Consider the following 57204-nt stretch of genomic DNA (forward strand, 5'->3'; position numbering starts at 1 on the left):
TTGCCGGAGGCTTATAGTGCAGCGTCATGAAACCTGGCAACCAATCCACCACCGATTTTCCGCATATCCTCCGGCTTGATTAGGAAAAAGATCGTATGCGCTGTGGCAACAATCCCGCAATCACCTGTGCTGGCAGGTCGCCCGAACGCAAATGGTTAAAACCCGAACGCAAATGGCCAAAAATGCAAAAAGGGCCGGCGTGCCGTTGGCCGCCGACCCTTCGGGAAGCGCGTGAGCGCCCGCGCGCGTTCGTCAGGCGCTCTGGTGAAGCTCGCTCACCGCATCGCCCAGCGGCACCAGCGGGCCTTCGTAGAAGTGCTTGATCTTCCAGCCTGCCGCCGTGCGGACGTACTGGACATCAATATAGCAGTGGACGGTGATCTGCATGCCGGTCTTGCCCTCGGCGCGGGCGAAGACGTAGCCCCGCCCCGTCGCCCGGTCCCCTTCCAGCGAGGTCACGCGGAAGTTGGTGACGTGGTGCACGTGCCACTTGGTGTCGGCGAAGGCACCCTTGAAGAAGTCGCGGATCTCCTGATGGCCCTGGAAGGCTTTCAGACCCAGCGGGGTCACGTCGAAGACGCCGTCTTCGGTGAAGCAGGCCACAATGCCGTCCAGATCGCTCATGGTGTCGACCGCCGCATAATAGCTCTGAAAGACGCGCTCCAACGCCAGGTGATCCTCGACAACCTGCAGACGCTGTTCAATCGTAGACATGACTCTCTCCCTTTCCTCCGGTCCGGCGGCCCGGCCGCACTCCCGGCTTGGCCTCGACCTTATCGGCGGGGGGCGGCGCTTCAACCTTGGCTAAGTCAGAGGTGACAGACCTGCCGCGCCGTGCAGGAGTCGCTGCCGGAAGGAGAAGCCCATGCAGGACAGGATCGCCGAACTCCTTGAAAAACAGAGCATCATCGAGGTTGGCCTGCGCTATGCCTCCGCCGTCGACACGCGGGACATTGACCGCTTTCTCTCCTGCTTCACGCCGGATGCCCGCTGGTACAGCGACGTGCACGACGCCCGCAGCCATCAGGAGATCGCGGAGGCGATGCAGCGGGCGGCGACGCATCTGGACGCCACCCAGCACGTGGCGACCAACTTCGAGGTGACGCTCGACGGCGACCGGGCGACGATGCGGAGCTGCTATATCGCCACCCATGTGAAGGCGCCGCTGGAGCCCTATGGCCTTGCCGGAGCCTATGACGACGAGCTGGTCAAGACCGCCGACGGGTGGCGGATCAGGTCGCGCAAGCTGACCATCCAGTGGACGAGCGGCGACCCGACGGTGATGACGGGCATCACCCGGTAGGAGCCCGCCGCACCGGCCGGACAAGACGAGCCGGACACACCCTCATGGCCACAGCAGCCTGGGCAGCAGCCTGGGCTGTGATGACTCGGCGATCAGCACGGGAGAAAATCGGGTGCAGCGTGGAGGCCCGAGCCGGAATCGAACCGGCGTAAACGGATTTGCAGTCCGGTGCGTAACCACTCCGCCATCGGGCCAGCAGCGCTATCAAACAGGCTGTTGTTTTTCAAACACTTGAGGCAGGTTTCCCGCCCCGGCGTTTGCGCTGTCTGTTCGCTTCCTATGTGTTTGCACTGGCCATTGCAAGCCTTTTCTGCACCGGCCTACGATCCGCTCCGGCCCGCCTCCTCCACCGCCCGGACCACCGCCTCGATGAAGGCGCGCCGCGCCTCGGCGCGCTCGGGATCACCGGGCCGAGGCCAGGCGCTCAGGGTGACGATGACCAGCTTCTTCTCCGGGAGGATGCGGATGTTCTGGCCGAAAACGCCGCGCGCCTCGAAGCCGCCGCCGTCGATGGTCCACCACAGGTAGCCGTAACCCTGCCCGCCCCGGCCGGTGGGCACGGCCGGGCGGGTAGCCTCGCCGACCCAGCCCTCCGCCAGGAGCGCAGGACCGCCCGCCAGCAGGAACTGGCCGAAGCGGCCATAGTCCCGCAGGCTGGCGCTGAAGCAGCAGCCGGCGATCTCCCGGCCGTCCGCGCCCGGCTTGTCCGTCACCCAGAAGCCGTCCTGCTCCATGCCGAGCGGCGCCCACAGCGTCTCGGAGAGATACTGCGCCAGCGGCTTGCCAACGGCAGCGCGGATCACCTCGCCCGCGAGGCCGGTCTCCGCCGTGTTGTAGTTGAAGGTGGTGCCGGGCTCGTGGGCGCGCGGCAACTGCGCCATGAAGGCGATCGTCCGGGAAGGTGCGTCTCCCTCCCCGCCTCCGGCGGCCGACTGGCTCAGCCCGGCGAACCGGTTCACGTCCGACCGGGGGTCGGTGTAGTCCTCGTTCCAGCGCACGCCCGAGGTCATGGTGAGCAGGTGGCGCAGGGTGACGCCCTCGTAGGCCGAGCCCTTGAGGGCGGGCAGGTAGCGGGTGACGGGATCGTCCAGGCTCTGGATATATCCCTGGTTCAGCGCCGCGCCGACCAGGGTCGAGGTGATCGACTTGGCCATGGAGAAGGAGGTCCACCGCCCCTCCTCCGTCAACCCGAGGCCGTAGCGCTCCAGCACGATGCGCCCGTCGTGGAGGACCAGCAACCCCGCCACCTGGTTGTGTTCCATGAAGCGGGCCACGTCCCACGCCTCGCCGTTATAGGTGTAGCGCACCGTCAGCGCCGCGTCGGCGCGCGGCAGCGGGCGCACCGCCTCGCCCCGTTTCACCACATGGCCGGGGAAGATGCGCTCCATGAAGCGGTAGCCGAACCGCTGCTGATCGGGCGTCCAGAACAGGAGCTTGGCCGGCTCGGGCGGCTGAATGTCACTGACGGCGATGGGGTGGCGCGCCTCGGCCCTCGGGGGACGCGCCCCCGCAGCCTCGGGCGCGTTCCGGACCCGCGCGTTCTGGACCGGCTCGCCTCCCGCGTGCGCTGCGACACCGCCCGCCAGCGCCGCCGCCAGTGCCGAGCCGAACAGCACCGCCCGAATGAGACACCATGCCGCCATGCGCCGCCTCCCCGTCTGCCCGTCTGACCAGACGTCATGAGGCCGCCCGGCACCCCGATTGGCAAGGATATATTCCCGCCCCAGCGGGTGGGTCCGGCCCGGTCGTCCGGCCCGGCCCGCTGCCCGCCGCCCTCGCCCCGCCGCAGCGTGGCCGGAGCATATCGCGAGAGGTGCAACCTTCTGCTTGCATCCGGCACCGGTTCGGGGAAACAGTCTCCAACATGACCGATCAAAAAACAGAACAACAAACGACAAACGCCGGGCCGGCCGACGGGAAGACCAAGGCAGCGGCCAGTGGGGCAGGCAAGGCGCGGGCCAAGGCACCGGCGGGCGGCTGGGGGTCGCTGGCGGGGGTCGCCCGCTCCCTTCTCCATTCGGGCAACCCGGCCAAGAGCACCCTCACCCTGCGCGGCGTCAACCAGCCGCACGGCTTCGACTGCCCGGGCTGCGCCTGGGGCGACCCGGAGCACGCCTCCTCATTCGAATTCTGCGAGAATGGTGTGAAGGCGGTGGCGTGGGAGGCGACCAGCCGCGTCGTCGGCCCCACCTTCTTCGCCGAACATTCCGTCGAGTGGCTGAAACGGCAGGACCACCATTACCTGGAGGCGCAGGGGCGCATCTACCAGCCCATGCGCTACGAGCGCACGCTCGACCGCTACGTGCCGGTGAGCTGGGAGGAGGCCTTCCAGCTTGTGGGGCAGACGCTGCGCGGGCTGGAGTCCCCGGACGAGGCGCTGTTCTACACCTCGGGGCGCACCAGCAACGAGGCCGCGTTCCTCTACCAGCTGTTCGCGCGCGCCTACGGCACCAACAACTTCCCCGACTGCTCCAACATGTGCCACGAGGCCTCGGGCGTGGCGCTCGGCGAGCAGATCGGCACGGGCAAGGGCACGGTCACGCTGGACGACTTCGAGAAGGCGGACGCCATCTTCGTGTGGGGTCAGAACCCGGGCACCAACCATCCCCGTATGCTCGGCACCCTGCGGGAGGCGGCGCTGCGGGGCGCGAAGATCGTGGTGTTCAACCCCGTGCGCGAGCGCGGGCTGGAGCGCTTCGCCCATCCCAAGAGCGTCAAGGACATGCTCCCCGGCGGCGGTGTCAGCATCGCCACCCATTACTGCCAGGTGCGCGTGGGCGGCGACATGGCCGCCGCCAAGGGCCTGCTCAAGATCCTGTTCGAGAAGTACGCGGACCGCTTCGACCAGGCCTTCATCCGCGAGCACACGGAAGGCTTCGAGCGGCTGAAGGCGGACGCCGAGGCCACCACATGGGAGGAGATCGAGGCGCAATCGGGCCTCACCCGCGCGCAGCTTGAAGTCCCGGCCGGGATCTACGCCAACGCCGAGAACACCATCTTCACCTGGGCGATGGGCCTTACCCAGCACCGCCATTCCGTGGCGACGATCCAGACGCTGGTGGATGTCCTTCTGCTCAAGGGCAACATCGGCAAGCCCGGCGCGGGCGCATGCCCGGTGCGTGGCCACTCCAACGTGCAGGGCGACCGCACCATGGGGATCACCGAGCACCCCTCGCCCCAGTTCCTCGACCGGCTGGAGGCGGTGTTCCCCATCAAGGCGCCGCGCCAGCCGGGCCTTGGCACCGTCCGCTCGATCGAGGCCATGCTGGAGGGCCGGGCCAAGGTGTTCATCGGCCTCGGCGGCAACTTCGCCGCCGCCACGCCCGACACCCGCCTCACCGAGCAGGCGCTGTCCAACTGCAAGCTCACCGTCCACATCTCGACCAAGCTCAACCGCAGCCATCTCATCGTCGGCGAGCAGGCGCTGATCCTGCCCTGCCTCGGGCGCACCGAGATCGACCTCCAGGACGGCGTCGCCCAGATGGTGACGGTGGAGGACAGCATGTCGATGGTCCACGGCTCGGGCGGCATCAACCGCCCGGTCTCGCCCCATCTGCTCTCCGAGCCCGCCATCATCGCCGGGCTCGCCAAGGCGACGCTGCCGGAGGTGAAGATCGACTGGGACGGCTTCGTCGCCGACTACAGCCGCATCCGCGCCGCCATCGCCCGGGTGGTGCCGGGGTTCGAGGGCTTCAACCACAAGGTGTCGAAGCCCGGCGGCTTCCACCTGCGCAACCCGGCCCGCGAGCGGGAGTGGAAGACCGAGACCGGCAGGGCCCGGTTCATGGCCAATCCCCTGCCCCCGGCCGACCCGGCCCTGACCCGGACCGCCGCGGCGGAGGGCACGCCGCGCGTCTTCACCCTCATGACCTTCCGCAGCCACGACCAGTACAACACCACCATCTACGGCTACGATGACCGCTATCGCGGCATCTTCGGCTACCGGCGGGTGCTGTTCATGAACCGCGAGGACATGGAGGCGGAAGGGCTCGGCGTCGGCGACATCGTCGACATCCGCACCGCCGCCGATGACGGGGTGGAGCGGGTGGCCGAGGGCTTCCGCATTGTCGGCTATGACATCCCCCGGGGGCAGGTGGCCAGCTATTACCCCGAGACCAACGTGCTTGTGCCGCTGTGGAGCTATGGCGAGCGCAGCATGACGCCCACCAGCAAATCCATCCCCGTCACCCTCACCCGGCGCGAGCCCGAGGCATGACGGCAGGCGGCAGCCGCGACGGCGGCGACGGCGACGGCGACGGGGAGGCCCCGGCCGATACCCCGGCCGAAACCCTGGCCGACCTCGCCCGTCTCCAGGACGTGCTGCCCGATGTCTCCCCCCTCGCCCAGGCGCTCTTCCTGCTGCTGGCAGCGGGCGGCGAAGCCCGGCTGGCGGCGCTCGGCAAGGCGCTCGACCTGCCGCTGGCGCTCACGCTGCGGGGTGCGGCGGAACTGGCCGGCCTCGCGGACACCTCCGGCGCGGCGCTGGCCGAGCTTCTGGAAGGCGCAAGCCCCGGCGCGGGACGGCTCCGCCTCACCCCTGCGGGCGCAGCGCTGGCGCGCCGGCTGACGGGGGAAACAGACCGTCGGGATCGTTGAACACCAGCACGGAGTCGCGCCGGGCCAGCGCCACCAGCGTCAGCCCCGCCCGGCGGGCCAGATCCACCGCCAGATCGGTGGGCGCGGAGATGGCCACCAGCGCGGGCAGCCCGGCGCTCGCACATTTCTGCACCAGCTCGAAACTGCAGCGGGACGTGACAAGCGCGAAGCCTTCCGCCGTCGCCGCCCCCTGCCGCGCCAGCGCGCCGATCAGCTTGTCGAGCGCGTTGTGGCGGCCCACGTCCTCCCGGGCGAGCAGGATGCGCCCGGCACTGTCGGCATAGGCGGCGGCATGTACCGCGCCGGTCTCCCGGTTGAGCGGCTGATGGTCCGCCAGCCCGTCCAGCGCCCGGAACAGGGCGTCCGGCGTGAGGGCGGGCGGCCGGCCGACGACGCGCACCGCGCGGATGGCGTGCTCCAGCTCGGTCACGCCGCAGATTCCGCAGCCGGTCTGCCCGACAAGGCCGCGCCGCCGGTCGATGAGCTGCTCGGCGCGGGGGCCGGGGATATCGACCCGCACCAGCAGGCCCGGCGGAATCGGCCGCACCTCGATCCCCGCGATCTCGGACGCGCTGTCCACGATCCCCTCGGCGAGCGAGAAGCCGACCGCGAAGTCCTCGATGTCCCGGGGAGTCGCCATCATCACCACATGGGCGATGCCGTTGTAGGTGAGCGACACCGGCACTTCTTCCGCCAGCGGGCGCGTGGCCGCGCACGCCGCGCCGTCACGGTTGATGCGCACCACCGCACCGGGCATGGTCCCCTGACCCCTTGTCTCCTCCACGCCACATTCCCCTTGTCTTGCGCTCTCTTGCGCTCTCTTGCGCACTCTTGCGCTCTCTTGCGCCCTTTTGCGCCCTTTTGCGCGCCCTGACACCTGTTGCATACTGTCCTCCGGTGAAGACGGAGCGTCCAGAGCCAGGTTCCACTGTGATTGCCGCCGCGAAGGGCCAATCCGCCGCCCCGGAACGACCGGCGCCCCTGCCCCGTTTTCCGGTGGCCGGACGTGGAAACGCGCTGATTTGCCGCCCGGAAAGTGGGCAGCACATCATGATGCGGTCACGATGCGGACATATTGGTCTCTGAGAAGCCCACGTTCTTCAAGTAGCAGGAGGTCATATGCGGATAGCTGTCGTCGGCACGGGATACGTGGGTCTGGTATCGGGTGCCTGCATGGCCGAGTTCGGCCACCAGGTGACCTGCGTTGACACCAACCCCGACATCGTCTCCCGTCTCAGCCGGGGCGAGCCCACCATCTACGAGCCGGGGCTCGATGACCTGCTGCAACGAAACATCAAGGCCAACCGCCTGAGCTTCACCACCGAGCTGGCCGGCGCCGTCGCCGAGGCCCAGGCCGTGTTCATCGCCGTCGGCACCCCGTCCCGCCGCGGCGACGGCCATGCGGACCTGACCTACGTTTTCGCCGCCGCCCGGGACATCGCGCTCCACGCCCGCAACGGCGCGGTCATCATCACCAAGTCGACGGTGCCGGTGGGCACCGCCTCGCGCCTGCGCGACCTGGTGGCGGAGGTTGCGCCGCTGAAGAAGCTGGAAGTGGCGAGCAACCCCGAGTTCCTGCGCGAGGGTTCGGCCATTCAGGACTTCATGCACCCGGACCGGGTGGTGGTGGGCACCACCTCCGAGGAAGCCCGGCAGGTGCTGAAGGAGATCTACCGTCCGCTGCACCTGCGCGAGACGCCGATTCTGTTCGCCTCGTGCGAGACGGCGGAGGTCATCAAGTACGCCGCCAACGCCTTCCTTGCCACCAAGATCAGCTTCATCAACGAGATGGCCGACCTGTGCGAGAAGGTGGGCGCGGACGTGCAGGACGTGGCCAAGGGCATCGGCCTCGACAAGCGCATCGGCGACAAGTTCCTCCACCCCGGCCCGGGCTATGGCGGCAGCTGCTTCCCCAAGGACACGCTGGCGCTCCTGCGCACCGCCGAGGAAGCAGGTGTGCCGCTGCGGCTCGTCTCGGCAACCGTCGAGGTCAACACCACCCGCAAGCAGAACATGGCCCGGCGGATCATCGAGGCCTGCGGCGGCTCGGTCGCGGGCAAGACCATTGCCGTGCTCGGCCTCACCTTCAAGCCCAACACCGACGACATGCGCGACTCGCCCGCGCTGGACATCGTGCCCGCGCTCCAGAAGGCCGGGGCATTCATCCGCGCCTATGACCCCGTCGGCATGGAGCACGCCGCGCCGCTGCTGCCGGAGATCCAGTTCGCCGAGGATCCCTACTCGGCCATGAAGGATGCCAGCGCCGTCGTCATCATCACCGAGTGGAACGAGTTCCGCGCGCTCGACCTCACCCACGTGCGCCGGCAGCTCAAGGAGCCGGTGTTCGTCGACCTGCGCAACATCTACCGCAGCGCGGACATGGCGGCGGCGGGCTTCCGCTATGTCTCCATCGGCCGCCCGCAGCTGCCGCCCGTCGAGGTGGAAGCGGAGCGGACCCCGGCCAGCGTGCACCCGCTGAAGTCGGCCGCCGCGGAATAGGGCCGGAGAACAGGCCGCCCCCTCCAGCCCTGACGTACCATCAACCCGCCGTCGGGTGCCCGCGCCTCAATGCACCTCCCGCAGGGCCGCGAGCGCGCCGATGGCGGCGAAGATGGGCAGGCGCAGCCAGCGCCCGCCGGGGACCGCCAGGTTGGGCAACTGGCTGATGAGATCGAACCGGCGGGTGTCGCCGCCAATGGCCTCGGCGATCACGCCCCCCGCCAGAAGGGCCTGCGCCACCCCCTGCCCCGAATAGCCCGCTGCGTAATAGATCTGCCCCTCCCGCCCGATGGCGGGCATCCGGCTGGACGTGACCGTGACCAGCCCGCTCCACCCGTGGTCCAGCCGCACGCCCTTCAACTGGGGATAGACCGCCTCCAGCCGGGGCCGGACGATGGACTCGGGCGTCTCCTCCGGGTCCAGCCGGAACCGCTCCCCGCCGCCGAACACAAGGCGCCGGTCCGGCGTCATGTGGAAGCTGTTGGCCGCCATGCGGGTGTCGCACACCGCCAGCCCGTCCTTCACCAGCGTGGCGGCCACATCGGCGGGGAGCGGCTCGGTGGCCGCCGCAAAGACGCTGAGCGCCTCGGTGCGCCGCTTCACCCGCTCCAGCAGACGGCCGGACTGGGCGCCGCCCGCCACCACCACATGGCGGGCAAGCACCTTGCCGCGCATCGTCTCCACCAGCATCCGCGCCCCCCGCGCCCGCACACGGATGACCCGGCTGCCCTCATGCAGGCGCGCGCCCGCCAGTTCGGCCGCCCGGGCCAGACCCAGCGCCAGGTTGAGCGGATGGACATGACCGCCCTCCGCGTCCAGCAGCCCGCCGTGAAAACTCTCCGAGCCGGTCAGCCGCACCGCGGCCTTCCGGTCGACAAAGCGGCTGTAGCCATAGCCCATCACCCCCTCGCGGCATTCGGCCTCGGCCTCCAGCATCGCCATGTCCTGCGGTGTGGCGGCAGCGATGAGATGCCCCTTGCGCGCATCGCAGTCGATGCCGTGGCGGCCGATCCGCAGCCAGAGCTGCGCCACCGCCTCCGCCGCAAGCTCGAACAGCTGGCGGGCCCGCGCCGCGCCAAGCTGGTGAACGAGGCTGCGGCTGGCGCGGGTCCAGCCCGCCATCACCTGCCCGCTGTTCATCCCCGACGCGCCCCAGCCGATGCGCCGGCTCTCCAGCAGGACGCAAGAGAGCCCGCGCTCGGCGCCATGCAGCGCCGCCGACAGGCCGGTGAAGCCGCCGCCGATCACGCACACGTCCACCTGCTTCACCCCTTCCAGCGCGGGCCGGAACGGCGCCGCATGGGCCGTCGCCGCAAAATAGGAGGGCGGATAGTCGTGCCCGTGCGCGGTATTCTCGATGCTGGCTGTCATGATGCTCCCGAGCAGCGATGGCGGTCCGCCGGTCAGCCTGTGCCCGCCCGGGTAAAGCGTCTTGCCCCCTGCCCCCCGCGCGGCTCCGGCTCCCCACATCCCGGCGACCTCGGGCTCATAGAATAACGTTGCTGCTAAATATTCAACTATTAATATTAATGGACTAGTCGTCTTTTCCCGCGCCCGTTGCCGGGACGGGCTGCGGGAAAGACCAGCTTCGCCAAATGATGTTTGACGGCTGCGCTCCGGCGGGGCAAAGGCATGGGCGTGCCGCGCGGCGCTCCGGCGGACCGCGCCCATGTGAGTGAGCTTCAAGGACCCTTGCCCATGACCATCATTCGCCAGGATGACGTTATCGAGTCCGTCGCTGACGCGCTTCAGTACATCTCCTACTTCCACCCGATGGATTACATCCGCGCCCTGGGACGCGCCTACGAGCTGGAGCAGTCTCCGGCGGCGAAGGACGCCATCGCGCAGATCCTCACCAACAGCCGCATGTGCGCCGAGGGCCTGCGCCCGATCTGCCAGGACACCGGCCTCGTCGTCGTCTTCGTGAAGGTGGGCATGAACGTCCGCTGGGACGCCACCATGTCGCTGGAGGAGATGATCAACGAGGGTGTGCGCCGCGCCTACATGCACCCGGAGAACCGCCTGCGCGCCTCGATCGTCGCCGACCCGGCCTTCAGCCGCAAGAACACCCGCGACAACACCCCGGCCGTCATCCACACCCAGATCGTGCCGGGCGACCATGTGGAAATCGCCGTGGCGGCCAAGGGCGGCGGCTCGGAGAACAAGTCCAAGTTCGTGATGCTGAACCCGTCCGACGACATCGTCGACTGGGTGGTCAAGACCGTGCCGCAGATGGGCGCGGGCTGGTGCCCGCCGGGTATGCTCGGCATCGGCATCGGCGGCTCGGCCGAGAAGGCCATGCTGCTGGCCAAGGAAGCGCTCATGGAGCCGATCGACATGGCCGAGCTGAAGGCCCGCGGCCCGCGCACCAGGATCGAGGAGCTGCGCATCGAGATCTATGACAAGGTCAATGCGCTCGGCATCGGCGCGCAGGGCCTGGGCGGCCTCTCCACCGTGCTCGACGTGAAGATCCACGACTACCCGACTCACGCCGCCTCCAAGCCGGTGGCGATGATCCCGAACTGCGCCGCCACCCGCCACGCCCATTTCGTGCTGACCGGCGAAGGCCCGGTGTATCTGGAGCGCCCGAAGCTGGACGATTGGCCGAAGGTGGAGTGGACCGCCTCCCCGTCCGCGCGCCGGGTGAACCTCGACACCCTGACGCCGGAGGAAGTGGCGAGCTGGAAGCCGGGCGAGCGCCTGCTGCTGAACGGCAAGATGCTCACCGGCCGCGATGCCGCCCACAAGCGCATCCAGGACCTGCTGGCCTCCGGTCAGGGCCTGCCGGAGGGCGTCGATTTCCGCAACCGCGTGATCTACTACGTGGGCCCGGTCGATCCGGTGCGCGACGAGGTGGTCGGCCCGGCCGGCCCCACCACCGCCACCCGCATGGACAAGTTCACCGACATGATGCTGGAGAAGACCGGCCTCATCGCCATGGTGGGCAAGGCCGAGCGCGGCCCGGTCGCCATCGAGTCCATCAAGAAGCACAAGGCGGCCTACCTGATGGCCGTGGGCGGCGCGGCCTACCTCGTCTCCAAGGCGATCAAGAACAGCCGCGTCGTCGCCTTCGAGGACCTGGGCATGGAAGCGATCTACGAGTTCGAGGTCCAGGACATGCCGGTGACCGTTGCCGTCGATGCGACCGGCGAGAGCGTCCACCACACCGGCCCGCTGGTGTGGCGCGAGAAGATCGCCAAAAAGGAAGTGGAACCGGCGTAAGCCTTCCTGTTCCGGCGCAATCAAAAAGCCGCGCAAGCCCTTGGGCCTGCGCGGCTTTTCCTTTGCGGGGCGACCGGCAATCCGCCCCATAAGAAGAGCCGCACCTCCTGGAAGAGGCGCGGCCGAGAGTATCGCTTTGCAAGGGGCAGGCGAAATCGCCCCTTGCACACTATAGCTAAATATCCTGCGTCAGGCGACCGTAGAGATCGGGCCGGCGATCGCGGAAGAAGCCGAAGGCGTAGCGGTGCTTCTGGATCAGGTCGAGATCGAAGGTGCCGATGACGACGCCGGTCTCGCCGTCGCCCAGTTCCGAGACCATCTCGCCGCGATGGCTGGCAACGAAGCTGTGGCCGTAGAAGTGCTGGCCGCACTCGTCCCCGATGCGGTTGGCGGCGACCACCGGCACCACGTTGGAGACGGCGTGGCCGATCTGGGCCCGCTGCCAGAGCGCGCTCGTGTCCAGCTCCGCGTCATGGGGCTCGGAGCCGATGGCCGTCGGGTACATCAGCACCTCCGCGCCCATCAGCATCATGGCGCGGGCGCATTCGGGATACCACTGGTCCCAGCAGATGCCGACGCCGACCACGCCATGGCGGGTCTTCCACACCTTGAAGCCGGTGTTGCCGGGGCGGAAGTAGAACTTCTCCTGATAGCCCGGCCCATCGGGAATGTGGCTCTTGCGGTAGACGCCCATGATGGCGCCCTCGTCATCGATCATGGCGAGGGAGTTGTAATAATGGTGGCCGTCCCGCTCGTAGATGGAGGTCGGGATGTAGACCTTGAGATCCCGGGCCAGCTTCTGCATTTCGAGGACCGCCGGATGCTCCTCCACCGGGTAGGCCTTGGCGAAGAAGTCCTCCTGCTGGTCCTTGCAGAAGTAGTGGCCCTGGAACAGCTCGGGCGGAAGGATCACCTGGCCGCCCTGCCGGGCCGCCTCGCGCACGAGGTCGGCGACGGCGGCGATGTCCGTCTTCATGTCGTCGGTGAACGCGAGCTGAAGCCCCGCAACCGTAATCTGACGCGTCATGACGCTTTGATCCTTCCCTCGCTTACTTGCCGTCCGTCACCGGGAAACTCGGCACCTGCTGCGTGATGCAGTGGAAGGAGCCGCCGCCGGTGAGGATGTGGTCCGCCCTGAGGCCCACCGCCTTGCGGCCGGGGAACAGCCTGCCGATGGCCTCCACCGCCGCGTCGTCCCATTTCGTGCCGTAGACGGGCACCACAACGGTCGTGTTGGCGATGTAGAAGTTGGAGTAGGAGGCCGGGATCACCTCGCCGTCCTCGTTCTCCACCCGGCCAGTAGATGGGAAGGTGACGATCTCGATACCAGAGTATTTCTTCAGCCGGGCCAGCGCATCGGCGTAAATGTCGCGGTTGGGATCGTCCGCGTCCCGCGCCTCGGGCAGCGCCACGACGCCGGGGGCGACGAAGCGGGCCAGGTTGTCGATGTGCCCGTCGGTGTGATCGTTCGCCAGCCCGTCGCCCAGCCACAGGATGCGCTCCACCCCCAGCTGCTCGGAAAGGTTGCGCTCGATCTCGGCGCGGGAGAGCCCCGGGTTGCGGTTGGGGTTGAGCAGGCACTGCTCGGTGGTGAGCGCCGCGCCCTGCCCGTCCACGTCCACCGAGCCGCCTTCCAGCACCCAGTCGAACGCTTTGAACGGCAGGCCCGAGGCCTTGCCGACCGCCGCCGAGACCTGATCGTCGAACGGCAGGTCATACTTGCCGCCCCAGCCGTTGAAGCGGAAGCCGTGGGCCGCCAGGCCGTCCGCGCCCGCCACGAAGATGGGCGCGGTGTCGCGCAGCCAGATGTCCCCGAACGGAATGTCGTGCAGCACCGCGCCGGTGCCTGCCAGCGCGGCCTCGGCGCTGGCGCGCGCCTCCGCGTTGGCGACCAGAATGTTCAGCTGCTCGCCACGCGGGCGGCCGGTGACCGGGTCCACGTTCGCAATGGCGCGGAACAGCGCCGCGACTTCGGCGCGGGCCGGCTCCAGATCTTCCAACCACAGGTCGGCATGGCTGGGCCATGCCGACCAGACTGCATCGTGCTTCGCCCACTCGGCGGGTTGACGCATCACTTACTCGCTCCTTTGAGAGACGCCTCGCGTGCCGCCCCAAACTCGGCGGTCGGGAGCCATTTGGGCCATTGGCTGGAATTTGCAAGCTCCAGACCGGTCTGGAACAACAATTCCGCATCTTCCGCCGTGCCGGAGAAGTCCATGTCCGCCCGGTATTCGTCCGACGGCTTGTGATAGTGCCTGGCCACGTATTCGGCGGACTGGCTCTGGCCCCACTCCGCGCCCTTGCCGATCACGTCGACGCCGCTGTCGGCGTAGAGCATGGGCACGCCCACCTTGGCCAGCTCGAAATGGTCCGAGCGGTAGTAGGACCCGGCCTCGGGCCTGGGCTCGGGCACGATCACCCGGCCCTGCTGGGCGGCATGTTTCTTGAGCAGCGGCTCCAGCTCGGACTTGCCGTAGCCGATCACCACCACGTCGCGGGTGCGCCCGAAGGTGCTGAGCGCATCCATGTTGAAGCCGGCCACGGTCTTGTGCAGCGGATAGATCGGGTTCTGGGCGTAGTAGCGGGAGCCGAGCAGGCCGAACTCCTCGCCGGTGACGGCCAGCAGCACCACCGAGCGCTCCGGCCGGGCCGCGGCGAAGCGCTTGCCGATCTCGATCAGCGCGCTGACGCCGGTGGCGTTGTCCACCGCGCCGTTGCAGATGCCGTCGCCCCGCTCGTCCGGCGTGCAGGTGCCGAGGTGGTCCCAGTGGGCGGTGTAGAGAATGTACTCGTCCGGTCGCTTGGTGCCGGGGACGATGCCCACCACGTTCTGCGATTCCATGCGCCGGATGGTGTTGCTGAGCGTGCCCGAGACCTTGAGGTTGCCCAGCGGCACGGCCTTGAAGCCCGGGCGGGCGGCGGCCTCTTTCAGCGCCTTGTAGTCGAGCCCGGCGGCCGCGAACAGGCGCTGGGTGGCCTCGCTGGAGATCCAGCCTTCCACCGCCGCGCGGTCCATGCCGTCGTTCTCCCGCACGATGTCGAACTGCGGGCCGGTCCAGCTGGACTTCACCACGTCCCACGGATAGGCGGCCGGGGCGGTCTCATGGACGACGAGCACGCCCGCCGCGCCCTTGCGGGCCGCTTCCTCGAACTTGTAGGTCCAGCGGCCGTAGTAGGTCATGGTCTTGCCGTTGAACAGCTTGGGATCGCCCGTGGCGAAGCCCGGGTCGTTCACCAGCACGACCACCGTCTTGCCCTTCACGTCGAGCCCGGCGTAGTCGTTCCAGCCCCACTCCGGCGCGTCGATGCCGTAGCCGACGAACACCAGCTCCGAGTTCTCCAGCGCCGTCTGCTCGCGGACCTGCTTGGTCCACACCACCTGATCCGTGATGTAGTCGAGCGTGATCGGCGCCGCGCCGCCGGTGACGGTCAGCGCGGTCGGCGCGGTGGTGCTCTCCACCATCGGCACGGCCTGGAACCAGCTCCCGTTGGCGCCGCCCGGCTTCACGCCACCGCTGGCCAGCTGATCCGCGATGTAGCGGATGGTCAGCGTCTCGCCCTGGCTGAGGGGCGCGCGGCCCTCGAATTCGTCCGACGCCAGAACCTTCACGTGAGCGTCGATGGCGGCGGGCGCGATGGCCTGCCCGGAAGCGCCCGCGTGGGCGGTCATGGCGCACAGGCCGAGGGCGGTCGCGGTCAGAAGGCGGTTCGCGCGGAACATAGGCACCTCTTGGCAAGATGGTTTGCGAGATGGATCGGCAAGCCCTTCCGGGCCTTCAGGCTTCCTTCCACGTTGCGGGAAAACGGTCAAGCCGCCGTCACGAGGCTTGGCGGTTAGCACTCACCCAAGATGAGTGACAGTAAAATACCCAAAATAACAGGAATTTGAGACGAAACGATTCAACAGGATTATGTTATTCTGTCGCCACTGGCGTATAATCATCCCTGAAAGCGGGTTGCGTTGCAGACCATGGAAGCCTTTTTTAGGATGTCTGCGGGAGTGTCGTCATGACCCTGCGCCGGGAACAGTCGTCTGATTTCGAACTTCGCCTCAAGGGATATTCGCTTTTGACGGCGGAAATCCTCTACTGGATGCCCGATCATCATGATCTGCTCCAGAGTTTCGTCTGGCAGACGCTGGATCTCGCGCCGCGCTTCCCCCGCCTGCATCAGTTCCTCGACTACTGGCGGGCGCACATCGAGGCGCCGCTGCACTCGATCCACATCACCCACGCCAGCCTGGTCACGCCGGCCGAGCTGAAGCTGGTGGGCAACGAGTTCCGCCTCAACTGACGGCCGCGCCCCGCCGCGCGTTCCGGCTCCGCTCGTCCTCCCGCCGCGCCTGCCGTGGTGGCCAAGCGGCGCGTGCGAACCATATGTTGTGTATCGAGCAGAGGGAGAGTGCCATGTCCCTGAAGAAGCAAGGAGCCTTGCAAGCCTGGCTGCGCCCCGCCAACGCGGACTGGGCAACCGACGGCCATCGCTACATCTTCCCCCCGCTGTCCTCCGACGGTATCCGCATGTACATCACCAAGCAGCCGGACCGGATGGTGGAGGTGCTGGTGGCGACCCGCGACGCCAGCTTCACCTTCAACGCGCCCATGCCCGCGGCGCTCGCGCCCAAGGGGCTGTTCGTCTGCGTCACCTGGCAGGACGGCGAGACCATCGACCTGCAACTGGGGGAAGACAAGGTCGGCTCCTACCCCTTCCACCTGCCCGTCACCGCCTGAGGCGCGCCCTCTCCCCTCCCCGGCGGCGACAAAGTGCCCACTGGATTTTTGCGCCGCTTGTCCCCATATGGGGGCTGCCTCTCACGAGTCGCTGCGATTGGCATGTTACCGCCACCGCAGCGGCGGCAGCGGTATCGGGCCGCAACCGGGGGCCATGGAGCGTGGGACCGCGGCATCCGCAGGGCCCCGGCCGGATCAGGGAACGGCCCGGATCAAGGGATGGCCCGGATCAGGGAGCGGCCCGGATCAGGGAGCAGCCCGGATCAAGAATTGGAAGAAATCGTGTGATTTCCGAAGGATAGATCAGGACGTTTCCGTGGCGTGGTGTCCGCTGCCGCAAGGCCAGGTCGCCAAGAAATTGTTTATCGGAAATAAGCCGATCTACTGGTTTTCGCACAAAGCATTGAAACAAAACAAAAAATTACCGAGACGCCGCTTTGGCGCAAGCCTTGCGACTCGGTCCCGCTGAGGATAAAGAAGCGACCGGCGCGACCTGAAAGCTCATGGTCGAATGCAGGCCGCTTGTCCGCCCATGGCCGCGCCGGGGGGCCTGACAGTCCGGCATGCGGATGCCACCGATCCATGGGGTGATCCCTGGACGGCGATGTCCGCCCAAATATGTTGATGAATTAAGGAAGTGTCGAATGAGCGATCGCCTGCAGCAAATGCCCAAACTTGAGCCCTCTGCTGCGCTGACTGTGGAAACGGTCCTGAGTGTCCATCACTGGAACGAGCACCTGTTCAGCTTCAAGATCACGCGGCCGGCCAGCTTCCGCTTCCGCTCGGGCGAATTCGTGATGATCGGCCTGCCGGGCGAACAGCGCCCCCTGCTGCGCGCCTACTCGGTGGCGAGCCCCGCCTACGCCGAGGAGCTGGAGTTCCTGTCGATCAAGGTGCCGGACGGTCCGCTCACCTCGCGCCTCCAGAAGATCCAGCCGGGCGACGAGATCTTCCTCGGCCGCAAGCCCACCGGCACGCTGGTGACCGATGCCCTGCTGCCGGGCAAGCGCCTGTTCCTGCTCTCCACCGGCACGGGCCTGGCGCCGTTCATGAGCCTGATCCGCGACCCGGACGTGTACCAGCTGTTTGATCAGGTGGTCGTGGTCCACTCGGTGCGCCGCGTCAGCGATCTGGCCTACCGCGCCGAACTGGAAAGCCGTCTGGCGGACGATCCGCTGGTTGGCGATCAGGCGCAGACACAGCTGCACTACGTGCCGACCGTCACCCGCGAGGAATTTCACACCACCGGCCGCATCAACACGCTGATCGAGACCGGCAAGCTGTTCGAGGGGCTGGACGGCCCCAAGAATCTGGACCCGGAGACCGACCGCGTTATGCTGTGCGGCAGCATGGCCATGATCAAGGAATTCCAGGCCTATCTGGAAGGCCTCGGCTTCATCGAGGGCTCCAACGCCTCCCCCGGCCAGTTCGTCATCGAACGCGCCTTCGTGGGCTGAGGGTCTCAACCTCCCCGAACAAGAAAAAGGCTCCGCAGCGCGGAGCCTTTTTTGTTTTCGGCCCGGGGCGTTTTCCGGGACGCAGCCCAGTCATACAAAGGGGGGTCGAGCCCCCCTTTCCTCACACACCCTGAAAACCGGACTCACACGTGCGCCCAGCGGCGCAGCAGGTTGTGGTAGATGCCGGTCAGGCGGACGATTTCCGGGTCCCCCTGCCCGCGCTCAAGGGCCAGCGCCTGGATGGCCAGGTCCAGATCGAACAGGATGCGGCGCTCGCCGTCGTCGCGCACCATGCTCTGGATCCAGAAGAAGCTGGCGAGCCGCGCCCCGCGCGTGACCGGCGTGACGCGGTGCAGGCTGGAGGCGGGATAGAGCACCATGTCCCCCGCCGGCAGCTTGACCGAATGGGTGCCGAACTGGTCCTCCACCGTCAGCTCGCCGCCGTCGTATTCGTCCGGATCGGCGAAGAACAGGGTGGCGGACAGGTCGCTGCGGATGCGGAAATCGCTGCCGCGCTGGATGCGGATGGCGTTGTCCACGTGGGTGCCGAATTCCTCCCCGCCCTCGTAGCGGTTGAACAGCGGCGGAAACACCTTGAGCGGCAGCGCCGCCGCGATGAACAGCGGCGATTTCGCCAGCGCGTCGAGGATCAGGTTGCCCATCTCGCGGGCGGCCGGCGAGCCCTCCGGCAATTGGCGGTTGCGCTTGGCCAGCGCCGACTGCGCGCCGGAAGTGACGTTGCCGTCCACCCACTCGGCCTCGGCCATGATCTGGCGGCAGCGCGCCACCGCCGTGGCGTCGAGCACGCCGGGAATGTGTATCATCATGGGAAAGCTGCGATCATTTCTTGAGAACGAAGGGAATTTCCACAAATCCCCGCACGGGCACCGCCACGCCGTTGCGCAGGGTGGGAGACCAGCGCCATTTCCTCACCGCCTCCAGCGCCGCCTTGTCCAGCCGCTCGAACCCGCTGGAGCGCGAGACGCGGATGTCCGCCACCGCTCCGTCCGGCCCCACGGTGAGCAGCAGCACCACCGTGCCCTCCTCCTTGCGGCGGCGGGATTCCAGCGGATAGCGCGGCGGCTTCGCCTCGATCATGGTGGCGGAGAGATCCTCCACCGTCTCGATGCCCGGGCCAGCGGCCGGCGCGGCCTTGGGCTGGGCCACCACCGCCGGGGCCATGACGGCGGGTGCCGGCTCCGCCGCCGCCTGCACGGGCGACGGCTGGGGCGGCAGAATGTCGAGCACCGGCGGCGCGACGATCGGCGTGACCGGCTCAAGGCTGGCCTCCGGCATGGGCGCGGGCGGCGGTGGCGGCGGCGCGGCCTGCACCAGATCGACCATGATCGGCTCGGGCGCCAGCGGCGTGAGCTTGACCACGTCCATGGTCACGAGCGCCGCCAACAGCGCCACATGCAGTCCGGCGATGGCGCCAATGGCGCCCCAGTTGACCCGGCGGCCCGCGCCATAGCGCCCGGACTGCGCCTCGGGCGCCTGCGAGAAATCGGATTGGGAGAATTCGGACTGCGAGAATTCGGATTGCGAGGGTTCGGCCTCCAGGGAAGCCGGTTTCAGCGCCTCGGACGGCCGGGATTCGGGCCTGGGAGACCCGCCGGCGACAAACCGCAGCACCGGGGTGGACCGGCCAAGGCCCTCCTCCGGTTGCGCATCGAACGCCTGTGCCGCGCCGCTCGCGTCCATCTGCCTATCCCTGCGGACTGGTCCGCGTCTGAGAACGAATGGTCAAGCATATAGAACGGCCGCCGCGGCGATGCAATTGCAAATTCGTCGCAACTACAGCGCGGAGGCGGAAGGATCATCCGGTGCCAGCGCCGCGACCAACTCCGGCGCATGGTCGGCCAGCCACGCCCGCGCCTTGTCCAGAAAGGCGGGCGTCGCCGTCTCGGGGATGCGGCGCAGCCACGCGGCGGCCTCGTCCCGATTCCCGGCGGCGATCAGCAGGCGGGCATGGTTGAACTGGCCGCGAAAGTCCCCGCCCTCGGCGGCCTGACGGTACAGCGCGGCGGCTTTCTCCATGTCGCGCTCCACCACCCAGCCGTCCTCGTAGAAGCCGCCCACCATGTTGATGGACTTCACATGCCCCAGCTCCATCGCCTTGCGATACAGGCGCAGCGCCTCGGCGCGGTCCAGCGGCACCCCCTCGCCCAGGCAATAAAGCGTCGCCAGGTTGTACATGGCCCAGTCGAGACCATTGTCGGCGGCAGCCTTGTACCAGCGGGCGGCCAGCGCCTTGTCCACCGGCGTGCCCCAGCCCTGATCGCAGCAGCGCCCGACCATGTTCATGGCCATCACATGCCCCGCCTGCGCAGCCTCGATGAACAGGCGCAGCGCCTCGGCCGGATTGCGCGCCACCCCGCGCCCGTCGAGCAGCGCCTGGGCATAAAGCGCCTTGGCCTCGATCACACCCGCCTCGGCGCAGACCCGCAGAATCCCGGCCACCTCCTCCGGCGGACCGGAAAGACGGCGGTTCAGCTCCTCCGCCGACCAGCGGCGAACGTCGTCATAGGTCAGGGCCATGGCTTGTCTGGCCTCTTTCAAGGGTTTGAAACTGGAAAATGCAGGAGGGACCTGGTCCCTCCTGCACCTCCCTTTCGTTTTGCCGGCCGTGTTTCCAGCGTTCGCGGGAACCACGGTCCAGCAGACAATTTTCGTTCAACAGGGCCACGCCCTTCATCCAGCGCGCGCCTGAAACACATCCCTTCAAAGAAAAGGGAGGTGCAGGAGGGGCGAGCCCCTCCTGCGACCTGATTTACAAACCGGCCTGCACCAAGCCTCAGAACGTCAGGCCCAGCGTCGCGAAGGCCGAGCGGCCCGGCGCGATGGTGGCGAAGTGCGTGCCGTAGGTGCGGTCGTAGTACTTCTTGTTGAACACGTTCTGCACGTTGACGCGCAGGGTGGCGTAGTCGGTGAGCTTTGCCGACGCCGTGGCGTCGAAGCGCCAGTAGCTGGGGATCGAGCGGCTCACGCCGTCCGCGCCGAAGTTGCCGTACTGCTTGGCGTTGTAGATGGCGCCGCCGCCCACCTGATAGCGATCGGCGAAGTCATAGGTGCTCCACAGCGTGAAGCTGTGCTTCGGCGTGTTCGGGAACGGCTTGCCGTTGGCCACGTTGTTCTCGCCCGCGAACTTCACCTCGGAGTCCATGTAGGTGTAGCCGCCAAAGACGCTCCAGCCCGGGAGCACCTGGCCGTTGACGCTGACCTCGACGCCGTCGATGCGGCGCTCGCCGACGAACACCGGCAGGCTGTCCGGGCCGATGGTGCGGGCGTTCTTGGTCTCGGTGCGGAACAGGGCCAGGTTCACGCCCAGGGCCGCGTCGAAGAACTCCCACTTGGTGCCGATCTCGTAGCTCTTGGTCTTCTCGACCTTCAGATCATCGGGATCGAACGCGCCCTCGTTGCGGCCCGGGGTCAGGCCGTTGCTCTCGCTGCCCTCGCCGAGGAAGCTGCCCGGAGGCGTCGCCGAGGTGGCGTAGGACAGGTAGATGCTGCCGTTCTCCGCCGGCTTGTAGATGAGGCCCGCCTGCCAGTTGAACAGGTCGTCCGTGCGGTCGACCTCGGTCTTGTTGGCGAGGCTGCGCGCCTTCACGTCGTAGTGGTCATAGCGCACGCCGAGGTTCACCAGCAGCGCCTCGGTGAGCGTGATGGTGTCCAGCATGTACGCGGACCAGGTGTTGATCTCGGTGATCGTGGCGATCGGGTTGCGGGCGGTGGCGATGGGGTTGCCATCGGCGTCGCGGTTCACCCACGGATCTTTCGGGTTCGGGTTGAACAGGCTGGTGCAGTTGTGCAGCGCGACGCCCTCCGGGGTGCAGCGCGGCGAGGTGTTGAGCGCGTTGCCCTTGCCGTCGCCGTAGGTGCCCTGGCGGGAGCGCTCCCAGCTGCCCTCGATGCCCGTCGACAGGCTGTGGGCGATGGCGCCCGTGTTGAACTTCGCCGAGATGTCCAGCTGGTCGACGATCGACTCCGTACCGCCGTAGCGCGAGTTGGTGCGGCGCCACACCTGGCCGTTCTGGACGTTGCCCTGGCTGTCGTCCGGCTGGGTGATGATGTAGCTCTGCTTGACGTTGGCGTACTTGGCCGTGTTGCGGATGGTGACGGCATCCGTCACGTCATGCTCGATCCGCAGCATCACCTCGTCGATGTTGGTCTTGCGGAAATCGCGGTCCTTGAGGCCGTAGAAGTTGGAGCGGTCCACCTTCTGGCCGTTCACCTCCTCGGCGGGGCGGATCTTCAGCTTGCCGGAGGCCACCGCCTGCGCCTGGGTGCGCTCGAACGGCATGCCCGGATCGGGCAGGTCGTCGGTCTCCAGGTGGTAGTAGTTGAGGAAGGCGCGGGTGTCGGTGCCGAGGCCGAAGCCGATCGACGGCGCAATGCCCCAGCGGTTGTAGTTCATGGCGTCGCGCTTGGCCACGTCCTGGTCATGCCACATGGCGTTGAGGCGGATGGCCGCCACGTCGCTCAGCTGGTAGTTGGCATCAACGGTTGCGCGCTTGTAGTCGGCCGTGCCGTAGCTGAGATCCGCCGACACCTCGGTGCCGAGGTGGGCCTTCTTGGTGACCATGTTCAGGCTGCCGCCCGCGCTGCCACGGCCGCCCAGGGTCGAGTCACCGCCGCGCACCACTTCGATCTGCTCGATCGCGAACACTTCGCGCGACTGGCCGCCCACGCTGCGGACGCCGTCGATGAAGGTGCTGCCCTGGGTGTCGAAGCCGCGGATGAACGGACGGTCGCCCTGCGGGTTGCCGCCCTCGCCCGCGCCGAAGGTAATGCCCGGGACAGTGCGCAGCGCCTCGACCAGCGTGGTGGAGCCGGTCTCCTTCATCACCTGCGCCGGCAGGATGACGACGGACTTGGGCGTGTTCACCAGCGGCGCGGTGTACTTGGGAGATTCGGGCTTGTCGATCTTGTAGCCCTGCTCCTCGATGGCGGTGTCGGTGACGGTCATGCCGCCCAGACGCGCCGGAGCAGCGTTCGCTCCCTCGGTGCCCTGCGCCACGGCCGGCGCGGCGATGAAGCCGACGCAGCCCAGCGCCAGGAACGCAACGCCAGCACTGCCGGCCGCCGCCTCGTCCACACCGAACCGGTTGGTAGTCTTCTTACCCATGCGGTATCAACCCCTGTTCTTGAGAATAAATTGCATTTCGGTGGCGAAGTACAAACTTCCAGACGGCGAGTCAACGCAGGCGATATGGAAAATGAGAAGTAGTTGCAATTAGGGAACACAGATCGGGAACATGGGGCCCGCCGGACACCCCGCCCCCCCCCCTCTCCCCGGGCCACGACGCCACCCAACGCGGACGGCACCCAACACGGCTGTTTTTCCGCGCCCCATTTGCCGATAAACTTTATAGAGTTCGTCTTCTGCCCCGTCCCGGCCCGCTGTCTGCGCGCGAGGCGGCATCCTCCCAACCCCTAACCAGGACGAAGAATGGCCGTTCAGACCAAGACGCACCTGCTCCGCCAACCTGCCCAGGCCATCAGCCGCCTCAAGGCGCTGTGGCGTGAATACATCATCACCAATGTAGATCACGAAGCCGTGGTCCGGCGCGTCACCGAAGAAGCGCGCTGGAGTTCGCGCTATGCCTTCATGGTGGTGATCTCCGCCGGGATCTCCATTCTCGGCCTGCTCCTGCCCTCAAGCGCGGTGCTGATCGGCGCGATGCTGATCTCCCCCCTGATGATGCCGATCATCGGCCTCGGCTTCGCGCTTGCCACCTTTGACGTGGAGGAGATGAAGCAGGCCGCCTTCGCGCTGGCTGCGGGTTCGCTGCTTGCCATTGTCCTGTCGGCGCTGTTCGTCGCCATTTCGCCGGTGCAGACGGTAACCTCCGAGATCGCGTCGCGCACGCAGCCGAACCTGTTCGACCTGCTGGTTGCCCTGCTCTCGGCGCTGGCGGGCGGCTACGCTCTGGTGCGCGGGCGCGGCGAGACGGTGGTGGGCGTCGCCATCGCCATTGCGCTGATGCCGCCGCTCGCGGTGGTGGGCTTCGGCCTTGCCACGCAGAACTGGTACGTCGCGGGCGGCGCGCTGCTGCTGTTCTTCACCAACCTCATCACCATCGCGCTGACGGCGGCGTTTGTCGCCCGCCTCTACGGGTTCGGCTCCCACCTCTCCCCGGCACACACGCACCTTCAGACCGTGCTGATTGTGGTCATTCTGGCAGCGCTGGCGACGCCGCTCGGCCTCACCCTGAAGCAGATCGGCTGGGAGACCCTCGCCTCCCGCCAGATCCGCGATGGCATCCGCAGCCACTTCCCCTCCGCTGCCCGCCTCAGCGACGTGGAATCCCAGCTGCGCGGGCGGCCGATCAAGGTCACCGCGACGGTACTGACGCCCCGGTTCATCGCGGACGCGGACGAGAAGGTGGGCCAGACCCTGACCCGCCTGCTCAACCGGCATGTGGTGGTGCATCTCGACCAGCTGATCGTGGGCGGCGCGGCGGGCGACGCCCAGGCCGCCCAGCTGGCGGCGGCGCAGAACCGCGAACGCCTCCAGGCGGACCGGATCACCCGGCTCATCAGCGACCGCCTGGCGCTCGCGGGCGGCGGCGCCCCGCGCGACGTGCTGATCGACCAGATCGGCCGCCGTGCCACCATCACCGCCCGCCCGCTGGCCGGGAGCACCCTTGCCACCTATCACCAGCTGGAGCAGCGCGCCGCCTCGGGCGTGGAGGACTGGACGCTGATGCTGGTGCCCCCGCTCCTGCCGCTGCCCGAGATCACGTTCGCCGCGACAGAGGCCGCCCCGAAGCCGGATGCGGCAGGCGAGAACGCCCTCGACATCGCCGCATGGGCCATCCTGCGCCGCAATGTGCCGGTCAGCCTGAGCGGCCCCGCCGCCGTGGTGGACGCGGCTGCGGCAGCGCTGGCGCTGCGGGGCGTCGAGTCCGGCCTGCTGGACCTCCGTCCGGACGCGCCGGCCGCACCGCCCCGCGCCGGTGGAAAGCCCGCAGCACAGGAGCCGCTCACGGCGCGTCTCGACTGGCGCGTGGCAACGTTTGAATGACGTCGGCTGGGGCGATCCGAATCCCACGGGGCGCGCCGGGACAGGAAGCCGTGATCGTCAATGACGGCGCCTTCCCCGCCATTGCCCCGCAACGCAGAGGCAGCAAGATCAAAGAAAATGGGGCGGCCGTTGAGCCGCCCCTTTTTCATTCCGCTTGTGAGTGCCGTGCTTATGCAGCCTTCTTGCCACGGCGTGCCGCAGCGATCCCAAGGATACCAAGGCCCAGCAAGGCGATACCGGCCGGCTCCGGCACCGGATCCGGGTCCGGAACGATGTTCTGTCCCAGGCCGAAGATGAACAACTGCTCGTAGCCGTTGTTGATGTCGGCCAGACCCATCTCAACGCGCATGACGTCGAAATCCGTGTTGTAGATCAAGGCGCTCAGCTCGTCGTTGGTCAGGGCAAAGGCGACGCGGTCAGCACCCAGGTTCTGGTTGATCGTCACGCCGTTGACGTCATCGCCGGTGCAGGGCCCCAGGTGCAGCAACTGCGGAGTCTGCCCGTCCGATACTTTCGCAACGCAGATCTGCCCATGAATGCGGCCCCAGTCCACGCCATCATGCGTGAACAGGGTCTGGCTCTGGATAGCGTCGTTGCTATTTGTGCCATCGAAAATGAAGCTGACTTCTGCGCCAGTATCAAGATCGACCAGAGTCACCCGGCCCCAGGCCAGCGCGTCTTGCTCCACTGTCAGCAACTCGCTGCCGGCGCTATCCGTTTCATTCAGGTTGAACCCGAAAAACAGTTTCTGACCCTTCAGATAATCGCGCAGCGTCTCAAGCGAGATATCCCACGTCCCGGCATTATCCATTCCGAGCGCATCGGCGCCGAACGTATCGCTCGGATCAGGGCTCGTCGTGGTCCAGAACACGCTGCTGCCGCTCCCGCCACCACTCGGCGTGAGGAAGGGATTGTCGGTATTGGCGAATTCCCCATTGCTGACGCCTTTGGAGCCCGTTGCAATGACGATGAACTCGTTGATCTGGCCGGGGGCACTCTTCACATAGTAAGGATCGTTGTTCGATGGCGGACTGGTTTTGCCGTTCATGGCGTAATAGTTCAGCATCGCCAGCGAATAGACCGTGAACTGGCCATATTGCAGCGAGACGACGCCATCTTCCGGATCCGGGAAATAGAGCGGAGCAGCCTGAGCTGCACCCGATACGGCAGCCAAGGCAGTCATGCTAACCGCAGCAAGCTTCACAAACTTCTTCATGGCCTTCTTCATGGCACAGCCCCCACGGATGTCTTGCATCCACGGCTTGGCAATAATCATGCCAGATTAAAAAGAAACGCATATTCAATACTTAACCTGAAAGACCCCGGATTTCACACCATACAACCGTAAGAAAATCCGACAAAATTAATTGATAATAATTATTACAATCGGATGGTAAATAAGGGATTGGCACCTGGAGACGGCCTCCACGTCAAGAAATTTGTCTGCATGATTGTGTTCTGGAGGAAGGCCCCTCCGGCCGATCAACCCTGTGCTCCACGTGAGGCACACAGGCAGCCGAATCACGGAAAAGGTCCATGCCCGATTCCACCATGACGACATTCCCAACGCCGCAAAAGCCCCAACGCCGCAAAAGCGCACGAATGGTGACGTTTCTGGAAGGGAATGCGGTTCTGGAAGGGAACGCGGTTCTGAAAGCAAATACGGTTCGTGGGAACCGGGGGGAACTGGTATTGGAAGCGCCAAGTCTTTAGAGAGACTGGGGCGACTGATGGGGTTCGAACCCACGACCCCTGGTACCACAAACCAGTGCTCTAACCAACTGAGCTACAGTCGCCGCGCGTCAGGGCTGCGTCATTACGAGCGAAGTCGCCGAGCGTCAAGAGATGGATGACGAAAGAAGCAAAAAAATGAACGAAACCATTCGAAAGTTTGGATATCCCCGGACCGAGATCGCCTCCTACGAGCATTGGGTGGTTCTGCTCAGGCCCGCGCAGGTGACGCTGGGGTCGTTGATTCTCGCGGCGAAGTCCGAGGCCACCGCCTTTCCCGACCTGCCCCCGGCCGCCTCCGCCGAGCTGGCGCAGGTGACACGGGACATCGAATCAACCCTGCGGACCGTGGTCGATTACGAGAAGATCAACTACCTGATGCTGATGATGGTGGACCCCCACGTCCACTTCCATGTCTTCCCCCGCTATGCGGGCGAGCGCGAGATTCGGGGCGTGAACGTGGCGGACACGGGCTGGCCGAAGACGCCGGATCTTGGCAGCGCCCACGCCCTCGATGAAGCCCAGATCCACCGGCTGGTGGACTGCCTCAAGGAGACGTGGCCCGCGCGCGGCTGAAACCCGTCCTGTCAGAGCTCTGATCTCTGCTTTCCCTTTGCGGGAGGGCCCCGGGCCCTCCTGCCCCGCCTCTGCCCGTGTCAGCCGCCCGTCCCTGAGCCCGATCCCAGACCAGGCAGCAACGCCATCGCCGCGCCATCACACCATTTAAGATATTGAAATTACTATATTTCCATAGGCAACCACCCGGGACCTCCTGCTATAAGGCTCCTTGATGGTCCGCGTCGCCGCATCCCGCGACGGCGTAATCACGGCCGTCAAAGGAGGTGGTCACTATAGGTATCGAGACGATCGCCACACTGATCATCGGCGCTGCAACGCTGATGATTGCCTTCGCGATGCTTGTTCTCAGGATCGTGGAGGTTTGCCGCTCGAAGTAGCGGCGTCAGGGTTCGGGGCCGGCACCCCGGACCCACCTATAAAAGGCCTCGCAATAAAAAAGGCCCGGGCTCCGGCAAGCCCAAGCCTTTTTGGAAGTGGTTCATATCGAAACGATTACCACAGCCCTGAAAGTACCACAGCGCCTCACCAGAGCAAAGACCCTCGGGGTCGAAGAGAGTCCGGGCCCGCAAGGAGAACGCCGGAACCGCCGCTGCCCGTCAGGCGATGCGGCGCTCCTCCGCCTCGCCGCCCGCCCACAGCGCCGTCAGCGCCTGGGCGCGCGCCACGTCGGCGGGGAAGTCCACCTCACCCCACGAGTGCCCCTCGATGGAGACGGTGTTCACTTCATGCGTCTCGGCGATGCGGCCGATGACCCGCAGGTACCAGGACTTCACGCCCTCGGCGGTGTGCATCACCGCGTCCACCGCGTCGGCGAAGCAGGTTGCGCCCCAGCCCTTGAACACCAGGAAGCCGATGGACTCCGCATTCACCTGATCAAGCGGCAGGGTCTTGCCGATGGCGAGCAGACGGCCCTCGGGCGTCTTCACCACCTTCATGTCGTCCGCGTCGTAGGTCGGCTTCACGTCGATGGTGACGTTGATGCCTTCCCGCGCACCGGCCAGAACGTCGGCCACCAGCTCGGGCGTGACCAGCGTGTCGCCGTTGAGGATGAGGAAATCCCCCTGCATCATGTACGGGCGGGTGAGCCACACCGAGCCCAGATTGTCCGCCACCTGGAAGAAGGGATTGAACAGGGTGGTGATCTTCACGCCGGCGTCGTTCCGGCCTGCCAGATGCGCCTCCACCTTGGCGGCCTGGAACCCGACCACAACCACAATCTCCCGCACGCCGTTGGCCGCCAGTGCGTCGATCTGCCAGTCGAGCAGCGTCCGGCCGGAAAACTCGATCAGGCACTTGGGACGCTCCGCCGTGAGGGGAAGCAGACGCGAACCCTGACCCGCACTCAGGATGATTGCACGCATCGCAGAAACGCCTTTGCATTAATCCTAATGATTAGCCGCACCTTCCCTCGCAATTATGGCGCGCTCATGGCGCGGGCATGACCCGCCGGGTCTCGGCCTGCCCCATTATGTCCGGGCTCGGAGCGACCGGCCGGTGCCCCTGCCTGCGGTGACTCTCCCCTGCCCGCCGCCTTCAGGTTGCCCGTCGGATGCCCACCTCAGGGGCCCACATGCCCAGCGAAGCGGCACTTGCCTAAATTTTGAGCATATTTGGCAGGCATTGCCGGCCGCTGGCCGGGCAACTGCCGCGAAAAAGCCGCGTCTGGCCCCGTCCGGCATGTGGCACGGGTTTTGCATATCCCTCGCCAGACCTACCATCCGAACCAGCCAGGTGGAGCGATACGGCGTGAAAAAGATCGAAGCGATCATCAAACCGTTCAAGCTGGACGAGGTGAAGGAGGCGCTGCACGAGGTGGGCGTCTCCGGCATCACCGTGCTCGAAGCCAAGGGCTTCGGCCGCCAGAAGGGACATACGGAACTCTACCGCGGCGCCGAGTATGTGGTGGACTTCCTGCCCAAGGTAAAGCTCGAGGTGGTGGTGGACGACGCCATTGCCCCGCGCGCGGTGGAAGCCATTCAGCAGGCGGCCCAGACCGGCCGCATCGGCGACGGCAAGATCTTCATTTCGACCATCGACGAGGCAATCCGCATCCGCACCGGCGAGCGCGGCAGCGACGCGATCTGACGCAACAGCCGGTTCAACTCTCAACCCGCCAAATCACAACCGAAGACTCTAGAGGAATTCGCAAATGGCAACCGAAGATGCCGTGAACAAGGTACTGACCATGATCAAGGAGCAGGAGATCGCCTGGGTTGATCTCCGCTTCACCGACCCCCGCGGCAAGTGGCAGCACCTGACCATGAGCGCCACGGTGATCGACGCCGACACCCTGACCGAGGGCTTCATGTTCGACGGCTCGTCCATTGCCGGCTGGAAGGCCATCAACGAGTCCGACATGATGCTCGTGCCGGACCTGGATGCGGTCTACATCGATCCGTTCTCTGCCCAGCCGATGCTGGTGATCTTCTGCGACATCGCCGAGCCCGCCACCGGCGAGCTGTACGGCCGCTGCCCGCGCTCGATCGCCAAGAAGGCGGAGGCCTACCTCCAGTCCACCAAGATCGGCGACACCTGCTTCGTCGGCCCGGAAGCCGAGTTCTTCGTGTTCGACGACGTGAAGTTCAACGTGGACTACAACGGCGCCGGCTACTCGCTGGACGACGTCGAGCTGCCGATGAACACGGGCCGGAGCTATCCGGAGGGCAACCTCGGCCACCGTCCGCGCGTCAAGGGCGGCTACTTCCCGGTTGCGCCGGTGGACAGCGGCCATGACCTGCGCTCGGAGATGGTGGCGACCCTCCTCGAGATGGGCCTGCCGATGGACAAGCACCACCACGAGGTGGCGCCGTCCCAGCACGAGCTGGGCCTGATGTTCGGCACGCTCACCACCACCGCCGACCGCATGCAGCTCTACAAGTACGTGGTGCACATGGTCGCCCACTCCTACGGCAAGACGGCCACCTTCATGCCGAAGCCGATCAAGGGCGACAACGGCTCGGGCATGCACGTGCACCAGTCGCTGTGGAAGGACGGCAAGCCGCTGTTCGCCGGCAACGGCTATGCCGGCCTGTCGGAGACCGCGCTGTACTACATCGGCGGCATCATCAAGCACGCCAAGGCGCTGAACGCCTTCACCAACCCGACCACCAACTCCTACAAGCGTCTGGTGCCGGGCTATGAGGCGCCGGTGCTGCTGGCCTACTCCAGCCGCAACCGCTCGGCCTCCTGCCGCATTCCGTACGGCGCGTCGCCGAAGGCCAAGCGCGTGGAGGTCCGCTTCCCGGATCCGACCGCCAACCCGTACCTGGCCTATGCGGCCCTGATGATGGCGGGTCTGGACGGCATCGAGAACAAGATCCACCCGGGCGAGGCCATGGACAAGAACCTCTACGAGCTGCCGCCGCGGGAGCTGAAGAAGGTTCCGACCGTGTGCGGTTCGCTCCGCGAGGCCCTTCAGGCCCTCGACAAGGGCCGCAAGGTCTTCACCAAGGGCGGCGTGTTCACCGACGACTTCATCGACAGCTACATCGCGCTGAAGATGGAAGAGGTGGATCGCTACGAGACCACCCCGCACCCGGTCGAGTTCGACATGTACTACAGCGCCTGATCCGCGCTTCTCATTCTCGACGGACGAAGCCCGGCCGGTTCTACCGGTCGGGCTTTGTTTTGCCCGCCATGTTGCAACGCACAACGCCCCCTGCCCTGACCGCGCGCCCTGCCCTGGCATCCCGCCGCGCTCCCGGCGCGGGGATGCGGACCCCGATTCCGGGTGCCGGACCACCCCTGTGACACCCCCCGTACCACCGTGTCCAGGACGCAACAATATTGCGCGACCAACAGAGGCTTTTGGGACACACCCCTCCCGCGCGCGTCATATTGCAGTGCAGCAAAAGACGCCTTGCAACCCAAAGCAAAACGGCCCGGGAAACCCGGGCCGTGCTGCATTGGCGATACTGCCTGGTCGGATCAGAAGCTGGCGCCGACCGAGAAGATGATCGCCGCGTCAGACGCGTTGTGGACCTTCGCGTTCTTGAAGTACGGCGACCGCTTGTTGGTGTCGACGTAGGCCACGCCGAAGGTGAACTTCTGGTAGGAAACCGAAGCGCCCAGGCTCCAGTCCCACTTGCTGTTCCAGAAGGCGTTGTCCTCGTAGCCGACGGTCGCATTCAGGGTGATCGGGGTGTTCGGCACCGCCACACCCAGGTTGGTGTAGACGTAGACGCCGTCCTTGTCGCCAAGATTGGCCTGATCCGGCGCGTAGTAGATGCCGACCGCCGCGCTCACCGGGCCCAGTTCCGTGCCGACTTCGCCGTTGATTTCCCAGTAATCCAGGCCCTTGGCGTCCGCATAGAGGTAGCCGATGGCGCCGAGGGTCCAGTTCACCAGACCGGACGAGCCGGTGATGCCGCCGTACACGTCGATCTCCGACGCGCCGATGGTGTCCTTGTCGCCGGTCGACCCCCAGGTGCCGGCATAGAGGCTGACCGTCTCGCTCAGCGCAAGGTTCGCGTCGAGGCCGCCCTGCAGGGCGACGCTCTCTTCGGTCTGCGACACGCCGCGGAACCGGTAGTCCGACACCACGCCGGCGTTGGCGCTCACCGTCAGCGGCCCGCTTTCCTGCGCCTGAGCCGCCGTTACCCCGCTGGCCAGCGCCGTTGCCGCAAGAATCGCCACCGTTACAGACTTCCTCAACATCTTCCTGTCTCCTCTCCTAGAGCTCCCAGTACTGCCACCCCTTTGGCAGTGCGATCGAAAGAAGCAAACGCAACAGCGGACACCCCCGGCCGACCGTTCAAGGCCCCCTCAGGGCGACCGTTACTGGCCAGTCACTATACCGTCAAAGATTTGTGTGCGTTGCACAAGAGGAGAAGATGTTGCCAAACTGATACATCAAGGATTTGTTGTAATCGGGTCACACTAAATTCGCCGACCACCCCCCCGACGGTGGGGTGCGGCCCCCGTCTCGCGGACAAAAAAAGAGGCCGGACTAAGGAGCCCGGCCAGATTAGAGTCTTGGGGGAGAATCGCCTCTCGGCTGAACAGCAATATTGCACTGCATCATTTACATTGCAATGCAAAAATTACACTTTCACCCAAATTCTTCCGCACAGCGACACGGACGGGACCGGGGAAGACCGAGCGCGGGAGGGATGAGGCCCGCGGCCTCACCTCGATTTCGGATTTTTAATGCGGTCTTTACCAACCTTCTTCCATGGTGGTTGCTCGAGCCATTGGTCTAGATGATTTATTTCAAAGTGGCGGACGAGATTGGACTGACGTGACAGCAGCGCGCCCCCATGCAGCCTTGAGGCCGAGGCCGGATTCCGGCGCTGAGGGCGTTTTGCTTGCGCTCGAGGCCGATCCGCAGGACAGGCTTGCCTGGATCGCCGCCCACGTGCGCACGGTCAACCCGGACACGGGCCTCTCCACCGACTTTCTCAACCAGTACAACGAGCTGTCCATGCTGCTGGACCTGGCGGCGGACGATCCCGACCTGCTGGAGGAACTGCGGGACTGGGAGCCGCGCAGCTACGATGCCCATTTTGCCGCCAGCGGCTTCCGGGATTCGGCGCTGGTGGTGGAGGCCTACCACCTGAGCCCTGCCCCCGTCCGCGCCGAGTTCGACGCGGCGATCGGCGTGCTCAACAGCGTGGCCGCCAGCGGCATCCGGGCCCTGCTGGGCGACTCCGCGCCGGACACCGGAGCGATCCGGGCGCTGGCGGCGGAGCTTCAGGCGGCCATTGTCCACGCCAGCGGCCTCATCAACGGCGGCGGAACCCTGGGCTCGCAGGCGCAGGTGGACACCCTGTTCGCCCGCGCCCGGGCGGACCTCGGCGCGCCGCGGGCGGCGGGCACGGCCGCCCCGGCCGTGGCGGGGGATGCGGGCGCGGCCGCCCTGCCCGGGCACCCCGGCACGCTCCGGGGCGATGGCCTTCCGCTCGCGCCGGATTCGCCAGCCGATGGCGCGGACGCGGCGGACGGCACGCTCCTCGACCAGGACGCCATTGACGCCCTGTTCGATTAATGTTCTTATCCGCGCCCAAACCTTCAACCTTGGACACGGAGCGGTCAATGCACGGTGCACGTCAACAGCACGTTGTCGTCTGTGCCTCGCCTCCCCTATAAGCGGTTACATGACGGATCTGTTCTCGCAGGCGGCAGCGGCAACGGCCTACACCGCCAAGGATATCGAAGTTCTCGAGGGCCTCGAGCCGGTGCGCCGCCGGCCGGGCATGTACATCGGCGGCACGGATGACCGGGCCTACCACCACCTCGCCGCCGAGATTCTGGACAACGCCATGGACGAGGCGGTGGCCGGCCACGCCAACCGCATCGAGGTGGAGCTGGCGGCCGATGGCTCGCTCTCCATCTCGGACAACGGGCGCGGCATCCCCATCGACCCGCACCCCAAGTACCCGAAGCAGTCGGCGCTGGAGGTGATCCTCACCACCCTCCACTCGGGCGGCAAGTTCTCGGACAAAGCCTACGCCACCTCCGGCGGTCTGCACGGCGTCGGCCTCTCGGTGGTGAACGCCCTGTCCTCGGAGCTGGTCATCGAGGTGGCGCGCGACCGCAAGCTCTACCGCCAGACCTATTCGCGCGGCCATCCCACCTCCCGGCTGGAGGAAGTGGGCGCGGCGCCCAACCGGCGCGGCACCCGCATCACCTTCCTGCCGGACACGGAGATCTTCGGGCCGGACCTGCGCTTCAAGCCGGTGCGGCTGTACCGCCTCGCCCGCTCCAAGGCGTACCTCTTCGCCGGCGTCGAGATCCGCTGGAAGTGCGCGCCCGAGCTGCTGAAGGGCGAGGAGATCCCGCCCGAGGCCGTGTTCCAGTTCCCCGGCGGCCTGGCCGACCACTTGAAGGAGGTGATCGACGACCGGGAGTGCGTCACGTCCGACATCTTCGCCGGGCGCGCCGACTTCCCCGATGGTCAGGGCTCGGTCGAATGGGCGGTGGCCTGGCCGGTCTACGGCGAAGGCGGCGGCACCTACTTCTGCAACACCATCCCGACGCCCCAGGGCGGCACCCACGAGGCCGGCCTGCGTCAGGCGCTGAGCCGTGGCCTCAAGGGTTTCGGCGCGCTGGTCGGCCAGCGCAAGGCGGACCAGATCACGCCGGATGACGTGATGGGCGGCTCCGAGGTGCTGTTGTCGGTGTTCATCCGCAACCCGCAGTTCCAGAGCCAGACCAAGGACCGCCTCACCTCGCCCGAGGCCACCAAGCTGGTGGAATCGGCGATCCGCGACCACTTCGACCACTGGCTGACCGAGGACCAGAAGCGCGCCCAGGCGCTGCTGGGCTTCATCCTCGACCGGGTGGACGAGCGCCTGCGCCGCAAGGCCGAGAAGGAGGTGAAGCGCAAGACCGCCACCTCCAAGCGCAACCTGCGCCTGCCGGGCAAGCTCACCGACTGCGCCTCCGATTCCTCGGAAGGCACCGAGCTGTTCATCGTCGAGGGCGACTCGGCGGGCGGCTCCGCCAAACAGGCGCGCGACCGCAAGTTCCAGGCGGTGCTGCCCATTCGCGGCAAGATCCTGAACGTGGCCTCGGCCAACACCGCCAAGATCGCCCAGAACCAGGAAGTGCAGGACCTGATCCTCGCGCTCGGCTGCGGCACCCGGGACCGCTACGACCCCGCCCAGCTGCGCTACGAGAAGATCATCATCATGACGGACGCCGACGTGGACGGCGCCCACATCGCCACCCTGCTGATGACCTTCTTCTTCCAGGAGATGCCGGGTCTGGTGCGCGACGGCCACCTGTACCTCGCCCAGCCGCCGCTCTACCGCATCGCCCAGGGCGGCACCGTGCGCTACGCGCGCGATGATGCCCACCGCGAGGAACTGATGAAGACCGTGTTCAAGGGCGGCAAGGGCAAGGTGGAGATCAGCCGGTTCAAGGGTCTGGGCGAAATGCCCCCCGCCCAGCTGAAGGAAACCACCATGGACCCGAAGAACCGCACGCTCCTGCGCGTCACCCTGCCGGAGGAGTATGAGGAGCGCGCCGAGGTCCGCACCCTCGTCGACCGGCTGATGGGCAAGAAGCCGGAACACCGCTTCAACTTCATCCAGTCGCACGCCAAGTTCGTGGAGAACGTGGACATATGAAATCCGGCGAAGCGCCCTGGTTCGGCTTTCTCCCTGTCGAGGGGGACGTGCCGTTCGCGATCAATCCCGAGCTTGATCTGGATGCGCTGCGCGCGGAATTCGCCCGCAACCGGCGCATCCAGATCCGCAACGTGCTGGCACCGGAGACCGCCGAGCGGCTGTACTTCGCCCTCGCCCGCGAGACGCCCTACGGCCTCGCCTACAACGAGAACGGCGAGCCCCGCTTCATCAGCCGCGAGGAGCTGGCCAAGCTGCCGCCGCAGGAGCAGCACCAGCTCATCAGCGGCATTCTCCAGCGGGCGGGCAACGGCGAATACTCCTACGCCTACAACTGCTACCCGATCCTCGACGACTATCTGGCGAACCGGAACCGGCACCTCTACGTCCACCGCTGGATCGAGTACGTGAACAGCGACGCCGTCACCGGCCTCGTGCGCCATGTCACCGGCTTCGATGACCTGCTGAAGGCGGACGCCCAGGCCACCTACTACAGCCGCAACCAGTTCCTGTTCCTCCACACCGACAGCCACGTCCAGGATGGCTGGCGCGTCGCCTACGTGCTCAACATGTGCAAGGAGTGGAAGGAAGACTTCGGCGGCTACCTCCTGTTCTACGACGACGAGGGCAACGTCACGCAGGGCTTCAAGCCCGCCTTCAACACGCTCAACATGTTCGCCGTGCCGCAGCGGCACAGCGTCAGCTACGTGCCCACCTTCGCCCCGCCGGGCCGCTTCGCCCTCACCGGCTGGTTCCGCAACAAATAGGGCGCGGTTTTCTTTTCAAGTCTTTGATTTTGTTTCGTTACGTCAGGAGGGTCGCAGACCCTCCTGACAACCTCCCATTCCTTAAACCGCCCCGGCGCGGCATCCGCCGCCGCGCCCTCTCCGTCCCCGGCTGCTCCATCCACGGCCTGTCCGACACCCTTCGACCATGGCGTCGTTGGCGGTTGCCGGCAAAAGGGTTACTCTTGTTTCAGTTAAAAGCAGAAGGCGTCCGTATGGCCACCTTGACCTTCGAGCTTGAGGACGATCTGGCCCGCAGGCTCGAAGAAGCCGCGCGGGAATACCACCTCGCACCCGAGGACCTGATGCGCCAGTTGGTATGGGCCCACCTCGCCTCCCGTCAGCCGGAGGACCATCCTGATGCCCAGCTTCTCCGGGACATTCAGGCAGGATTCGACGACAGTAAAGCCGGTCGTGTTTTTACCAATGAAGAAGTTGAAGCGTTTTTCGCCGCACGTCGTGCAGAAACCCAACGCAATATTGGGGAAGAATTTCTCAAATCATCTGGACGGACGCAACCTTGATAGATCGCACATCCATTTTTCATTCCATTGAATCCCGCAATCTCGCCGCAGCTAAACGACTGCACCAACATTACCCGCCTCGCACCGGAAACGCGGCCCTGTGAATCGAAACGGGGGTCGCAGGGGGATCGGCGATCCCCCTGCAAACCAAACCATACCTCCCGAAGGAAAGACCCCCGCCCCGCCTCATGCGGCGAGGAACTGGTCCTCGGAGAGGGCGTAGAGCAGCTCCGCACCGCGCAGGACCGGCTTCAGGAGCGCCACGTCCAGCGGCAGGATCTGTTCGATGTAGAACCGGGCGGTGACGATCTTGGCCTTGAGGAACGCGGCGTCGCCGGTCCCGGCGGCCAGCCGACGCTCCGCCTCCGCCGCTTCGGTGGCCAGCAGCCAGGCGCACACGGTGCTGGCGAACAGGCGCTGGAACGGGGTTGCGCTGCCCGCCACGTCGTCGGGCGCATTGGCGTGGGTGTGGAACCACTCGGCGGCGGTTTCCACGTCCCTGGCCGCGGCTTCCAGCGACTCCCGCAGCGGCGCGAGGGCGCTTTCCGGCGGCAGGGTGCCGATGAAGGCGCGGATGCGGGCGAGCAGGCCCTGCCAGTGCGCGCCGCCGTCCATCGGCAGCTTGCGGCCCACCAGGTCGAGCGCCTGGATGCCGTTGGTGCCTTCGTAGATCGGGGTGATGCGGGCGTCGCGCAGGTGCTGGGCCGCGCCGGTTTCCTCGATGAAGCCCATGCCGCCGTACACCTGAATGGCGAGGCTCGACACCTCGACGCCCGTGTCGGTGGCGTAGGACTTGGTGAGCGGGGTCAGGAGGTCCGCCAGCCCCCGGGCCGCGCGGCGGGCGTCCTCGTCCGCGCCGTGGACGCCCCGGTCCACCGCCGCCGCATTGAAGTAGGCCAGCGCCCGTACCGCTTCCGCGCGCGCCTTCATGGTCAGGAGCATCCGCCGCACGTCGGCGTGCTCGATGATCCGCACCGGCTCGCGGGAGGGCGCGCCGAGCCGCGCGGACTGCACCCGCTCCCGCGCGTAGGCGAGCGCGCCCTGATAGGCCCGCTCGGCGATGGCAACGCCCTGGAGCCCCACGTTGATGCGGGCATGGTTCATCATGGTGAACATGGCCCGCATCCCGGCGTTCTCCTCGCCCACCAGATAGGCGACGCAGGCGTCGTTATCGCCGTAGCTCATCACGCAGGTGGGCGAGGCATGGATGCCCAGCTTGTGCTCGATGGAGACGCAGCGCAGGTCGTTGCGCTCCCCGAGGCTGCCGTCCGGGTTCACCAGAACCTTGGGGACAAGGAACAGCGAGATGCCCTTGGTGCCCGCCGGCGCGCCCGGGGTGCGGGCCAGCACGAAGTGGATGATGTTCTCGGCGCAGTCGTGCTCGCCCCAGGTGATGAAGATCTTCTGGCCCTTCAGCCGCCAGGTGCCGTCCGGCTGCGGCTCGGCCCGGGTCTTGAGCGCGCCCACGTCCGAGCCCGCCTGCGGCTCGGTCAGGTTCATGGTGCCGGACCACGCGCCCGTGACGAGACGCGGCAGGTACAGCGCCTTCTGCTCCTCCGAGCCGTGCGCCTCCAGCGCCTCGATCGCGCCCAGCGTCAGCATGGGGCACAGCGAGAACGCCATGTTGGCGCTGGTCAGGCTTTCCTGCACCGCCGCCGACAGGGCGAAGGGCAGCCCCTGCCCGCCATACGCCGGGCTGGCGGTGAGCGAGCCCCAGCCTGCCTCCACGTACTGCCGGTAGGCCTCGCGGAAGCCCTGCGGCAGCGTCACCGTGCCATCGTCCCAGCGCGCGCCCTCCACGTCGCCCACCCGGTTGAGCGGGGCGAACACCTCCCCGGCGAACTTTCCGGCTTCGTCCACGATCGCCGAGACCAGGTCCGCATTGAGGTCGCCAAAGCCGGGCAGACCAGCCAATTCCTCAATTCCTGCAATAGTTTCCAGAACGAACTTCTGTTCCTGGGTCGGGGCGGTATAGCTCAAGGACCTTCTCCTGCGACGAATTGGGCGCATCACAAACAGTAGCGCTCCGGGCGCTCTGCCCGTATAGCGGCCACTGATGACCGGGCACGCAACACCTCACGACCACGGGGTCGACACCCAAGTGCGCCCCGCGGACGCAGCGGGCATCGCCGCTGCTGCCGCCACGCTCGCGCGCGGGGATCTGGTCGCCCTGCCCACCGAGACGGTTTACGGTCTGGCGGCGGACGCGACCAACGGCGAGGCGGTGGCGCGGATCTATGCTGCCAAGGGCCGCCCGTCGTTCAACCCCCTGATCGTCCACGTCGACGGCCTGGCGATGGCGGCTAGGCTGGCAGACTTTCCCCCGCTGGCCAAGAGGCTTGTGGACGCATTCTGGCCGGGCCCCCTGACGCTGGTGCTGCCCGCCCGTCCCGACAGCCCGGCGGCGCGGCTGGTGCAGGCGGGCCTGCCCACCATTGCCATCCGCTGCCCCGCCCACCCGGTGGCGCAGGCGGTGATCCGCGCGCTCGGCCGCCCCGTTGCCGCCCCCAGCGCCAACCCGTCCGGGCGCATCAGCCCCACCCGGGCAGAGCATGTGCGGGCGGGCCTTGCCGGCCGCATCCCCCTCATCCTCGACGGGGGCGCGACCGACGCCGGCCTCGAGTCCACCATCGTCGCCGTCGAGGGCGACTCCCTGCGCCTGCTGCGCCCCGGCCCCATCGCCCGCGAGACGCTCGAAGCGCTCGCCCCCGTCCACGCCGCGACCGAAGGCAAGATCCACGCGCCCGGCCAGATGACCAGCCACTACGCCCCGCGCCAGCCGGTCCGCCTCAACGCCGAGTCCCGGCGCGAAGGCGAATTCTACATCGGCTTCAACGGCTTCGAAGGCGATCTCACCCTCAGCGCCACCGGCGACCTGGTGGAAGCCGCCGCCCGCCTGTTCGACGCCCTCCACGCCGCCGAGAACAGCAACGCCGCCGCCATCGCCGTGGCCCCCATCCCCGAACACGGCCTCGGCGCCGCCATCAACGACCGCCTGCGCCGCGCCGCCGCGCCGCGGTGAGGATTCGCTTGAAGATTTTTGAGTAATGGTTTGATTTTGCAGGAGGGTCTTGGACCCTCCTGCACCTCCCTTTCCTTTGAGGGGACGTGTTCCCGGCACCCGGTTGTCAGCCGCTGCGACCCATCAAAAAAGAGGATGTATCGGGCCGCGCCCTTTGAGCAGCAGGCGCGCCAGTGCGATCACGCGCGTCCGTATAAACGAATGGGAGGTGCAGGAGGGGTAAGCCCCTCCTGCATGAAAACAGTCAAAATTCCAATACGTTATCCCAACCCCCTCACGCGGCGGTGGGGAGTTTGTAGTCCTTGAACTGGCGGCGCAGTTCCAGTTTGCTGATCTTGCCCGTGGCGGTGTGGGGGATTTCGTCCACGAACACCACGTCGTCGGGCAGCCACCATTTGGCCACCTTGCCTTGCAGGAAGGCGAGGAGATCCTCCTTCCCCACGGTTTCGCCCGGCTTGCGCACGACGATGAGCAGCGGCCGTTCGTCCCACTTAGGATGGGGCACGCCGATCACCGCCGCCTCGGCGACCGCCGGGTGGCCGACGGCGGCGTTTTCCAGATCGATGGAGGAGATCCACTCCCCGCCGGACTTGATCACGTCCTTGGCCCGGTCGGTGATCTGGATGAAGCCCATCTCGTCGATGGTCGCCACGTCGCCGGTATCGAAGAAGCTCTCCTCATCGAGGATGTCCCCGCCCTCGTCCTTGAAGTAGCGCGCCACCACCGCGGGCCCGCGCACCTTGAGGTGCCCGGCCGTGCGGCCGTCGCGCGGCAGGGTATTGCCCGCGTCGTCGGTCACCTTGAGATCGACGCCGAAGATCGCCCGCCCCTGCTTGCACTTGAGGTCGATCTGCTGCTCCTGTGGCAGTTTCTCGGCCGCCGCCGTCAGGCTGCCGACGGTGCCCACCGGCGACATCTCGGTCATGCCCCAGGCGTGGAAGACCTTGATTCCGTAGCGGTTCTCGAAGGTCTCGATCATCACGCGCGGTGCGGCGGCGCCGCCGATCACCAGACGCTCCAGCGGCCCGAGGTCCGTGCCGGTCTTCTCCAGGTGCTGGAGCATACCGAGCCAGATGGTGGGCACCGCCGCCGTGGAGGTGACGCCCTCCTCGATGATGAGCCGTTGCAGGGTCGCCGGGTCGAAATTCGGGCCGTTCAGCACCAGCTTGGCCCCCACCGCCGCCGCGCTGTAGGGCACGCCCCAGGCGTTGGCGTGGAACATGGGCACCACCGGCATGGTGATGCCGGACGAGGTCAGCCCCATGGTGTCGGCCAGGCTGATGAGCAGGGTGTGCAGCACCGTCGAGCGGTGGGTGTAGAGCACGCCCTTGGGGTTGCCCGTGGTGCCGGAGGTGTAGCACAGCCCGGCGGGGGTGGTCTCGTCCATCTCCGGCCAGCGGAAGGCGCCGGGCTCCGCCGCCAGCAGCTCCTCGTAGCACAGCACGTTCGGCAGGCTGGTCTCGGGCATGTGGGCGCGGTCGGTGAGCAGGATGTAGGTCTTCACCGTCGTCAGCCGCGGCGCCAGCTTCTCGACCAGCGGCACGAAGCTGAGGTCCAGCATCAGCACCGTGTCCTCGGCGTGGTTGATGATGTAGACCAGCTGCTCGGCGAACAGGCGCGGGTTGATGGTGTGCATCACCGCCCCCATGCCGGAGACGGCGAACCAGGCCTCCAGGTGCCGGTGGGTGTTCCAGGCCAGCGAGCCGACCCGGTCCCCCGTGCGGACGCCCAGCCGCGTCAGCGCCTCGGCCAGTTGCCGGGCGCGATGCCGGCAGTCCGCCCAGGTGTAGCGGTGGCGTTCCCCCTCCACCGTCGCGGTCACGATTTCCTGCCCGCCATGGGCGATTGCCGCGTGTTCGATCAGCCGCCATATCAGCAGGGGCCAATCCTGCATCCGTCCCGACATCTGCGCCTCCCCATGGAATGTCTATTCTATTGGGACAGGCTAACACTCGCGGATGGACAACGGCAACGCCGCCCGGGAGGGGGCACCCCACCCCCCTATTTCTGATCCAGTTCCGCGACCAGTTCGGCGTAGGTCATGCCCCAGTCGGCGAAGGCATGGCGATAGAGGGCGTTGTTGGTGAGTCGCCGGTCGTCGGTCACCTCGGGGCCGATCCAGTCCGGCAGCGTCAGGGGCTCGTCGATGGCGTGCAGCTCGGTCTCGGCGATGATGAGGCCCCGGTTGCGCCCCTCGAACACGTCCACCTCCCACACCCGGCCGTGATCGCGCACATAGTGGCGCGTCTTCTCGATCGGCGGCAGCGGGGCCAGCCTCTCGAGGATGGCGGCTCCGTCCTCGGGCGGGATCGGCCACTCGAACTCCTGCCGGGTGCCGGAGGAGACGCCGGCCTTCAGCGTGAGGAAGAAGCGCTCGTCCATCGCGCGCACCCGCACGGAGAGATCCTCCCGCTGGTTTAGGTAGACCTGCCGCACCTGTGCGCTGCGGAACGGTTGCGGCCAGGTCTCGCTGCGCACGAGAAACCGCCGCTCGATTTCAAGATACTTGGGGATAGACGCCTCGCTCAGCCGCGACCAGACAGGACGGAACGAATTGCGTCCCGAAATCCGGCAGGCATGTCAAGCCCGTCCAGATCGTCGGCGGCCGCCCAGATGGCGCCGCTGTGCTCGTCGCTGAGACTGATGTGAGCGAGGTCGAACGGCGCGTCCTGCGCCAGCCGGTAAAACACGATGAGCCGGGGCGGCTTGTGAGGCCGCAGGTAGAGCCACTCCCCCATGGGCGCGATCTCGGGCAGGGAGAGCCCCAGCTCCTCCCGCACCTCGCGGGCGAGCGCGTCCCTCGTCGTCTCCCCGGCTTCCAGATGACCGCCCGGCAGATCCCAGCGGCCATCGGCCTGGCGCAGCACCAGCGCCCGGCCCGCCCTGGGACAGACCAGCTTGACGGAGGCGGCCAGGGCCTGCCCGTCCTCCGCCCTCGGTTCCCATCTCAAAACCATGTTGTCCCCTCCTGCGGGACGATCAATGCACGCAAATCCTTACGCGACGATGAACCTGTACCGAAAAAACCCGCTTGACACGAAAAGAACAAAACGTGAACATGCTGGCGAAACGAAGGACAGAGGAACTCGCCATGCTTCTTCACGCTCTCGGATTGGCCCTGTTTGCGGGCGCGGGTCTGGTTGGCATCGCGGCAGTGATCGGCCCGTACCGCGCGGCGATGGCCACGCTGCGGATGGGCGGCGCGGCAGCGGCGGGCGCGCGGGCGGCCTCCTTCGAGGCACGCCCGCTGCCGTCAATCGAGCCGGGGCCGGTGGTGCCGGCGGGCCAGCCGGTCAGACTGCGTCGTCAGCGCCGGTTGCAGCGTCCGGCTTCGGTGCCGTCGGCATCGTGGTGGTCGCGTCCGCTGCGGACGCCCGGGCTGCCGCTTCGGCCTGCCGTTGCCGCAGCAGGCGGCCATAGCTTCTGACGCTGAACAGGATGGTCAGCGCATAGCCGATGGAGAGCAGCGACAGCGTGCCCCACGGTGCGGAATAGAGGCTGGCGGCGAACAGGCCCACCAGCAGCAGGACCGGCAGCCGCATGGAGCGGCGCAGCTTCACCGACTTCCAGGAGAAGGTCGGCAGGTTGGAGACCATGAGGAAGGCGGTCGTCGCCACGATGAGCCCGGCGACCACCGGCTCGCCGAAGAAGTCCGTCTCCAGCCACTTGTCGAGAAAGATCGGGCTGAGCGTCAGGCCCGCCCCCACCGGCGAGGGCACGCCGGTGAGAAAACCCGCCTGCTTGTGCGGCTGGTTTTCCATGTCGAGCTGGGCGTTGAAGCGGGCAAGCCGCAGGGCGCAGCACACCGCATGGGCCAGCGCCACCACCCAGCCGACGCCCCCCAGGCCGTGCAGCGCCCACTGGTAGATGATGATGGCGGGCGCGACGCCGAAGGCGATCACGTCCGACAGCGAGTCCAGCTCCGCGCCGAAACGGGAGGCGCCCTTGAGCAGGCGGGCGATTCGCCCGTCCAGCCCGTCGAGCACGCCGGCGATGATGATCGCCGCCACTGCCTTTTCCCAATTGCCGATGATGGCGAAGCGCGCGCCGGTCAGGCCGAAGCACAGCGCCAGGATGGTGACGGCGTTGGGCACGAACGCGCGCATGGAGAGCGGCCGCCGCCCGGCGTCGCCCGTGCCGCTGCCCCCGTTGCCCGGGGTATTACCGAGGCCCGGCGCGGGGTCACGCCCGCCGGGGCCGTCCGCTTCCGCTGCGGTCACCGCACCACCCCTCCGACAGCCTCGGCGACGCCCATGCGGGCCAGCACCGTCTCGCCGGCCACCATGGTCTGGCCCACCGCCACCTGCGGGCCGACGCCTTCGGGCAGGTAGACATCGACGCGGCTGCCGAAGCGGATGAGGCCGATGCGCTCGCCCGCGGCGACCCGGTCCTCCTCCTTGACGAAGCGGACGATGCGGCGGGCGACGAGCCCGGCGATCTGGGTCATGCCGATCCTGACGCCCTCATCGGTGCGGATGACGAACATCTGGCGTTCGTTGTCCTCGCTCGCCTTGTCCAGCTCGGCGTTGATGAACTTGCCGGGGACGTAGACGATTCTCTCCACCGTGCCGCTGACCGGCGTGCGGTTGATGTGCACGTTGAACACGTTCATGAAGATGGAAACGCGCGTGCGCTCCTCCGAGCCCAGACCCATTTCGGCCGGGGGCGCGACCTTGGCGATCATGCAGACGACGCCGTCCGCCGGGGAGATGATGAGATCCTCGCCCGTCGGCGTCACGCGCGCCGGATCGCGGAAGAAGGCCAGCACCCACAGGGTGAGCACGACGCCGATCCACCCCAGCACCGTCCATCCGAACAGAAAGAACAGCAGCGTGATGGCGGCGGCAATGGCAGCGAACTTGCGCCCCTCCGGGTGCACCGGCGGCAGTTTGGTCAGAAAATCCATCATTCCGTCGTCATTCCCTCACCGCGCATTGATCGCGCATCTTGAAGTTCGGCGTTAACCCATGGCAGCCCCAGCCGCAAGCGTGACCGGCACTTGGCCGGTTCGCCCGCGCCTCGCTTCGCCCGCCCTTTGGTACACCGAACGGGCGGCGATTTCAGCCCCGTCCGAACAGGCGGCGGGATGAATTGCCCGACCGGAACCGTGAATGACAGAATATTTCCCCATCCATCGAATGATGGGCGTCTTGTTAACCAATTGTTGAGGCCCATAACCCATTGTTACGGCACCAGCCCTCGGGTGGGGCGAAACTGCGTCCTTTTTCGGAATGGTGTGCCGTGACACTCGCTCAACATTCTTTCGAACCTGCCATGGACTGGCCCGAGCCGGGCAAGGAAACCGGTCAGGAGACGCGCTGGACCCTCGACCGTGCGGCGCAAAGGCTGATGGAGGTGGTGACCAGCCACCCCATGTCGACTCCGGCTGCATTCCGGTTCCGCTGGCGTTCGGGACGCTACGAGATCAACGTGGAGGAGACGGACAGCGCCGTCATCATGCGCCTGACCGGCATCGTGGGCACCGTGCCCTTCACCAGCGAGGATCCCTCCTCCCGCCGCCGCGTGCTGGATACGCTGCGCCACATGCGCGACCTGTGGCCGTGCGCGGGCCTCACCCTCACGGGCGGCGAGGTGCGCCTGCGGCGCGAGATTCCCTACACCCGCCCGGTCTCCTTCCGTCAGATGGTCGCCGACGTGACCAGCGCGCTGCTGCCGGTGCAGCCGGTGATCGAGCTGATCGAGTCGGACCTCTGGCCCGCCGCCTGACGCGCCGTCCCGCCTTCCGGTCCGCTTTCCGGTCCGCCTGATCTTCCGCCCGGGCCTTTCCGGCGCGGCGGTCGCCACTGGTGCCATGGGCCCGCCTTGGCTAGGCTGGCCGCCATCATGACTCACGCTGCATCTTTCGCCCCTTCGGCCCCTGCCCTTCGCCCGGTCCGCAGCCTGTGCGTGTTCTGCGGCGCGCGCGCCGGGGACGATCCCGCCCACGCCGCGCTGGCCACGGAAGTGGGCACCCGTCTCGCGCAGGAGAACATCACCCTCGTCTACGGCGGCGGCGCGCTTGGCCTCATGGGCCTGCTCGCGCGCGCGGCGCTGGCGGCGGGCGGCCGGGTGATCGGGGTCATTCCCTCCTATCTCGCCACCGTCGAGATCGCCCAGCCGGGGCTGACCGAACTGGTGGTTGTGGACACCCTGCTCCAGCGCAAGCAGACCATGGCCGAGCGGTCGGACGCCTTCCTCGCCCTGCCCGGCGGCATCGGCACGCTCGACGAGGTGCTGGAGATGATGACCTGGCGGCAGCTGGGCGAGCACGGCAAACCCGTCTGGCTGCTGGGCCCCAACGGCTACTGGCAGCCGTTCGAGGCGCTGCTGGCCCACATGGTGGCGCAAGGCTTCGGCGACGCCAGCCTCATGGCCGAGGCGGCGGTGCTGCCGGATCTGGCCGCGCTGATGGCCGCGCTGGGCCAGAGCGGCGGCGCCTCTCCCGCCGGGGAACTTCACCCCGGGGCAAGGCTTCAAGCGGATGGAGCATTGCAGCGGGACTAGGAAATTTAGGAGGACGCGGTCCAGCCGGTTGATTTGACCGCACGGCCTGCTACACAACCCTCCAGTATAGTCCGAAAGCGTCCGCGCCCGCGGAAAGTTGCTGTCCCGGAGGATTTAATGGCTAAGATCAAAGTGAAGAATCCGGTCGTCGAACTCGACGGCGACGAGATGACCCGCATCATCTGGAAGTGGATCCGCGAGCGCCTCATCCTGCCGTATCTCGACATCGATCTGAAGTACTACGACCTCTCCGTCCAGAAGCGTGACGAGACCGAGGACCAGATCACCATCGACGCCGCCAACGCCATCAAGCAGTACGGCGTCGGCGTGAAGTGCGCCACCATCACGCCGGACGAAGCCCGCGTGAAGGAATTCAATCTCAAGAAGATGTGGAAGTCGCCCAACGGCACCATCCGCAACATTCTGGGCGGCACCGTGTTCCGCGAGCCGATCATCATGAAGAACGTGCCGCGGATCGTCCCGGGCTGGACCGATCCCATCGTGGTCGGCCGCCACGCCTTCGGCGACCAGTACCGCGCCACCGACTTCCGCGTGCCGGGCGCCGGCAAGCTCACCATGAAGTGGGTCAGCGAAGACGGCAGCCAGGAGCAGGAGTACGAGGTTTTCAACTTCCCCTCCGCCGGCGTCGCCATGGGCATGTACAACCTGGACGAATCGATCCGCGACTTCGCCCGCGCCTGCATGAACTACGGCCTGGCGCGCGGCTGGCCGGTGTACCTGTCCACCAAGAACACCATCCTCAAGGCCTATGACGGCCGCTTCAAGGACCTGTTCCAGGAGGTGTTCGACAACGAGTTCAAGGCCAAGTTCGAGGCGGCCGGCATCACCTACGAGCACCGCCTGATCGACGACATGGTCGCCTCCGCCCTCAAGTGGAGCGGCAAGTTCGTCTGGGCCTGCAAGAACTACGACGGCGACGTGCAGTCGGATCAGGTGGCGCAGGGATTCGGCTCGCTCGGCCTGATGACCTCGGTGCTGATGACGCCGGACGGCCAGACCGTGGAGGCCGAGGCCGCCCACGGCACCGTCACCCGCCACTACCGCATGCACCAGCAGGGCAAGGCGACCTCCACCAACCCGATTGCCTCCATCTTCGCCTGGACCGGTGGCCTCAAGCACCGCGGCAAGCTGGACGGCACCCCGGACGTGGTGGCCTTCGCCGAGACGCTGGAGCGGGTCTGCATCGAGACCGTCGAGAGCGGCCAGATGACCAAGGACCTCGCCATCCTCGTCGGCCCGGATCAGCCGTGGCTGACCACCGAGAAGTTCTTCGAGGCGATCGTGGCCAACCTGGAAAAGGCCATGCGCTTCTAAGGCGATCTGCCTTCCAGAACAAAGGCCTGGGAAGAAAACCTAAGGTTTTCTCTCAAGCCGGAAACACCAGTCGGAGAAGGGCCGCAGCACTGTTGCGGCCCTTTTTCGTGCCCGCCGCCCCCACCGGGGGGATGGCGCATAGGCTCTTGTCAGCAAAGGCCCGTCCCCGGCATCCTGCCGCCCGTATCGCCCCCAGACCACGTTCCATCGGGAGCCTGCCCCCATGACCACCCCCGCCCATCCCGAGACCGGCTCCGCTCCCGACGCCGCACCGGCCCACGCCTGGCCCGGCCGCACCTGGGGCCTCGCCCTGCTGGGCGGCCTTGCCGGGCTGGCCCTCCACCTCATCGCCGGAACCGGGCCCGGAGGCAGCGCCGGCCCGGACGCCCTGCGCCTTGCCGCCGCCACCTTCCTCGGCGTCAGCGCCATCGCCTTCGGGTTCGTCGTCGAGCGCGGGCGGCTGGGCTCCAGCCTCGGCTTTGCCGCAGCGGCGGGGCTGGTGGTGGCGCTCACCATCTATTGGGCCGGGGTGCCCGGCGGCGGCGCGGACGACGGGGCCACCTGGCGCCTCCTGTGCGCCGCGCTGGCGGTGGGCCTTGCCGCGCCGCTGTTCCAGGCCATGCGCGACCGCGCGCCGGGCCAGCCCCTGTCCTACAGCGCCGCCCATGACCGCGCCTGGGTCAACGCCGTGCTCTGGTGCGCTGTCTGGGTGTTCGCCGGGATCGTCTGGCTGACCGCGATCCTGCTCGCCGCCCTGTTCGAGCTGATCGACGTCTCGTTCCCTGAAAAGCTGCTGCGCAAGGGCTGGGTCGCCCTGCCCCTGACCGGCGTGGCGCTGGGCGCGGCGACCGGCCTGCTGCGCGACCGCGAGTCCCTGCTCGGCCTCCTTCAGCGGGCGGCGACGGCCGTGCTGGCCGTGCTCGCGCCGGTGCTGGCACTGGGGCTGGTGCTGTTCCTGGCCGCCCTGCCGTTCACCGGCCTCGAGCCGCTGTGGCAGGCGACCCGCGCCACCACCCCCATCCTGCTGCTGTGCATCATCGGCGCGCTCATCCTCGTCAACGCCGTCATCGGCGACGCCCCGGCGCGCGAGGCGCGCCACCCGGCCCTGCGCTGGAGCGTGCCCGCCCTGTGCCTCGCCCTGCTGCCGCTGGGACTTGTCGCCGCCGTCTCCACCGGCCGCCGCATCCAGCAGCACGGCCTGACGCCCGACCGGCTGTGGGCCGCCGTGTTCGTCGCCATCGCCCTCGCCTACGGGCTCGCCTACCTGTGGGCGGTGGTGCGGGCCGCCGTGCGCGACCGGGCCGGCCCCGCCCGCCATCTCCGCCCGGCCAACCTGTGGCTGGCCTTCGGCCTGTGCGGGCTCGCCCTCCTGCTCTCGACGCCGCTGGCGAACTTCGGCGCGCTCTCCGCCCGCCACCAGCTCGCGCGGCTGGAGCGCGGCGCGGTCACGCCCGAGGCGTTCGACTGGCGCGCCCTGCGCTTCGACTTCGGCCCGGCGGGCATCAAGGCGCTGGAGCGGCTGGCGGCGACGGGCAAGACCCCCGCCATCCGCACCGCAGCGGCGGACGCCCTCAAGCGCACCTCGCGCTACGACGTGCCGGACCGCGCCCCGCCGGTGATCGCCGAGGAGCGCCTGACCGTCCTGCCCGCAGGCGCGGCCCTTCCCCCCGCGCTGCGGGCGCGGCTCGGCCTCCCGGAGGCCTGCGGTCCGGCGGGCCGCTGCGCCGTCGTGCTGACCGGTGACGGCCGGGAGGCGGTCATCGTCACCGCCGACTGGGTGAGCGTCTGGCGCGAGGCGGACGGGGTCTGGCGGACCGAGCAACCGGCCACCCGCTCGCCCTCGGACTATGCCGCCGAGGCGCAGCGGCGGCGGCAGGCGCTGGACGCCGGTGCGGTCGAGATCCGCACTGTGACGCGCCGTCAGGTGTTTGTGGGGGGAGAGCCGCACGGCGCGGCTTTCGAGTAGGCAGGCGCGCAAGGCGGGCGCGCAAGGCGGGCGCGCGAAGGGGCCGGGCAAACGCCGCCCGCAGGCGTCAGTATGGGCGCAGGTTGCTGCCGCCCCGGCGGCGGTTGAACCAGCGCCGCAGCGGCGCGCGGATCAGCGCGAAGGCGACCCACGCCAGGGCGAACGCCACCGACAGCACCGCCAGCCAGATCGCCAGCGAGGCGAGCAGGATCAGCATTGCCACCGCGCTCGCCGCCATCAGCAGGCGCGACAGGCGGCTCTGCGGCTTCCAGCTGTAGGTCCGGTCCGCGCCATCGCGGGTCAGGGTGATTTCATAGCCGTCGGTCATGCCCCCAATGTAAGGATCTTGCGCCCGCCCGCAACCGCTCCGGCAGCGCATCGAGACGACCCGACGGAATTTCCCGCCCGCTGTCCCTGGGGACAAGGCCACGCTTATCCACAGTTTCTGTGGATAACGCTGTATATTCTGCATGCACAACGGTCTTTTGCCGTTGATTTTATTGGTGTTTCAGCGTTTTGCCGAAAAAAGCGGCACGAAAAACGGGCGGGAGCCGCCGGCCCCCGCCCGTCCATCCGAGGGGGCCTGCCGCCCCCTCGCCTGTCCCGTGTCTGTTGCCTTACGGCTTCGCCACCGCCGGGCACGGACCGGTGCCGAAATCGCCCAGGTCGAGGCAGCGGCCGTCCAGTTCCCCGTCCGGCTGGATGCCGAGCACGTGGGCCAGCGTCGGTGCAATGTCCACGGTGCGGATGGGCAGCGGCCGCTCCTCCGGCGTCACGCCCGGCCACCAGAACAGGATCGGCACGCGGCGGTCATAGCTCCAGGCGGTGCCGTGGCCGGAGATGTAGTAGTTGACCTTCGGCGTCTTGATCTGGAGGTAGGGCTTGAACGTCACCGTCAGGTCGGCGATGCGATCCGGCGCGGCGCTGAGGGCCTGACGCTCCTGCAGGGTGAGTTCGTCCGGCAACTTGGTCGGGTCGACCGGCGTGTTCACCAGCGTTTCCTTGTCAAACACGGCCACCACTTCCGGGCGCTGGCGCAGCAGCGGCATCGCCGCCTGGAGAACCGTCTGCCGGAATTCCGCCGAGGGCGTGCGGCCGTTGCGGTCCACCACCCACAGCTGGTCGATGCCGGAGGCATAGATCGGGTCGAAATCCAGCCCCAGTTGCGTGCGCAGAGCGCTGTTCAGGTCCGCGGCAAAAGCGATAGGGTCAACGCGGCCGGCCTCGGGCAGGCCCTGCGTGTGCAGCCGCTCGGGCACGTCGATGCCGCCATGGTCGGCCGAGAGCACCACCAGGAACGGCACGCCGAGCTGTTCGAGATCGCTCAGGAACCGGCCAAGCTGCCGGTCGAGCCGGGCCTGCTGGTCACACATCTCCGGCCCCTGCGTGCCGTAGCGGTGGCCAACGTAGTCGTTGCCCGAAAGGCTGATCGCCAGCAGGTCCGGGGCCTCGCCCTGCCCCAGCTTGAAGGTGCGGATCAGCTCCCGCGCGCCGTCGAGCGTCAGCTCGTCCATGAACGGCGACCACATGAACTGGTCCTTGACGAAGGTGGGGCTCTTCACGTCCCACGCCACGGGCGGCAACTGCGAGCGCCAGGGCGTGCCGTTGATCACCCAGTCGCGCTCCAGCGCCTTGCAGCTGGGCTCCGCGTAGGTCCACACCGGCGGGGTGTTCTTCCAGTACTCCTGAATGCGCTTGTTGAGCGCCGCCATCGGAGCCAGCGCCTTCTCGCCCGACTGACCCGCCGGAACGAAGGTGGTGAAGCCATGGCCCGGCGCCAGCCAGAACTCGCCATCGGCCTTGTGGCCGCCCATGTTGATCGCGCCGCGGTCCTTGCCGGAGACCGCAAACACCCGGCTCTTGGGCGATTGCGCCTTCAGCCAGTCGCCAAGCGTCAAGACCCGCAGCTTCTTCGGGCTGCGGCCTTCGGTCGGGTCCGCCTTGGGATCGTGCGCCGGGCGCATGTCCGTGTCCTCAAGGCAGTAAACCTCCCGGCCCAGCGCCGGGTCGAAATAGTCGTTGCCGACAATGCCGGTGGTGCGCGGATGATGACCCGTCAGCAGCGTCGAGTGGCCCGGGCAGGTCTCGGTGCCGCCGTGCGTCTGGTAGCCGTTGGCATAGGTGATGCCCTCGTTGCCCAGCCGCTTGAGGCCGCCCGTATAACGGCCACGCCAGCCGCCAAACAGATTGGCGCTGAACTGGTCAACGGAAATGGCCACGATCAGCCTGGGGCGCTCCCCCTTCTGCACGGCCGGGGCAGCCGAAACCGCCGCCTCTCCCGCCGCCTGCTCCACAGCCGAAGCCGGCCCCGCACAGGCAAGCGCAACCACGCCCGCCGCCGCCAATACCATCTGCTTGAACGCTGAATGCCCCATGCTGAACTGCCTTCTTACAAGACCTCACAAAAACACCAAAAGACGGCCCCCCGGACGTCCCCTGCACCCGGTCTCTCCGCTTCTTGTTGCAGGAATAATACAATGCCGTGACACCAGCGCGAGGGCCAAACGCCACGCTCGGGGCGTTTTTTTTGAACAACTTTCGTGATTTTCGTGATTTTCGGGGGGCCATGATTGCAGGAGGGTCTCGGACCCTCCTGCACCTCCCATTCCCTCATCGGGACGCACCCGGTCGTTCCGGCGCATCCACGGGAGAACGGGCACGGCCCCATTATTTGGGCCATCTGCCAGGAGAACGCCGGAAACACGGCCCGATCATTTGAACCGCCTGTCAGGAGGGCGCCGGGAACACGGCCCGACAAACAGATGGGAGCGCGAGGGGCAAGCCCCTCGCATCATCCATCAAATTGAAAACAACAAGTTGAAAACAACCCGCCCTCGGCATGGGCGGGGTGCCGGGGCAGATGGTTCTACCCCGGCGATTTCCCGAGCGGTCTGGCCAGGCGATCTGGCCGAGCGGTCTGGATCAGGCCGCGACGGCCTGGCCGATCAGCGCCTTGACGGCGGCCAGTGCCTCGGCGGCGGCGGCGGCGTTGGGGCCGCCGCCCTGGGCCATGTCGGGGCGGCCGCCGCCGCCCTGGCCGCCGACGGCAGCCACGGCTGCCTTGACCAGATCGACAGCGGAGATGCGGCTGGTCAGGTCGTCGGTCACGCCCACTGCGACGGAGGCCTTGCCGCCGTCGGTGGTGACCATGACCGCGACGCCCGAGCCCAGTTTGGACTTGGCGCCGTCCACCAGGCCGCGCAGCTCGCGCGCCGGGAGGCCGTCGACCACCTGGCCGAGGAAGTTGATGCCGTTCACCTGTTCGGCGGCCGGGCCGCCGGAGGCGCTGGCGCTGCCGCCGCCGAGCGCGAGGGCGCGCTTGGCTTCGGCCAGTTCGCGTTCCAGCTTGCGGCGCTCTTCCAGCAGCGCCGCGACGCGCTCGACGATTTCCGCCGGGCTGGTCTTGAGCGTGGCGGCCACGGCTTTCACGCGGGCTTCCTGTTCCTCGAAGTAGCGGCGCGCGGCTTCGCCGGTGAGCGCCTCGATGCGGCGCACGCCTGCCGACACCGCGCCCTCGCCCACGATGGCGAACACGCCGATGTCGCCGGTGCGGTTGACGTGGGTGCCGCCGCAGAGTTCCACCGAGAAGTGGCCGCGTTCGGACTCCGGTTCGTCGCCCATGCTGACCACGCGCACTTCATCGCCGTATTTCTCGCCGAACAGCGCCATGGCGCCAGCGGCGATGGCCTCGTCCGGCGTCATCAGCCGGGTTACCACCTCGTGGTTTTCGCGGATGCGGGCGTTCACGTCCGCCTCGACCGCCGCGATTTCCTCCTCGGAGAGGGCCTTGTTGTGCGAGATGTCGAAGCGCAGCCGGTCGGGCGCGACCAGCGAGCCCTTCTGGGTGACGTGCGCGCCGAGGCGGCGGCGCAGGGCCTCGTGCAGCAGGTGGGTGGCCGAGTGGTTGGCGCGCAGCGCGGCGCGGCGCGTGCTGTCCACGAGCATTTCCAGCTGGTCGCCCACGCGCACCGTGCCGGCCTTCACCTCGCCCACGTGGACGTGGATGAGGCCGAGCGGCTTCTGGGTGTCGCTGATTTCGATTTCGAGGCCGCCCGGGCCGCGCAGGAGGCCGGCGTCGCCCATCTGGCCGCCGGACTCGCCGTAGAACGGCGTCTGGTTGGTGACGATGCGCACCTGCTCGCCGGCCGACGCGCTGTCGACGCGCGCGCCGTCCTTGACGATGGCGACCACCTGCCCTTGCGCGGACTCAGTGGAGTAGCCGACAAATTCGGTCGCGCCCGCTTCCTGGGCGAGGTCGAACCACACGGTCTCGGCCGCCTTTTCGCCCGAGCCGGCCCACGCCGCGCGGGCGGCGGCCTTCTGGCGCGCCATTGCCTCGTCGAAGCCGCCCTTGTCGACGGCGAGGCCCTGCGTGCGCAGCGCGTCTTCGGTCAGGTCGAGCGGGAAGCCGTAGGTGTCATAGAGCTTGAACGCCACCTCGCCCGGCAGGGCCGCGCCCGGCGCGAGGCGGGACACTTCCTCGTCGAGGAGCTTGAGGCCCTTGTCGAGCGTCTGGCGGAAGCGGGTTTCCTCCAGCTTGAGGGTTTCGCGGATCAGCGCGTCGGCGCGCACCAGCTCGGGGTAGGCCGCGCCCATCTGGTTGATGAGCGCCGGGACCAGCCGGTGCATCAGCGGCTCCTTCGCGCCCAGCAGGTGGGCGTGGCGCATGGCGCGGCGCATGATGCGTCGCAGCACGTAGCCGCGGCCGTCATTGGAGGGCAGCACGCCGTCGGCGATGAGGAAGCTGACCGCGCGCAGGTGGTCGGCGATCACGCGGTGCGAGACGCGGCCTTCCGCGTCCGGGTTGGTGCCGGTGGCCTCGGCGGAGGCGAGGATCAGCGCCCGCAGCGTGTCGGTGTCGTAGTTGTCGTGCTTGCCCTGGAGCACGGCGGCGATGCGCTCCAGGCCCATGCCGGTGTCGATGGACGGGTGAGGCAGGTCGATGCGGGTGTCCGCGTCCACCTGCTCGTACTGCATGAACACCAGGTTCCAGATTTCGGTCCAGCGGTCGCCGTCCTCGTCGGGCGAGCCCGGGGGGCCGCCGGGGATGTGCGGGCCGTGGTCATAGAAGATTTCGGAGCACGGGCCGCACGGGCCGGTGTCGCCCATGGACCAGAAGTTGTCCTTGGTGGGGATGCGGATGATCCGCTCGTCGGGCAGACCGGCGATCTTCTTCCACAGGTCGAACGCCTCGTCGTCCGTGTGGTAGACGGTCACCAGCAGGCGGTCCTTCGGGATGCCCCACTCCTTCGTGATGAGCCGCCAGGCGCAGTCGATGGCGCGCTCCTTGAAGTAGTCGCCGAACGAGAAGTTGCCCAGCATCTCGAAGAAGGTGTGGTGGCGGGCGGTGTAGCCCACATTGTCCAGATCGTTGTGCTTGCCGCCGGCGCGCACGCACTTCTGCGCGGAGGTCGCCGTCTTGTAGGGGCGCGTCTCCAGCCCGGTGAACACGTTCTTGAACGGCACCATGCCGGCGTTGGTGAACATCAACGTCGGGTCGTTCCGCGGGACGAGCGGGCTGCTCGGCACCACCTCGTGGCCTTCGCGCCGGAAGAAGTCGAGGAAGGATGAGCGGATATCGTTGGAACTGGCCACGCCTTTCGCCTCTTTGTCTCGTTGCGAGCCCGGGGCCTGCCCCGGGTCTTTTGTCAATCCGCGCCTGACTTAAGCCGTATGCGCCCCGGTGAAAAGAGGGATACGCACTTGCCGCGCCCTTTGCCGCGCTGCGAAGACAGGGAACCGGGCGGCAAACCGGGCAGGAGATCGGGCGGGGAACCGGGCAGGAAAAGGCCGGGCGCTTCCCTGTTCGTCACACGGAAACGCCCGGCCACATGGCACAGACTTTCTGCGATCGGTCCTCGACAGCGTGGACAGCGTGCCGCCCTGATCCGCCCGCTGCCGCCTGCCGCCTGCCGTCCTCAGATGTCGTCGTCCTCGCTGGGCGCGGACATGAGCGCCTCGGAGACGAGCCCGGCGTTGCGGCGGATGGCCGCCTCGATGGCCGCCGCCAGGTCCGGGTTCTCCTGGAGGAACCGCTTGGCGTTCTCGCGGCCCTGGCCGATGCGCTGGCTGTCGTAGGAGAACCAGGCGCCCGACTTCTCGACGACGCCGGCCTTCACGCCGAGGTCGAGAATCTCGCCCATCTTGGAGACGCCCTCGCCGTACATGATGTCGAATTCCACCTGCTTGAACGGCGGGGCCAGCTTGTTCTTGACCACCTTGACCTTGGTCTGGTTGCCGACGATCTCGTCGCGCTCCTTGATCTGGCCGGTGCGGCGGATGTCCAGACGCACCGAGGCGTAGAACTTGAGGGCGTTGCCGCCGGTGGTGGTCTCCGGGCTGCCGTACATCACGCCGATCTTCATGCGCACCTGGTTGATGAAGATCACGGTGCACTTGGACTTGGAGATGGAGCCGGTCAGCTTGCGCAGCGCCTGGCTCATCAGGCGGGCCTGCAGGCCCACGTGGCTGTCGCCCATCTCGCCTTCCAGCTCGGCGCGTGGCGTCAGCGCGGCCACCGAGTCGACCACCAGAATGTCGATGGCGCCCGAGCGCACCAGGGTGTCGGCGATCTCCAGCGCCTGCTCGCCCGTATCCGGCTGCGAGATCAGCAGCTCGTCGATGTTGACGTTGAGCTTGCGGGCGTAGACCGGGTCGAGCGCGTGCTCGGCGTCGATGAACGCCGCGATGCCGCCCGCCTTCTGCGCCTCGGCGATGGCGTGGAGCGCCAGCGTCGTCTTGCCCGAGGATTCAGGCCCGTAGATTTCGATGATGCGCCCCCGGGGCAGGCCGCCGATGCCCAGCGCCATGTCGAGCCCGAGCGAGCCGGTCGAGATGGTCTCGATCTCGACCCCCGAGCTGCGCTGGCCCAGCTTCATCACCGAACCCTTGCCGAATGCCCGGTCGATCTGTGCCAGTGCGGCTTCCAGTGCGCGCGTCTTGTCCATAGAGTCTTTCTCGATCACCCGAAGAGATGCAGACATTTCTTTTCTCCCGCATAGAGGCACAGAGCGTCGAACGCAACGGAAGGCTTTGTACCTGTTTTGTTCTCGATTGCAAGCTTGGCCGCCAACCCCTTGATTCGATTGGGCCGGACCGGGGCGCGAGGGGATCTCTCCCCTGCCCGCCTCAGCCGTTGAGCTGGTTGCTTGATTCGTGGTGCGCGGGCTTGCGGCCGATGACCTCCCGCACCGCCTCCGCCAGTTCCTGCACCGAGAACGGCTTGGGCAGGAAGGTCACGTCCGGCACGTCGATGGAGCGGCGCAGCTGCTCCTCCGCATAGCCGGAGATGAAGATGATCTTGAGGTCCGGGTAGCGCTCGCGGGCGTGGTGCACCAGGGTCGGCCCGTCCATGCTCGGCATGACCACGTCGGTGATGAGGAGGTCCACCTGCGCTTCCAGGCCCTCCATCACCTCCAGCGCCTCCTCGCCGTTGTTGGCGGTGAGCACGTTGTAGCCCTTGCGCTCCAGCGCCCGCTTGGCGACGGCGCGCACCATGGCCTCGTCCTCCACGAGGAGCACGGTGCCGTGGCCCCAGGTATCGACCACCGCGTCGCGCGCCCGCGCCTCCTCGGCGGCCTGTTCCTCGGCCACGGCCACATGGACCGGCAGGTAGATGGTGAAGGTGGTGCCCCGCCCCACCTCGGAGTCGGCAAAGATGAAGCCGCCCGTCTGCTTGACGATGCCGTAGACGGTCGAAAGGCCGAGCCCCGTGCCCTTGCCCACTTCCTTGGTGGTGAAGAACGGCTCGAAGATCTTGCCCAGATGCTCCTTCGGGATGCCGTGGCCGGTGTCGGTGACGGCGATCACCACATAGTCGGCCGGCGGCATGATCTGGTAGCCGAGGGTCTTCACG

General features: G+C 67.2%; 46 protein-coding genes and 2 tRNA genes (1 of these 48 only partly in view). 21 read left to right on the forward strand and 27 right to left on the reverse strand.

All coding sequences use genetic code 11. The annotated features are described in order from the left end of the window. Positions 1–252 precede the first annotated feature (252 nt). The gene (locus ACSJJU_RS08865; RefSeq protein ID WP_435915003.1) at positions 253–714 is read right to left on the reverse strand and encodes a nuclear transport factor 2 family protein; all 462 of its coding nucleotides are present in this window, start codon (positions 712–714) and stop codon (positions 253–255) included. A gap of 151 nt (positions 715–865) precedes the next feature. Here ACSJJU_RS08865 and ACSJJU_RS08870 point away from each other — a divergent pair, with 151 nt between their 5' ends. After that, positions 866–1303 carry a nuclear transport factor 2 family protein gene (locus ACSJJU_RS08870; RefSeq protein WP_435915004.1) on the forward strand — a complete coding sequence of 146 codons (438 nt, stop codon included), beginning with the start codon at positions 866–868 and terminating at the stop codon, positions 1301–1303. 120 nt (positions 1304–1423) lie between these two features. Here the strand turns inward: ACSJJU_RS08870 and ACSJJU_RS08875 are convergent. Then, a tRNA-Cys gene (locus ACSJJU_RS08875) sits at positions 1424–1497 on the reverse strand. Positions 1498–1623: 126 nt separating this feature from the next. Then, positions 1624–2946, reverse strand: coding sequence for a serine hydrolase domain-containing protein (locus ACSJJU_RS08880; protein WP_435915005.1), 1323 nt, complete (start codon positions 2944–2946; stop codon positions 1624–1626). A 221-nt stretch (positions 2947–3167) separates the two neighbouring features. Here ACSJJU_RS08880 and ACSJJU_RS08885 point away from each other — a divergent pair, with 221 nt between their 5' ends. Together ACSJJU_RS08885 and ACSJJU_RS08890 are read left to right on the forward strand one after the other, a co-directional pair. Then, complete coding sequence (locus ACSJJU_RS08885; RefSeq protein ID WP_435915006.1) at positions 3168–5519, forward strand: FdhF/YdeP family oxidoreductase; 2352 nt, start codon at positions 3168–3170, stop codon at positions 5517–5519. Next, positions 5516–5899 (forward strand): hypothetical protein, encoded by a 384-nt coding sequence (locus tag ACSJJU_RS08890; RefSeq protein WP_435915007.1) that lies wholly within the window; start codon positions 5516–5518, stop codon positions 5897–5899. The genes ACSJJU_RS08885 and ACSJJU_RS08890 overlap by 4 nt, the downstream gene beginning before the upstream one ends. Here ACSJJU_RS08890 and fdhD read toward each other — a convergent pair. Next, positions 5835–6683, reverse strand: a complete 849-nt coding sequence (fdhD, locus tag ACSJJU_RS08895) for a formate dehydrogenase accessory sulfurtransferase FdhD (protein ID WP_435915008.1) — start codon at positions 6681–6683, stop codon at positions 5835–5837. The two genes, ACSJJU_RS08890 and fdhD, sit on opposite strands and share 65 nt — an antisense overlap. Before the next feature lie 335 nt (positions 6684–7018). On the opposite strand from fdhD, the gene ACSJJU_RS08900 reads away from it, so the two are divergent. Then, positions 7019–8398, forward strand: a complete 1380-nt coding sequence (locus tag ACSJJU_RS08900; protein WP_435915009.1) for a UDP-glucose dehydrogenase family protein — start codon at positions 7019–7021, stop codon at positions 8396–8398. 66 nt (positions 8399–8464) lie between these two features. On the opposite strand, the gene ACSJJU_RS08905 is transcribed toward ACSJJU_RS08900, so the two are convergent. Continuing rightward, on the reverse strand, positions 8465–9769 hold the full coding sequence (locus ACSJJU_RS08905; RefSeq protein WP_435915010.1) for an NAD(P)/FAD-dependent oxidoreductase: 1305 nt from the start codon (positions 9767–9769) through the stop codon (positions 8465–8467). Between the two features lie 327 nt (positions 9770–10096). On the opposite strand from ACSJJU_RS08905, the gene ACSJJU_RS08910 reads away from it, so the two are divergent. Beyond that, the gene (locus tag ACSJJU_RS08910) at positions 10097–11620 is read left to right on the forward strand and encodes a fumarate hydratase (RefSeq protein ID WP_435915011.1); all 1524 of its coding nucleotides are present in this window, start codon (positions 10097–10099) and stop codon (positions 11618–11620) included. A gap of 175 nt (positions 11621–11795) precedes the next feature. Here ACSJJU_RS08910 and aguB read toward each other — a convergent pair whose 3' ends face one another. The 3 genes from aguB to ACSJJU_RS08925 are packed head-to-tail and all read right to left on the reverse strand — an operon-like array spanning position 11796 to position 15341. Further along, complete coding sequence (aguB, locus tag ACSJJU_RS08915; protein WP_435915012.1) at positions 11796–12647, reverse strand: N-carbamoylputrescine amidase; 852 nt, start codon at positions 12645–12647, stop codon at positions 11796–11798. A 22-nt stretch (positions 12648–12669) separates the two neighbouring features. Continuing rightward, the gene (locus tag ACSJJU_RS08920; protein ID WP_435915082.1) at positions 12670–13692 is read right to left on the reverse strand and encodes an agmatine deiminase family protein; all 1023 of its coding nucleotides are present in this window, start codon (positions 13690–13692) and stop codon (positions 12670–12672) included. Then, the gene (locus ACSJJU_RS08925; RefSeq protein ID WP_435915014.1) at positions 13692–15341 is read right to left on the reverse strand and encodes a M28 family metallopeptidase; all 1650 of its coding nucleotides are present in this window, start codon (positions 15339–15341) and stop codon (positions 13692–13694) included. The genes ACSJJU_RS08920 and ACSJJU_RS08925 overlap by 1 nt, the downstream gene beginning before the upstream one ends. 287 nt (positions 15342–15628) lie before the next feature. Here ACSJJU_RS08925 and ACSJJU_RS08930 point away from each other — a divergent pair, with 287 nt between their 5' ends. The 3 genes from ACSJJU_RS08930 (at position 15629) to ACSJJU_RS08940 (ending at position 17807) form a co-directional block, all read left to right on the forward strand. After that, positions 15629–15913 carry an usg protein gene (locus tag ACSJJU_RS08930; protein ID WP_435915015.1) on the forward strand — a complete coding sequence of 95 codons (285 nt, stop codon included), beginning with the start codon at positions 15629–15631 and terminating at the stop codon, positions 15911–15913. 113 nt (positions 15914–16026) lie between these two features. Beyond that, positions 16027–16350 (forward strand): hypothetical protein, encoded by a 324-nt coding sequence (locus ACSJJU_RS08935; RefSeq protein ID WP_435915017.1) that lies wholly within the window; start codon positions 16027–16029, stop codon positions 16348–16350. A 644-nt stretch (positions 16351–16994) separates the two neighbouring features. Next, the gene (locus ACSJJU_RS08940; protein WP_435915018.1) at positions 16995–17807 is read left to right on the forward strand and encodes a ferredoxin--NADP reductase; all 813 of its coding nucleotides are present in this window, start codon (positions 16995–16997) and stop codon (positions 17805–17807) included. 143 nt (positions 17808–17950) lie between these two features. On the opposite strand, the gene ACSJJU_RS08945 is transcribed toward ACSJJU_RS08940, so the two are convergent. From ACSJJU_RS08945 to ACSJJU_RS08960, 4 genes are all read right to left on the reverse strand, one after another. Continuing rightward, complete coding sequence (locus tag ACSJJU_RS08945; protein ID WP_435915019.1) at positions 17951–18634, reverse strand: Fe2+-dependent dioxygenase; 684 nt, start codon at positions 18632–18634, stop codon at positions 17951–17953. A 13-nt stretch (positions 18635–18647) separates the two neighbouring features. Beyond that, the gene (locus tag ACSJJU_RS08950; protein ID WP_435915020.1) at positions 18648–19508 is read right to left on the reverse strand and encodes an energy transducer TonB; all 861 of its coding nucleotides are present in this window, start codon (positions 19506–19508) and stop codon (positions 18648–18650) included. 93 nt (positions 19509–19601) lie between these two features. Next, the gene (locus tag ACSJJU_RS08955; RefSeq protein WP_435915021.1) at positions 19602–20345 is read right to left on the reverse strand and encodes a tetratricopeptide repeat protein; all 744 of its coding nucleotides are present in this window, start codon (positions 20343–20345) and stop codon (positions 19602–19604) included. Between the two features lie 256 nt (positions 20346–20601). Further along, positions 20602–22932, reverse strand: coding sequence for a TonB-dependent receptor (locus tag ACSJJU_RS08960; RefSeq protein ID WP_435915023.1), 2331 nt, complete (start codon positions 22930–22932; stop codon positions 20602–20604). A gap of 324 nt (positions 22933–23256) precedes the next feature. On the opposite strand from ACSJJU_RS08960, the gene ACSJJU_RS08965 reads away from it, so the two are divergent. Continuing rightward, a complete protein-coding gene (locus tag ACSJJU_RS08965) occupies positions 23257–24834 on the forward strand; it encodes a DUF389 domain-containing protein (RefSeq protein ID WP_435915024.1) in 1578 nt (525 codons plus the stop codon). Positions 24835–25003: 169 nt separating this feature from the next. On the opposite strand, the gene ACSJJU_RS08970 is transcribed toward ACSJJU_RS08965, so the two are convergent. Both ACSJJU_RS08970 and ACSJJU_RS08975 read right to left on the reverse strand, forming a co-directional pair. Further along, on the reverse strand, positions 25004–26062 hold the full coding sequence (locus ACSJJU_RS08970; protein WP_435915025.1) for a PEP-CTERM sorting domain-containing protein: 1059 nt from the start codon (positions 26060–26062) through the stop codon (positions 25004–25006). Between the two features lie 491 nt (positions 26063–26553). Further along, positions 26554–26630, reverse strand: a tRNA-His gene (locus ACSJJU_RS08975). A gap of 73 nt (positions 26631–26703) precedes the next feature. Between ACSJJU_RS08975 and ACSJJU_RS08980 the strand changes: the two genes are divergently transcribed. Continuing rightward, entirely contained in the window at positions 26704–27141 is a 438-nt protein-coding gene (locus ACSJJU_RS08980) for an HIT family protein (protein ID WP_435915026.1), read from the forward strand. A 599-nt stretch (positions 27142–27740) separates the two neighbouring features. On the opposite strand, the gene ACSJJU_RS08985 is transcribed toward ACSJJU_RS08980, so the two are convergent. Then, entirely contained in the window at positions 27741–28505 is a 765-nt protein-coding gene (locus ACSJJU_RS08985) for a sugar phosphate nucleotidyltransferase (protein WP_435915027.1), read from the reverse strand. A 385-nt stretch (positions 28506–28890) separates the two neighbouring features. Between ACSJJU_RS08985 and ACSJJU_RS08990 the strand changes: the two genes are divergently transcribed. Together ACSJJU_RS08990 and glnA are read left to right on the forward strand one after the other, a co-directional pair. Next, the gene (locus ACSJJU_RS08990; protein WP_435915028.1) at positions 28891–29229 is read left to right on the forward strand and encodes a P-II family nitrogen regulator; all 339 of its coding nucleotides are present in this window, start codon (positions 28891–28893) and stop codon (positions 29227–29229) included. A gap of 64 nt (positions 29230–29293) precedes the next feature. After that, positions 29294–30712, forward strand: coding sequence for a type I glutamate--ammonia ligase (glnA, locus tag ACSJJU_RS08995; RefSeq protein WP_435915029.1), 1419 nt, complete (start codon positions 29294–29296; stop codon positions 30710–30712). Positions 30713–31071: 359 nt separating this feature from the next. Here the strand turns inward: glnA and ACSJJU_RS09000 are convergent, their stop codons facing one another. Beyond that, the gene (locus tag ACSJJU_RS09000) at positions 31072–31800 is read right to left on the reverse strand and encodes a TorF family putative porin (RefSeq protein WP_435915030.1); all 729 of its coding nucleotides are present in this window, start codon (positions 31798–31800) and stop codon (positions 31072–31074) included. Between the two features lie 646 nt (positions 31801–32446). Between ACSJJU_RS09000 and ACSJJU_RS09005 the strand changes: the two genes are divergently transcribed. From ACSJJU_RS09005 to ACSJJU_RS09020, 4 genes are all read left to right on the forward strand, one after another. After that, a complete protein-coding gene (locus ACSJJU_RS09005) occupies positions 32447–33130 on the forward strand; it encodes a hypothetical protein (RefSeq protein ID WP_435915031.1) in 684 nt (227 codons plus the stop codon). Positions 33131–33239: 109 nt separating this feature from the next. After that, positions 33240–35216: a DNA topoisomerase IV subunit B gene (gene parE, locus ACSJJU_RS09010; RefSeq protein ID WP_435915032.1), complete on the forward strand. Its 1977-nt coding sequence runs from the start codon at positions 33240–33242 to the stop codon at positions 35214–35216. Then, positions 35213–35980 carry a 2OG-Fe(II) oxygenase gene (locus ACSJJU_RS09015; RefSeq protein WP_435915034.1) on the forward strand — a complete coding sequence of 256 codons (768 nt, stop codon included), beginning with the start codon at positions 35213–35215 and terminating at the stop codon, positions 35978–35980. Before parE ends, ACSJJU_RS09015 begins: the two co-directional genes overlap by 4 nt. Positions 35981–36213: 233 nt before the next feature. Further along, entirely contained in the window at positions 36214–36522 is a 309-nt protein-coding gene (locus tag ACSJJU_RS09020; protein WP_435915035.1) for a hypothetical protein, read from the forward strand. A gap of 186 nt (positions 36523–36708) precedes the next feature. On the opposite strand, the gene ACSJJU_RS09025 is transcribed toward ACSJJU_RS09020, so the two are convergent. Continuing rightward, entirely contained in the window at positions 36709–38532 is a 1824-nt protein-coding gene (locus ACSJJU_RS09025) for an acyl-CoA dehydrogenase (RefSeq protein WP_435915083.1), read from the reverse strand. A 46-nt stretch (positions 38533–38578) separates the two neighbouring features. On the opposite strand from ACSJJU_RS09025, the gene ACSJJU_RS09030 reads away from it, so the two are divergent. After that, positions 38579–39544 (forward strand): L-threonylcarbamoyladenylate synthase, encoded by a 966-nt coding sequence (locus tag ACSJJU_RS09030; RefSeq protein ID WP_435915036.1) that lies wholly within the window; start codon positions 38579–38581, stop codon positions 39542–39544. 274 nt (positions 39545–39818) lie between these two features. On the opposite strand, the gene ACSJJU_RS09035 is transcribed toward ACSJJU_RS09030, so the two are convergent. The 5 genes from ACSJJU_RS09035 to ACSJJU_RS09055 all read right to left on the reverse strand — a co-directional run bounded on the left by ACSJJU_RS09035 (position 39819) and on the right by ACSJJU_RS09055 (position 44453). Next, positions 39819–41450 carry a long-chain fatty acid--CoA ligase gene (locus tag ACSJJU_RS09035; RefSeq protein ID WP_435915038.1) on the reverse strand — a complete coding sequence of 544 codons (1632 nt, stop codon included), beginning with the start codon at positions 41448–41450 and terminating at the stop codon, positions 39819–39821. Between the two features lie 95 nt (positions 41451–41545). Beyond that, positions 41546–42112: a CYTH domain-containing protein gene (locus ACSJJU_RS09040; protein ID WP_435915084.1), complete on the reverse strand. Its 567-nt coding sequence runs from the start codon at positions 42110–42112 to the stop codon at positions 41546–41548. Continuing rightward, positions 42070–42501: an NUDIX domain-containing protein gene (locus ACSJJU_RS09045; protein WP_435915039.1), complete on the reverse strand. Its 432-nt coding sequence runs from the start codon at positions 42499–42501 to the stop codon at positions 42070–42072. The genes ACSJJU_RS09040 and ACSJJU_RS09045 overlap by 43 nt, the downstream gene beginning before the upstream one ends. A gap of 336 nt (positions 42502–42837) precedes the next feature. Then, entirely contained in the window at positions 42838–43650 is an 813-nt protein-coding gene (gene pssA, locus ACSJJU_RS09050; RefSeq protein ID WP_435915085.1) for a CDP-diacylglycerol--serine O-phosphatidyltransferase, read from the reverse strand. 110 nt (positions 43651–43760) lie between these two features. Beyond that, a complete protein-coding gene (locus tag ACSJJU_RS09055; RefSeq protein WP_435915040.1) occupies positions 43761–44453 on the reverse strand; it encodes a phosphatidylserine decarboxylase in 693 nt (230 codons plus the stop codon). A gap of 365 nt (positions 44454–44818) precedes the next feature. On the opposite strand from ACSJJU_RS09055, the gene ACSJJU_RS09060 reads away from it, so the two are divergent. The 4 genes from ACSJJU_RS09060 to ACSJJU_RS09075 all read left to right on the forward strand — a co-directional run bounded on the left by ACSJJU_RS09060 (position 44819) and on the right by ACSJJU_RS09075 (position 49349). After that, entirely contained in the window at positions 44819–45271 is a 453-nt protein-coding gene (locus ACSJJU_RS09060; protein WP_435915041.1) for a hypothetical protein, read from the forward strand. Between the two features lie 117 nt (positions 45272–45388). Beyond that, complete coding sequence (locus ACSJJU_RS09065) at positions 45389–46048, forward strand: TIGR00730 family Rossman fold protein (RefSeq protein WP_435915042.1); 660 nt, start codon at positions 45389–45391, stop codon at positions 46046–46048. 117 nt (positions 46049–46165) lie between these two features. Beyond that, a complete protein-coding gene (locus tag ACSJJU_RS09070; RefSeq protein WP_435915043.1) occupies positions 46166–47383 on the forward strand; it encodes an NADP-dependent isocitrate dehydrogenase in 1218 nt (405 codons plus the stop codon). A gap of 223 nt (positions 47384–47606) precedes the next feature. Next, complete coding sequence (locus tag ACSJJU_RS09075) at positions 47607–49349, forward strand: DUF4153 domain-containing protein (RefSeq protein ID WP_435915044.1); 1743 nt, start codon at positions 47607–47609, stop codon at positions 49347–49349. A gap of 67 nt (positions 49350–49416) precedes the next feature. Here the strand turns inward: ACSJJU_RS09075 and ACSJJU_RS09080 are convergent, their stop codons facing one another. From ACSJJU_RS09080 to ACSJJU_RS09100, 5 genes are all read right to left on the reverse strand, one after another. Then, positions 49417–49677 (reverse strand): hypothetical protein, encoded by a 261-nt coding sequence (locus ACSJJU_RS09080; RefSeq protein ID WP_435915045.1) that lies wholly within the window; start codon positions 49675–49677, stop codon positions 49417–49419. 289 nt (positions 49678–49966) lie between these two features. Then, entirely contained in the window at positions 49967–51724 is a 1758-nt protein-coding gene (locus tag ACSJJU_RS09085; RefSeq protein ID WP_435915046.1) for an alkaline phosphatase family protein, read from the reverse strand. 547 nt (positions 51725–52271) lie between these two features. Then, positions 52272–54944 carry an alanine--tRNA ligase gene (alaS, locus tag ACSJJU_RS09090; protein ID WP_435915047.1) on the reverse strand — a complete coding sequence of 891 codons (2673 nt, stop codon included), beginning with the start codon at positions 54942–54944 and terminating at the stop codon, positions 52272–52274. Between the two features lie 323 nt (positions 54945–55267). Beyond that, positions 55268–56332: a recombinase RecA gene (gene recA, locus ACSJJU_RS09095; RefSeq protein WP_435915048.1), complete on the reverse strand. Its 1065-nt coding sequence runs from the start codon at positions 56330–56332 to the stop codon at positions 55268–55270. 145 nt (positions 56333–56477) lie between these two features. Beyond that, positions 56478–57204 carry the 3' end of an ATP-binding protein gene (locus tag ACSJJU_RS09100; RefSeq protein WP_435915049.1) on the reverse strand. The gene runs 1745 nt beyond the window's last position, so only the last 727 of its 2472 coding nucleotides appear in the window; its start codon lies beyond the right edge, outside the window — the gene reads right to left on this strand; the stop codon is at positions 56478–56480.

It is taken from the genome of Pedomonas sp. V897 (assembly GCF_051304405.1).
Lineage (GTDB): Bacteria > Pseudomonadota > Alphaproteobacteria > Sphingomonadales > Sphingomonadaceae > Pedomonas.

What these genes read in the sequence shown, in the direction of transcription:
- ACSJJU_RS08865 (WP_435915003.1), bottom strand. Translation starts at nt 714, where the DNA reads ATGTCTACGATTGAACAGCGTCTGCAGGTTGTCGAGGATCACCTGGCG.
- ACSJJU_RS08870 (WP_435915004.1), top strand. Translation starts at nt 866, where the DNA reads ATGCAGGACAGGATCGCCGAACTCCTTGAAAAACAGAGCATCATCGAG.
- ACSJJU_RS08880 (WP_435915005.1), bottom strand. Translation starts at nt 2,946, where the DNA reads ATGGCGGCATGGTGTCTCATTCGGGCGGTGCTGTTCGGCTCGGCACTG.
- ACSJJU_RS08885 (WP_435915006.1), top strand. Translation starts at nt 3,168, where the DNA reads ATGACCGATCAAAAAACAGAACAACAAACGACAAACGCCGGGCCGGCC.
- ACSJJU_RS08890 (WP_435915007.1), top strand. Translation starts at nt 5,516, where the DNA reads ATGACGGCAGGCGGCAGCCGCGACGGCGGCGACGGCGACGGCGACGGG.
- ACSJJU_RS08900 (WP_435915009.1), top strand. Translation starts at nt 7,019, where the DNA reads ATGCGGATAGCTGTCGTCGGCACGGGATACGTGGGTCTGGTATCGGGT.
- ACSJJU_RS08905 (WP_435915010.1), bottom strand. Translation starts at nt 9,769, where the DNA reads ATGACAGCCAGCATCGAGAATACCGCGCACGGGCACGACTATCCGCCC.
- ACSJJU_RS08910 (WP_435915011.1), top strand. Translation starts at nt 10,097, where the DNA reads ATGACCATCATTCGCCAGGATGACGTTATCGAGTCCGTCGCTGACGCG.
- aguB (WP_435915012.1), bottom strand. Translation starts at nt 12,647, where the DNA reads ATGACGCGTCAGATTACGGTTGCGGGGCTTCAGCTCGCGTTCACCGAC.
- ACSJJU_RS08920 (WP_435915082.1), bottom strand. Translation starts at nt 13,692, where the DNA reads ATGCGTCAACCCGCCGAGTGGGCGAAGCACGATGCAGTCTGGTCGGCA.
- ACSJJU_RS08925 (WP_435915014.1), bottom strand. Translation starts at nt 15,341, where the DNA reads ATGTTCCGCGCGAACCGCCTTCTGACCGCGACCGCCCTCGGCCTGTGC.
- ACSJJU_RS08930 (WP_435915015.1), top strand. Translation starts at nt 15,629, where the DNA reads ATGACCCTGCGCCGGGAACAGTCGTCTGATTTCGAACTTCGCCTCAAG.
- ACSJJU_RS08935 (WP_435915017.1), top strand. Translation starts at nt 16,027, where the DNA reads ATGTCCCTGAAGAAGCAAGGAGCCTTGCAAGCCTGGCTGCGCCCCGCC.
- ACSJJU_RS08940 (WP_435915018.1), top strand. Translation starts at nt 16,995, where the DNA reads ATGAGCGATCGCCTGCAGCAAATGCCCAAACTTGAGCCCTCTGCTGCG.
- ACSJJU_RS08945 (WP_435915019.1), bottom strand. Translation starts at nt 18,634, where the DNA reads ATGATGATACACATTCCCGGCGTGCTCGACGCCACGGCGGTGGCGCGC.
- ACSJJU_RS08950 (WP_435915020.1), bottom strand. Translation starts at nt 19,508, where the DNA reads ATGGACGCGAGCGGCGCGGCACAGGCGTTCGATGCGCAACCGGAGGAG.
- ACSJJU_RS08955 (WP_435915021.1), bottom strand. Translation starts at nt 20,345, where the DNA reads ATGGCCCTGACCTATGACGACGTTCGCCGCTGGTCGGCGGAGGAGCTG.
- ACSJJU_RS08960 (WP_435915023.1), bottom strand. Translation starts at nt 22,932, where the DNA reads ATGGGTAAGAAGACTACCAACCGGTTCGGTGTGGACGAGGCGGCGGCC.
- ACSJJU_RS08965 (WP_435915024.1), top strand. Translation starts at nt 23,257, where the DNA reads ATGGCCGTTCAGACCAAGACGCACCTGCTCCGCCAACCTGCCCAGGCC.
- ACSJJU_RS08970 (WP_435915025.1), bottom strand. Translation starts at nt 26,062, where the DNA reads ATGAAGAAGGCCATGAAGAAGTTTGTGAAGCTTGCTGCGGTTAGCATG.
- ACSJJU_RS08980 (WP_435915026.1), top strand. Translation starts at nt 26,704, where the DNA reads ATGAACGAAACCATTCGAAAGTTTGGATATCCCCGGACCGAGATCGCC.
- ACSJJU_RS08985 (WP_435915027.1), bottom strand. Translation starts at nt 28,505, where the DNA reads ATGCGTGCAATCATCCTGAGTGCGGGTCAGGGTTCGCGTCTGCTTCCC.
- glnA (WP_435915029.1), top strand. Translation starts at nt 29,294, where the DNA reads ATGGCAACCGAAGATGCCGTGAACAAGGTACTGACCATGATCAAGGAG.
- ACSJJU_RS09000 (WP_435915030.1), bottom strand. Translation starts at nt 31,800, where the DNA reads ATGTTGAGGAAGTCTGTAACGGTGGCGATTCTTGCGGCAACGGCGCTG.
- parE (WP_435915032.1), top strand. Translation starts at nt 33,240, where the DNA reads ATGACGGATCTGTTCTCGCAGGCGGCAGCGGCAACGGCCTACACCGCC.
- ACSJJU_RS09015 (WP_435915034.1), top strand. Translation starts at nt 35,213, where the DNA reads ATGAAATCCGGCGAAGCGCCCTGGTTCGGCTTTCTCCCTGTCGAGGGG.
- ACSJJU_RS09020 (WP_435915035.1), top strand. Translation starts at nt 36,214, where the DNA reads ATGGCCACCTTGACCTTCGAGCTTGAGGACGATCTGGCCCGCAGGCTC.
- ACSJJU_RS09025 (WP_435915083.1), bottom strand. Translation starts at nt 38,532, where the DNA reads ATGCGCCCAATTCGTCGCAGGAGAAGGTCCTTGAGCTATACCGCCCCG.
- ACSJJU_RS09030 (WP_435915036.1), top strand. Translation starts at nt 38,579, where the DNA reads ATGACCGGGCACGCAACACCTCACGACCACGGGGTCGACACCCAAGTG.
- ACSJJU_RS09035 (WP_435915038.1), bottom strand. Translation starts at nt 41,450, where the DNA reads ATGTCGGGACGGATGCAGGATTGGCCCCTGCTGATATGGCGGCTGATC.
- ACSJJU_RS09045 (WP_435915039.1), bottom strand. Translation starts at nt 42,501, where the DNA reads ATGGTTTTGAGATGGGAACCGAGGGCGGAGGACGGGCAGGCCCTGGCC.
- pssA (WP_435915085.1), bottom strand. Translation starts at nt 43,650, where the DNA reads ATGCGCGCGTTCGTGCCCAACGCCGTCACCATCCTGGCGCTGTGCTTC.
- ACSJJU_RS09055 (WP_435915040.1), bottom strand. Translation starts at nt 44,453, where the DNA reads ATGATGGATTTTCTGACCAAACTGCCGCCGGTGCACCCGGAGGGGCGC.
- ACSJJU_RS09060 (WP_435915041.1), top strand. Translation starts at nt 44,819, where the DNA reads ATGGACTGGCCCGAGCCGGGCAAGGAAACCGGTCAGGAGACGCGCTGG.
- ACSJJU_RS09065 (WP_435915042.1), top strand. Translation starts at nt 45,389, where the DNA reads ATGACTCACGCTGCATCTTTCGCCCCTTCGGCCCCTGCCCTTCGCCCG.
- ACSJJU_RS09070 (WP_435915043.1), top strand. Translation starts at nt 46,166, where the DNA reads ATGGCTAAGATCAAAGTGAAGAATCCGGTCGTCGAACTCGACGGCGAC.
- ACSJJU_RS09075 (WP_435915044.1), top strand. Translation starts at nt 47,607, where the DNA reads ATGACCACCCCCGCCCATCCCGAGACCGGCTCCGCTCCCGACGCCGCA.
- ACSJJU_RS09080 (WP_435915045.1), bottom strand. Translation starts at nt 49,677, where the DNA reads ATGACCGACGGCTATGAAATCACCCTGACCCGCGATGGCGCGGACCGG.
- ACSJJU_RS09085 (WP_435915046.1), bottom strand. Translation starts at nt 51,724, where the DNA reads ATGGGGCATTCAGCGTTCAAGCAGATGGTATTGGCGGCGGCGGGCGTG.
- recA (WP_435915048.1), bottom strand. Translation starts at nt 56,332, where the DNA reads ATGTCTGCATCTCTTCGGGTGATCGAGAAAGACTCTATGGACAAGACG.